The organism is Pseudomonas sp. FSL R10-1350 (assembly GCF_009600525.1).
Lineage (GTDB): Bacteria > Pseudomonadota > Gammaproteobacteria > Pseudomonadales > Pseudomonadaceae > Aquipseudomonas > Aquipseudomonas helleri.
Genome location: NZ_WIVR01000047.1, coordinates 1 through 41,484 on the forward strand (window position 1 = coordinate 1; position 41,484 = coordinate 41,484).

The window sequence follows — 41,484 nt, forward strand, 5'->3', positions numbered from 1 at the left end:
TCGCTGTCGTTGGCTTCTAATAGAATGCCACCGTGGCGCACAGACGCCTCGGCTTGGGCGAGTCCATGTAATTACAGTGCGGTGTTAGAGCGCTTTAGCTTCAGGTTTGTTCGCCACAAAACGCATCATCCACTCGGCAACAGTCTTACCATGGTGGTCATGTTCGAGGCTGGCAATGCCTTTGTTGTAAACCTGTTCGCCCAAATGCTCCTGGCGCAGGTCGAGCAAGGCCCGGGAATAGTCGTGAATGAACTCAGGGTGGCCCTGGAAGCACAGCACTTGGTCATTGATGTGATAAGCCGCAAACGGGCAGAACTCGCTGGAGGCCACCACTGTGGCGTTTTCCGGCAAGGCGGTGACTTGATCCTGATGGCTGATCAACAGTGTCAGGTCTTCAACCACAGGGCTCATCCACGGTGCCTTGGCAGCCAGTGTGTATTGATGGGTGCCCACGCCCCAGCCTTTGGTCGCCCGCTCACTCTTGCCACCCAGCAGTAGCGCCAGCAATTGGTGGCCAAAGCAGACACCCAACAGCTTGTCACCCCGCTCATAGCGCGTCAGCAAGTACTCTTTAAGGGTTTGAATCCAGGGATCAGTGCCAAAGGAATCGGCCTTGCTGCCGGTCACCAGGTAGGCGTCGAACACTTCATCATCCGACGGGTATTCGCCATTCACCACGTTGTAGATGGTGAACTCTGCAGGAATGGGCTGCTGGGAGAACAGGCGCTTGAACATCTGCCCGTAGCCTTGATAGTGATCAATAAATTCAGGACGCAGGATGTCCGTTTCCAAAATGCAGATGCGTAGCGACATAAAAATACCTGGCACGATAAAGGCGAAAATAATGACGACAACTCGCTAGAGCCTGCCCTGAAACAGCAATTGATGGCAAGTACTGCGCGTACTGAAACCTTGGACAATCACCCACCGCTCGTAATGAGCAGGCAAAATAAGCTCCCGGACGAACGGTAGGTGACTAATGATTTTAAACATCAGGGGGTCGATTGCGTCTAGCAACGGCCTCGCAGGGCATACACAAATTGTCTAATAGCGTTTTAAAAACTTATTGCGCTTGAATGATTTGAAAAGGTTCTAAGCCGCGTGTTATGCGGCCTCTAAGGTTAAGCCTGTCAACGGGCAAGACGCTTTCCAAGGATATGAGCCCTTACCGTGGAGCAATGCAATTCAGGAATAACAAAAAAAAGGTAGGTCGCCATGTTCAAACACACGAAAATACGTCAAGCCGGGCTTATCCTCTTCGCTACAACTTTGCTGTTGATTTTGCCGAACCTGACCAAGGTCATCGGCTAAGGTGTCGCTTTTGTGTGCGAGTCCTCGGCACTTAAACGATCTCAATCCACAGAAACCAAAACGGCTAGCCCCAAGGCTAGCCGTTTTTACATCCGCAACTGACGTCAGTTCAGCAGGCCACGCACCTCCTGCTTGACGCCCCAGCCTTCAACAATGCCACCCAGCGGTGCTACAACCGCTTCGAAGTTCTGCTCAAAATCTCCGATACCGCCATAAGTCGCGTGCATCACCTTGCTTAACTCAAGGTGCCAGGCGCCATCCTCACCCACATTGATCTGGGCATTAAAGGACTCACCACAAAATTTGCCTGCTGCTCTGCGCGCCCGCTCCTCATCCGGGAAGATTGCGTAAAACTCAATGGGATGGATACGTGCAAAATCAAAACCGCCTTCTTTCATGCGGCGCAGCACAAAGCTGCTGAGGTCTTCTTGATGGGCTGTGCTCATGAAACGTCCTCCTCGCAATGGATAGACATTCAGCGCTCTCGTCACACCAGCAGATGTGCCGGAGCAGAGAGAATAAGCATGTAGCGAACAAGATCAGAGCCAGTCGAATACTTCGCTGGTCTGGGTGCAGAGTAGACCTGACGGATAATCTCTGCCAAGGGGGAAATTTAAATTTTGTGCATTTAAATGAATGAGCTTCGCACTCAAAAACACAGGGCCCGGCACCTGGACAGATGCGCTGTCCAGGACCAGCCCTATGGCCGCAAGGGCCGCGTGTTACTTCTCAGCGCGCTCTTTGAGCCCCTGAAGGGTTTTGAACGGTGCATCCACCACGAACTTGTTGGCAATGAGGGCCGGGACGCTACCACCTGGCTCGGTGTGCACCTGGTAGGTGACTTCAGTCAGGTTGTCGCCTTTAGGGACCAGCTTCCAGAAACCGTCCACCTGAGCCACCCGCACGAAGCCTTTTTCTTCAGGCTGATAGGCCGGTACGCCTTTGAGGGTACGGGTCAGCGTGCCGTCCGGGGCAACCGATGAGGTGACCTCCAGAATCGAGTCACGCGGGGTTACAGGCCACGGCGTATTGAATTGGGTGTAAGTCCAGCTTTTGTCACCTTCATGCTTGAGCAGCTTCTGGGTTTTGCATTCGTGAATCCAGGCACACGCCCCCGCCACGTCTTCTTGCAGGCCCTGGATTTTGGCCAGCGGCGCTTTGATCAGGGCTACACCCTGGTAGGCCTTGTAAGCGGAGCCCGGCACTTCACTCAATGAGACTTTTATGCCGTCTTCGTTTTTCGCCACTTTCCAGTCTTCTGCCTGGGCCGCGCCCACCAGCAGAACACTCAAACCACACGCCATTGCCACTCGATGTAACGAACCCATTGTCTTATTCCTTATTGTTAAAGGTCTGTTCACTGAACACGAATGCACTAAGCCGCCGTCACCTGTTCCCACCAACCGATCAGGTTAATGGCCTCTTGCTGACTGCTGCCGCATACCTCGATGTCAGCCTTGAACGCGCCGCACACGGCAGGACGCTCTGGTTGGCCGAACAAACCACACAAGTAATCGACAGACAGATGCAGGCAGCGTTCCCCCGCGGGTTTGCCATCAGGCATGCCAGGGATCGGTGTACTGATGGAGGGTGCTATACAACAAGCGCCACAGCCTTCACGGCAATTCATGACGTTAGCTCCTCGTTAGGGGCAAAGTGCATTGATGACAAGGGATAGTACTCGCTGGAACGGGCGTTTGAAATTGACCGTTCAGCAGAATATCAGTGACTGATTAGTCAGTTTAGAAGTCCGTTTTCGACGCTGGGGCACTTATTGCTTGAATTCAAAATCGAGGGCGGCACCATCGATTTCATTCTGCCGCGCCTCGTTACGTAACTGCAGGCCCATTTCATTGCTGAGCAGGCGCCCGTTCAATTGGAAAGGGCTCTCCTCGGCCTGCTTTTCAACAAACATATTGGGCAGCAACGGTTTGTGCGCAGGCATGGGGACGGCGCCTAAAGGGCGCAATTGCCGAACCATCTCGGGCGGCAAGCTCAAATCAACTTTGCTGGTCGGCACGCGCTTTTTGGTGGCCTTCGCAGGGGATTTGGGTTTCGCAGGCGGGGTTTTCTTGGCCGGTGCCTTTTGCGCTTTGGCCGCAGGCTTGGGCGGGGTATGAGCAGCTTTAGGCTGGGCAGTGACTGTTTCGGGTGCCGACGGGGTCGCTGGCGCAGCCATCGCGCCAAACGCAGTCAACACACCTGCCAACACGAGCCCTACACAATATGTCGCTCTCATAACTCCCACGGTTTTCTTCGTTCAGGCACGCATGCTCGCGCTTTAAGCTGGCCGAGACAAGCCGAATGTAACCAAATGGCCATACCGCGCAGCGTTTACCCTCTTAATAGAGGCCTGCGGTCTCCTGGCACAATTGGTTAGCAAGCATGCCCAACGTCATCAGTGCCCGCTCGGCTTCTTTGTTCCAAGGTGTGCCACAGTTGAGTCGAATGCAGTGATTAAACTGCTCGGTGTTACTGAAAATCAGCCCCGGCGCGATACTGATACCCTGCTGCAAGGCACGCACGTGCAGCTCTTGGGTGTTCACCCGGCCCGGCAAACTGACCCACAAAATAAACCCGCCACTGGGGCGCGACATCTGCGTGCCTTCCGGAAAGTACTGCTGAACGGCCAGCTGGAATGCGCTGAGGTTTTTCCGGTATTCCTGCCGGATGTAGCGTAAATGGCGGTCGTAACCGCCGTTTTCAAGGTAAGCCGCCACCCCCATTTGCGTCACGCTGCACGCCGAATGGGTGGTGAACGTTTGCAGACGCTGGATTTCCTGCTGATATTTCCCCGCAATCATCCAGCCGATTCGTACGCCCGGCGACAACGTTTTAGAGAAACTCGAGCAATAGATCACGCGATCGAGGCGATCGTAGGCTTTCAACGCTTTGGTGCGCCCCACCTCAAACATCAGTTCGCCATAGATGTCGTCTTCAACGATCTGGATATCGAAATCTGACGCCAGGCGCAGCAGGTGTTTTTGCCGCTCTTCGGGCATGGTGCCACCCAGCGGGTTGCTCAAGCGCGTGGTGAGTACCAGCGCTTTGATCGACCACTGATTAGCCGCCAATTGCAGGGCTTCAAGGCTCATGCCGGTGGCTGGGTCGCTGGGGATCTCGATGACTTTCAAGCCTAGCAAATCGGCCAGTTGCAACAAGCCGTAATAGGTTGGCGATTCGGCCGCGATCAGGTCACCCGGACGGGTCAGCGCCCGTAATGACATTTGCAGGGCATCCACACAGCCGTGGGTGATGATCACTTCCGAAGGGTCGACCACCACGCCAGCATCCCGCATACGGATCGCCACCTGACGGCGCAACGGCTCAAAGCCGGGGCTGAACATGTAACTGAAGGCACGCGGGCTATGAAAACGGGTGACCTTGGCCAATTGCTGGTGCAGCGCGCGCACGGGCAAGTAATCGACACTCGGCACCGCAGCCCCCAGCGGAAACACGCCTTCGCGCCGCGACTCGACCAATACCTGCTGGATGATGCTGCTGCGCGTCACCAGACCTGGGCGCTCAACACGCGCGATGTCCGGTGTGGGCGCCGTCAGGGCCGGGGTTTGGTGCACGTAATAACCGGATTGCGGACGCGCCCGGATCAAGCCTTGGTCTTCAAGATTGGCATAGGCCTGCAACACCGTCGCATGGCTCACATTCAGCTGTGAACTCATCTTGCGCACCGAGGGCACACGCTCCCCCGGCTGGTAGACGCCACGCCGGATATCCTCAGCCAGCTGCTGAGCAATACGTTGATAAAGCAAAAGGTTGGTCATGGCGCGGCACTCGATGTTCAGGCATTTTTTTTATAGGAAGCATTTTTGTGATGAACAATACCGGAACAGTTTAGAAGTGTACGGGCACAGTTGCCACTATTCTGAGCCGTACAGTGCAGACCGCGGGTTAACTGTATGGGTGAGCGGCAAAGAACCTGTAGGAGCGAGCTTGCCTCGCGATCTTTTGATCGTTAAAAGATCGCGAGGCAAGCTCGCTCCTACCAGACGGTGTTGCGCTTAGCGAGCGGCGCCCAGTTGGCCTTTTTCGTCAGAGAAGACGATTTCAACCCGACGGTTCTGCGCCCGGCCGCGCTCGGTGGCGTTGACGTCCACCGGGTACTGGTCGCCATAACCGGCCACTTGAACGCGCTTTTCGTCGATCCCCAGGTCGACCAGCGTATCGGCTACGATCTGCGCCCGCGCCAGCGACAGGGTGAGGTTGTCTTCTGTACCACCGGTGTTGTCGGTGTAACCCTCAATGCGCACGATCCGCTTGGGGTTCAGTTGCAGAAACTGCACCAGCTTGAGGACTGTGCGGTTAGCCGAGTTTTTCAAATCCGCTTCGCCGGTATCAAACAACACGTCGCCCAAGGTCATGACCAAACCACGGTCAGTCTGCGTGGTCGCCAGGCTGATGATTTGCTCTTCCAGCCATTTGCCCTGCTGCTGAACACTCAGCAGCTTGGCTTCGCGCAGGGCCAGTTGCAGGCGCTGACGCTCCAGCTCGAGCTTGGCCGCACGTTCCTCATTGAGCACTTTTTGCGTGTGCTCACGGGCAATCTCGCTATAACGCTGGCTGAGGTAGGCGTAGTGCACCACATCATCGCCACTGCCCCAATAGCTGGACAAGCGGTCGGCGCGGGCCAGCGATTCACCGGCGCGAATCACGTCTTTAGGCGCGATGCGCAAGACGTTGCTGTCTTCTTTGACCGCCTGGAAATCGCTGTTGGCCTGCTGCAAGGCCTGCTCGCCGCTGTGATGCCCGGCGCAACCGGCCAGGCTGATGCTGCCTAACAACACGGCACAGCTGAACACACTGGATTTGAGGCTCATTGGGCCTCCGCCAGTTGTTTGCGCAAGCGGGTAATACGGGTGTTGAGCACGTTCAATTGTTCCTGGCTTTTTTGCGTCAGAACCCGCGCCTCGGCCAGGCGAGCATCAAGTTCAGCCTGCTCGGCCTGCAGGCGCGCGTCTTTGTAGGACTCTTCAAGCATATCGGCCTGAGCATGGGCCAGCTTGTCTTCAGCCTGTTTGAGTTCAGGCATATCGTCGGCATTCGCGCCGACCGCCCTGGCTTGCTCCAAGGCTTGTTCGCTCAAACGTATTTGTTGATTCGGTGCAGGGTCGTTCGCACACCCCGCCAGAGCCATAACAGCCAGGGCTGCGAAAAGAGGTCGAATCGTCACTAAAAATTCCTACTGTTTTGGGGCGCTGAGCGGTTGCTGCAGTTGCGATTTCCACCGCTCCAGATTGCGTTGCAAAGCGGCCTCGGCCATGCCGGAGGCGGGCAATTCTGTCATCTTTTTGGCGAGCTGTCCGCGCAACCACGGCTCATTGCACGCTGAGTCATGGGAGACCGCCAAAAACAGCCCCGGCTGATCAATCGGTTGCGAATGCGCTTGCAAGTCATCGGCGATGCCGAGGGTTTGCGCAGTCGCCATGCCGGCATAACGCCCGGCCAAAACGTATTCGACCTGGCCCAGCAACAGCTTTTGAAACGCCTGGGTCAGGCCGGGTTGCGGCTTGAGGGTTAGTTGGCGTTGTGCAAAAGCATCAAAAGATTCGGTCAGCCGGGCCTTCTCGGAGAGCGCGCCTGTATGCCCGTGCAAGTCGGCCGGGGTTTCGTAGTGCAAGGCCGAGTCTTTGCGCGTCCACACCAGGTAATCGTTACGCACCAGCGGCGGGTGGATGTAATCCAGGGAGTTCAACCCGGCCAAGGTCAGTGGCGCATCAAGCAGCATGTCCATGCGCCCGGTGCGCACTTCGTCCTGAGCCTGGGAACGCTTGCCCGCATAAAGCACCTCAACCTTGATGCCCAGCTCTTCGGCAGCGTGTTGCAACAGATCGGCACTGGCGCCGATCAAATGGGTGGGATTGGCGGGGTCGCGCCACAGATACGGCGGCGCATCGGGGCTGCCGGTCACGATCAGGCGCTCGCATTTACCCGCAGCCTCGGACAGCAAAGGCATCAATGCCAACCCCAATAACAACCTGCTTACCTTACGCACATCCATATTCCTACGCTCCACGTGGATCATTCAAACGCATAAAAAAACCCGGTCATTCAGGCTGTTAAGAGAAAGCTGAACACTGAGTGCTCTGCCCTTCCTGACAGCCCGGATAACCGGGCTCTTTATAAGTGAAGCGACTGGATTAAACCAGTTTCTCCAGCTCAGGTACTGCTTCGAACAAGTCCGCCACCAGACCGTAATCGGCTACCTGGAAGATCGGCGCTTCTTCGTCCTTGTTGATCGCAACGATCACTTTGGAGTCTTTCATACCGGCCAAGTGCTGGATCGCGCCGGAGATACCAACGGCGATGTACAGCTGAGGTGCAACGATTTTGCCGGTCTGGCCGACCTGCATGTCGTTGGGTACAAAACCTGCGTCAACTGCAGCGCGCGACGCGCCCACAGCAGCGCCCAGCTTGTCGGCCAGAGCGTACAGGTGTTTGAAGTTGTCACCGTTTTGCATGCCGCGACCGCCAGAAACGACGATTTTAGCTGCGGTCAGCTCAGGGCGGTCAGACTTGGCCAGCTCTTCGCCAACGAACGAGGAAGTGCCTGCATCGTGAACCGCTGCCACGGCTTCAACAGCAGCCGAACCACCTTCAGCAGCAACCGGGTCGAAACCGGTCGCACGCACGGTGATCACTTTGACTGGCGCAGTCGACTGCACGGTCGCAATGGCGTTACCGGCGTAGATCGGGCGAGTGAAGGTGTCAGCGCTGACCACCGAAACGATCTCGGAGATCTGGTCAACGTCCAGCTGCGCAGCAACGCGCGGCAGGATGTTTTTGCCGTTGGAGGTCGCGGCAGCCAGGATGTGGCTGTAGCCGTTACCCAGCTCAGCGACCAACGGAGCAACGTTTTCTGGCAGTTGATGCGCGTAAGCGGCGTTGTCTGCCACCAGCACTTTAGCCACGCCAGCAATTTTTGCGGCCGCTTCAGCGACTGCGCCAATGCCTTGGCCTGCCACCAGGACGTTGATATCGCCACCGATTTTAGCAGCGGCGGCTACGGTGTTCAGTGTGGCCGGAGCCAGTACTTTGCCGTCGTGTTCTGCGATTACCAAGATAGTCATTGTTAGATTACCTTCGCTTCGTTTTTCAGTTTCTCGACCAGTTCAGCCACCGACTTGACCTTGATGCCCGCGCTGCGTGCAGCCGGTGCTTCAACTTTTACGGTTTTGTTGGTCGAAGCCGTCGAAACGCCCAACGCGTCTGGCGTCAGCACTTCCAGCGGCTTCTTCTTGGCCTTCATGATGTTTGGCAGAGACGCGTAGCGCGGCTCGTTCAAACGCAGGTCGGTGGTGACGATGGCTGGCAGGCTCAGCGAAACAGTTTGCGCGCCGCCGTCGATTTCACGGGTCACAGCAACCTTGTCGCCCGACACTTCTACTTTAGAAGCGAAGGTACCCTGACCGTAACCGGTCAGCGCAGCCAGCATCTGGCCCGTTTGGTTGTTGTCGCTGTCGATGGCCTGTTTACCCAGGATCACCAACTGAGGCTGCTCCTTGTCGACCACAGCCTTGAGCAGCTTGGCCACGGCCAGCGAGGTCAGGTCTTCGGCGGATTCGACGAGGATGGCGCGATCGGCACCCAGAGCCAGCGCGGTGCGCAGTTGCTCTTGAGCGGTAGTCGGGCCGATGGAGACGACGACGATTTCAGTCGCAACGCCTTTTTCTTTCAGGCGTACGGCTTCTTCCACAGCGATTTCGCAGAAGGGGTTCATCGACATCTTGACGTTGGCGAGGTCAACGCCGGAATTGTCCGCCTTGACGCGTACTTTAACGTTGTAATCGACCACTCGTTTGACAGCTACAAGAACCTTCATGGATTCCTCGTTACTCTCCGGTGAAAAGAAAGTCGCCTAGGCGAACCTGGCGGTTGATGCTCATCAGCACAAGGGCACCTCCAAAGATCGTTGCTATGCCCTTCCCGTGCGACCGTCTGTCAGGTGTGACTACCAAGTCATCCACCAAAAGGACGTGTAAACTCCGCTCAAAAAATGTCAGGCTCCTGCACGTTTATGCCTGTGCCCTGTCTTTAGAGGTGCTCTTGAAACCAACAATCAGCCTACGGCGAGCGCAAAACCGCCCGTATCTTGACCGGAACACCATTTGCGGTCAATACAGCAAATCGGCCACTTTAGAGCCGCGTGTCATTGATTTGTCTGGCTTGCAGCGAATTCAAACAAACGTTTGTATTGGACGCTGCTAGTGGTGTAGATATAATGCGCGCCCATAGAGAGAGCGGCGCCTCATCCATTGCGTCTTCGACTGCAAAGCGAGGGAATAATGGATGAAACGCCAAACCTCCAATTAGAAAACACCGTTGAGCCTTGAGTAGGAGATAGCCTGTGGAACGCGAATACATGGAATTCGACGTGGTCATCGTCGGCGCCGGCCCTGCCGGTTTGTCCGCCGCCTGCCGTCTTAAGCAGAAGGCCGCCGAAGCCGGTAAAGAAATCAGCGTCTGCGTGGTTGAAAAAGGCTCCGAAGTCGGCGCACACATTCTGTCCGGTGCGGTATTTGAACCCCGCGCCCTGAACGAATTGTTCCCGGACTGGAAAGAACTCGGCGCACCGCTGAACACGCCGGTGACCCGTGATGACATTTATGTACTGCGCAGCGACAGCACTGCGACAAAAGTACCTGACTTCTTTGTGCCTAAAACCATGCACAACGAAGGCAACTACATTATTTCCCTGGGCAACCTGTGCCGCTGGCTGGCTCAGCAGGCCGAAAACCTGGGCGTAGAAATCTACCCGGGCTTCGCCGCCCAAGAAGTGCTGTTCGATGAAAACAACGTGGTTCGCGGGATCATCACCGGCGACCTGGGCGTTGACCGCGAAGGCAAGCCGAAAGAAGGCCTGTATACCCCCGGCATGGAACTGCGCGGCAAGTACACCTTGTTCGCAGAAGGCTGCCGCGGCCATTTGGGCAAGCAACTGATCGAACGCTTCAAGCTCGACAGCGACGCAGACAGCCAGCACTACGGCATCGGCCTGAAAGAAATCTGGGAAATCGATCCTGCCAAGCACCAGCCTGGCCTGGTCGTACACACCGCTGGCTGGCCGCTGGACATCACCAGCAACGAAAACACTGGTGGTTCGTTCCTTTATCACCTGGAAAACAACCAGGTCGTGGTCGGTCTGATCGTCGACCTGTCCTACAGCAACACCTTCCTGTCGCCGTTCGATGAGTTCCAGCGCCTCAAGCACCACCCGGTCCTCAAGCAGTACCTGGAAGGCGGCAAACGCATCAGCTACGGCGCACGCGCACTGGCAAAAGGTGGCCTGAACTCGCTGCCAAAAATGGTCTTCAACGGTGGCGCACTGATCGGATGCGATCTGGGCACCATGAACGTGGCCAAGATCAAAGGCAGCCACACCGCCATGAAGTCCGGCATGCTCGCTGCTGAGGCCGTGGCCGACTCGCTGTTTGCAGGCTCCGAAGGCGGTGATGCACTCAACACTTACGTTGAGTCTTTCAAAGCCAGCTGGTTGTACGAAGAACTGTTCGCCAGCCGTAACTTCGGCCCGGCGATGCACAAGTTCGGCCCGCTCATGGGCGCAGGCTTCAACTGGGTCGATCAGAACTTCTTCGGCGGCAAACTGCCGTTCACCCTGCACGACACCAAGCCAGACTATGCCTGCCTGAAGCTGGCCAAAGACTGCAAGAAGATCGACTACCCGAAACCGGACGGCAAACTCAGCTTCGACAAACTCAGCTCGGTCTTCCTCTCCAGCACCAACCACGAAGAAGAACAGCCGTGCCACCTCAAGCTGCGTGACGCGAGCATTCCGATCAACGTTAACCTGCCGCTCTACGACGAACCTGCCCAGCGTTACTGCCCGGCTGGCGTGTATGAAGTGATTACTCAGGAAAGCGGCGAGAAACGTTTCCAGATCAACGCGCAAAACTGCGTGCACTGCAAAACCTGTGACATCAAAGACCCGTCGCAGAACATCACCTGGGTAACCCCGGAAGGTGCTGGCGGCCCGACTTACCCGAACATGTAAGTCCGTAGGAGCGAGCTTGTCTCGCGATCTTTTGATCGTTTAAAAGATCGCGAGGCAAGCTCGCTCCTACAGCCCAAGCTGTCAGCACACCGAGCTTTCACACCCCGGGCTGCGCTCAAAATAGCGTTTGTACTCGCGACTGAATTGCGAAGTACTCTGGTAACCCACACGCTCAGCCACTTGCGCCACACCCAAGCCTTCATTGCTTAACAGCAGCTGCTGCGCCCGCAACAGGCGCAGGCGCTTGAGGTACTGCACCGGCGACAGCAATGTGCTGCGCTTGAAGTGCTCATGAAAGGTCGACGCGCTCATGTTTGCGCAACGGGCCAAGGTCTCAACATTCAACGGCTCAGCAAAATGCTCATGCAAATGGGTCAGCGAGGCCGCTACCCGGGCAAACTGCCCCTGCTGCTCAACCAACGCCCGCAACACGCTGGCTTGCGGACCGCGCAAGGCGGCGAACAAGACTTCGCGCAAGCGTGCCCGGCCCATGATCCGGCACTCCAGCGGGTCATGCAGGCAGCGCAACAAACGCTCAACCGACTGACGCATCTCATCATCCAGCACCGCCGAGGTCATGGACTCCGGGGTCTGGGCGATGCTGCGCTCAGGGTCCAGGCCCATGGCCAGCACCAACTCTCCGAGCACCGCCCGGTCAATGCTGATCGCGACGCCCAGCAGCGGCATCTCTTCAGACGCAAAGGTTTCGCACTCAAACGGCACTGACAAGGCCTGCACCAGGTAATGCCCGGCGCCGTACTCCATGGTCCGGGTGCCCAGATAGGCCACCTTGCTGCCCTGGGCGATGACCATCAGGCTCGGCTCATAGATCTGCGGCATCCGCGCCACGGTGTTGCAGGCCGACACCACGCGTACCTCAGGCATCAGGGTAGGAACAAAGCCCAGGCGGTTGGCCAGCGGTTTGATAAGGGACACCAGCGTGGCGTTCTCATCGCGGTGACGCGTTAAAAACATGGAAATAATTCACAGCAGTAATGGATCGCCGCATCTTCGCAGAATTGATCAATAAAGCGACAGTTGCTCCGCGAGTTCGGACGAATAGGCATGACACGCGGAGGAATCGTCATAGTCCTGCAAGGTCTGCGGGCGCACACTTGCGCCCTGTTCACAGCTATCGCTATTCGAGGTTTCCCATGTCTAACGTCACGTACAACGCCATCGGCTATGCCGCTCAAACCTCTTCAGCGCCACTTGCTCCGATGCAGTTCAACCGCCGCGCACCGCGCCCGGACGACGTATCCATCGAAGTCCTGTACTGCGGCGTCTGCCACTCAGACATCCACCAGGCACGCAATGAGTGGGGCTTTGCGGTGTACCCGGTGATGCCGGGCCACGAGATCGTCGGCAAAGTCACCGCCATCGGCGACAACGTCACCAAGCACAAAGTCGGCGACCTGGTCGGTGTGGGCTGCATGGTTGACTCGTGCCGCGAGTGCTCGGCCTGTAAAGAGGACCTGGAGCAATACTGCCTGGAAGGCGCGACCATGACCTACTGCACGCCAGACCGGGTCGACGGCACCAACACCATGGGCGGCTACTCGGACAGCATCGTGGTGAGCGAGCACTTTGTCGTGCGCATCCCTGAAAACCTCGACCCGGCCAGCGCTGCCCCGCTGCTGTGCGCCGGTATCACCACCTACTCTCCGCTGCAGCACTACGGCGTAGAAGCGGGCGATAAAGTCGGCGTTCTGGGCATGGGCGGCCTGGGCCACATGGGCATCAAGTTTGCCAAGGCCATGGGCGCAGAAGTCACCTTGTTCACCCGCTCGGCGGCCAAGGCAGAAGAAGCCTACAAACAAGGTGCCGATCACGTGATCGTGTCCACCGACCCGGAGCAAATGAAAGCCGCAGCCGACCGCTTCGACTTCCTGCTGGACACCATCCCAGTCCCTCACGACCTCAACCCCTACCTCGAAACCCTGCGTTTTGACGGCGTACACATCCTCGTGGGCCTGATCGAACCGGTTGACCCGGCACTGGATGCGTTCAACCTGGTGTTCAAGCGTCGCGTACTGGCTGGCTCGTTGATTGGCGGCATTGCTGAAACCCAGGAAATGCTCGACTTCAGCGCAGCCAACGGCATCACCTGCGACATCGAAATGCTCGACATCAAAAACATCAACGAGGCGTTCGAGCGCGTGGTGAAAGGCGACGTCAAATATCGCTTTGTGATCGACATGAAAACGCTGAAGGCTTAACCATCTCCACCCTGTAGGAGCGAGCTTGTCTCGCGATCTTTTGATCGTTAAAAGATCGCGAGGCAAGCTCGCTCCTACAGGAGATCGAGTTACCCGCCCAACTCTGCCGATATCTGTTGCGCGGCATGGGTAATGACCGGGATCAGCCCGGTCATTTTCTCCAAGGACATATAAGGCACCGTGCTGGCGATGCTGATAGCCGCGACGATTTTGCGGCTGGCATCACGGATGGGCGCTGCCACACAACGAATCGACGGTTCGTTGTCTTCCAGGTCAAACGCATAACCGCCCGCCACGTAGCTGCGCATCCGTTGCTCGAACTCTTCCCACGTGACTTCTTGATGATCCGGCCATAACGGGTTTTTACCGCCCACCGGATGGCTTTTTTCGTACAAGCGACGCCACTCCCCCAGCGGTGCATCCAGCAACATGGCCTTGCCAATCCCGGTACGCACCAACGGCATACGGTGGCCTACGCGCGAGCGCATTTCCGGCCCATTGCGTCCCGGATTCTTATGCAGGTACAGCACTTCGTCGCCTTCACGCACGGCCAGGTGAATGGTGTCGCCTGTCAAACTCGAGAGTTCGTCGAGGTACGGCCCGGCCAGCGTCACCAGCGGCAGTTCTTCACGCGCCTGAAAACCCAGTTCGATCAGTTTTGGCCCCAGCAAGTAACCCACCTGCGGCAATACCCGCAAATAACGCTCGTCGACCAGGCAACTGGCCAATCGATGCGTGGTGCTGCGCGTGGTGCCTATGGCGCGCGCGATGTCTTTAAGGTCACGCGCACCGTTGGCCACGGCGTGAACCACCGCCAGCCCACGCAACAGGGTTTGGGTGCCGGTGGGGGCGGTTTTCGAAGAGTCGTCCTGCATAGCCAGCCTTTGCATAGAAGAGGGAGAACCGGGCGGCATTATGGTCGCCCGGCTGGCCGACGGCTACAGCTCGATGCGCTCAACCTTGCCCACCAGCAAGATGTAGGACAGCGCCCCGAGCATTGCCAGCACCGAAATGTAGGTGATGGCCGGAGCAAACGAATCGCCACTGGCCAAAAAGCCAATCACGATGGGCGTGGCAATGGCGGACAGGTTGCCGATAAAGTTGAACACCCCGCCCGTCAGGCCCAGCAGCCGCGCCGGGGCAAGGGTAGACACCAGCGACCAGGTGATCGAGGCCAGGCCGTTGCCAAAGAACGCCAAGGCCAGAAACGCAATCACCAGCGGCGTCGACTCGACAAAGTTGGCGCCAATGATCGAGGTCGAAATCAACAACCCGCCAATGATCGGCAGCTTGCGCGCAAAGCCCACCGAGTAACCGCGACGTATCAACCAGTCGGAGAAAAAACCCGAGCACAGCACGCCCACAAAAGCGGCCAAAAAAGGTAGCGAAGCCAAGAGACCCGACTTGATGAAATCCATGCCACGGTATTTGACCAGATAGGTCGGGAACCAGGTCAGAAAGAACCACAGCGTCGAGTTCAGGCAAAACTGCCCCAGGTAGATGCCCCACAACTTGCGTTTGCTGAGCACGATGCCCAGGTCCAGCCAACTGAACGGCGCCTTGCGCTTGGCGGTCTGGCTTTGAATATCCACCAGCCCGCCCCCTGCGGCAATCAGCTCTATTTCTGCCGGGTTGGCGCCTTTGAAGTCACGTGGCTCGCGATACACCGCGTACCAGATCCCGGCCCAGATAATGCCCACCGCACCAGTGCAGATAAACACCATGTGCCAGCCCCAATGATGCTGCAACCACGCCAGCACCGGGGTCAGAAACGCGAGCCCGACAAATTGCCCGGAGGTGTAGAAACCAATGGCGGTGGCGCGCTCGCGCTCAGGGAACCACGTGGTAACCACCCGACTGTTGATCGGATACGCCGGTGCTTCCAGCGCACCGACCGCCATGCGCAGTACAAACAAGGCAATAAAATTGGCGGCAAACCCGAGCATCACCGTGGCCAGCGACCAGAGCAATAACGCCACGCTGTAGAGAATGCGCGGCGGCACGCGGTCCACCAGCCAACCGCCCGGAATTTGCATGGCGGCGTAGGTCCAGCCGAAGGCAGAGAAGATCAGCCCGACGTGGATAGGATCGATGCCCAAGTCGCTGGTCAGCGCGGGGGCGGCAATCGACAGGTTGCTGCGGTCCAGGTAGTTGATCACCACAGTGATAAACAGCAACACCATGATGAAAAAACGCTTGCGACTCGGCGCCACCAGGGACGCTGACGCGACAGTGCTAGTCATGTGACATGCCTCTTTTTTATGGTTATTGAGGTCGAAGCTGAATCCGTCGCCGCGCTAAGCGGTCTCACCATTCAGCGAAGCTGCCGTCGGCGTGGCGCCAGATCGGGTTGCGCCAGCGGTGGCCGACTATCGCGCGCTCACGCACGTACTCTTCGTTGATCTCGATGCCCAAGCCCGGCCCGTTGGGGATTTTCACGTAGCCTTTGTCGTAATCGAATACAGCCGGATCCTTGACGTAATCCAACAGGTCGTTGCTTTCGTTGTAGTGAATGCCCAGGCTTTGCTCCTGGATGAAGGCGTTGTAGCAAACTGCGTCCAGTTGCAGGCACGCAGCCAGTGCTATTGGCCCCAACGGGCAGTGCAAGGCCAGCGCCACGTCGTAGGCTTCGGCCATGTTGGCGATTTTGCGAGTTTCAGTGATGCCGCCTGCATGTGATGCATCCGGCTGGATGATGTCGACATACCCTTCGCTGAGCACGCGCTTGAAGTCCCAACGCGAAAACAACCGCTCACCGAGGGCAATCGGGGTGCTAGTCAAGGGCGCCAGCTCTTTGAGCGCCTCATAGTTTTCGCTGAGCACCGGCTCTTCAATGAACATCAGTTTGTAGGGGTCAAGCTCCTTCATCAACACCTTGGCCATCGGCTTGTGCACCCGGCCATGAAAGTCCACGCCGATACCCACGTTCGGCCCGACTGCATCGCGCACGGCCGCCACGTTGGCCAGCGCCAGGTCGACTTTTTCAAAGCTGTCGACAAACTGCAGCTCTTCGGTGCCATTCATTTTGACCGCAGTAAAACCACGGCTGACGGCCTCTTTGGCAGCTTTGGCGGTGTCGGCCGGGCGATCGCCGCCAATCCAGGAGTACACGCGGATCTTGTCGCGCACCTGACCACCCAGCAAATCACTGACCGAAACGCCCAGCGCCTTGCCTTTGATGTCCCACAATGCCTGATCAATACCTGCCAGCGCGCTCATGTGTACTGCGCCGCCACGGTAAAAGCCGCCACGGTAGAGCACGGTCCAGATGTCTTCGATGTTGCGCGGGTCTTTGCCGATCAAATAATCCGACAATTCATCCACGGCAGCAGCCACGGTGTGGGCTCGGCCTTCAACCACCGGCTCACCCCAACCGGTCACGCCTTGATCGGTTTCAATCTTCAGGAACAACCAGCGCGGCGGGACAAGATAGGTCGTGAGTTTGGTAATTTTCATTGTTTTATCTCTCTTGTTCGATGGAGGCGCGAGCGCCAATCAGTCAGCCTGACGCCACGTGTTCCAGGCGTGCACATAAGCCTTGGCGCGAACTGACACGTCTTGCGGGCTCATGCCGGGCTTGAACAGCCCCGAACCCAACCCAAAACCGGACACTCCGGAATCCAGATATACCTGCATGTTGTCCGGGGTAATCCCACCCACCGGGATTAATAACGTTCCAGCCGGGAGCACGGCCAGCCAGGCCTTGACCACGGCCGGACCCATCTGCTCTGCCGGGAACATTTTCAACACGTGCGCCCCTTCGGCCAGCGCGGCAAACGCTTCGGTAGGTGTGGCGACGCCCGGTGACAGGTACAAACCGGCCGCTTTGGCTGCCCGCAACACATTGGCATCGCTATGGGGCATCACAATCACCTGCCCGCCCGCCGCTTTGACCTGCTGCACTTGCTCAGTGGTTAACACGGTGCCCGCACCGACCAGGCAGTCGGCGGGCAGTGAGTCGCGTAAAATGCGGATGCTGTAGTAAGGCTGTGGGGAATTGAGCGGTACTTCGAGGGTTCGAAAGCCCGCGTCGTACAACACCTTGCCAATGGCCTGCGCCTCTTGCGGGCGCAAACCCCGAAGAATCGCGATCAGTCCGTTCTTTGCCAGTGCTTGCTTGAGCATCTCAGCCCTCCGTTTGCGTGTGGTGGAGTAACCCGGCGGCTTTGGCCAGGTGCCATAAACCCTGTTCGGTAGCTTGCTCTGCCAGGCTCACATCAGCGAAGCCGCACGCGCGCAGTGCTCGCTGGTAGCGCTGACAGAGCTGGGCATTGCCAATCAGAATGATCGCGGGCAGAGGCTTGTCGCCCCGACGTTGGCGCACTACGCGGCTCAAGGCAGACACTTCGTGGCCGATCAGCAGGCCAGAAACGTAATCGGGTTGCTGCGTGGGCGTCAGTTGCCCGGTGAGCCCGAGCGTACGGGCACTGAATAAGGTCGACAGCGGTCCGAGCTGACCGTCTGGCGACAGCGCCACCTGCACACCGCGTTCGAACGCGGCGCCGTCAAATTGCCCGGACTGTTGCTGGGTGCGACCCAGAATGGTGTGTTCACACGCGGCGGCATACAGCTCGCCGGTCATGAAGGTATCGAAATGCACGAGGCAGCCGTCCTGCACCTGCACCCATTTGGAATGGCTGCCGGGCAAGCCGATCAGGCAGTCGTTGAGGTTCGGCTGGCTGTGCATCACGCCCAGCACTTGGGTTTCTTCACCACGCATCACGTTGGGCAAAGTTGAGTGCTGAATGACCCCCGGCACGATATGCACATCCACCCCACGTACGCTGCGCACGGTTTGCAAGGCAGTACTCAGCGCCTTGAGGCTGGCCGGGGTCGTGCGATAAGGCGCTTCGCGCCAGCCTTGGGCGCTGCCGACCATGCCACAGGCAATCACCGGGATACTGGGGTTGGCGTCCAGCCAGTCCCCGCAGGCCGCGTCGAATGCCAGTTCAAAACCGTCAATGCAAGGCTGGCCAGCAATGTGCCGGGCAGTGGTCGGTAATTGCATGATCCCGCACGCCAGCGAGCGCATGTTCTGCACATGCCCTGCGGGGCCGAGTAAATACGCACGAAGGGACGTTGTCCCCCAATCGAGCGCGATCAATTGCGCCTGCATCGCTTCACCTGTTTTGTTTTTGGCAGTGAATGCTGTGAATCAGTGCGAGCGACTATAAACCTGAGCCGACTTAAATCTCAATATATAAATATCACTCCCACATAGTGGGATTTTTTAGCAAGCATAACTTTTTTAGGAGCGAGCTTGTCTCGCGATCTTTTAACGATCAAAAGATCGCGACGCGAGCTCGCTCCTACAGGGGGGGATTGGGGGTTTAGTCCGGCTCCGGGCCGATGACGAAGAATTCGCCGCTGCTCCACACACCCAGCCAGTTCTGGCCGTCGAGCGTGCGTGACACGGCCAACTCGACCAGTTGGTAGAACACGTTGCGATGGATCAACGCTTCCAGGTTACGCCGCACCAGCAGGTAAGGCGCGGGCTCTTGCGTCTCGGGGTCGATCTCGATGCGCAACGGGTGTTCTTTGTCTGCCGTGATCAGTTCATCCACGTTGGTGGTAAAGCGCAGCACTTGCTGCTCGCCCTGCCCTTCCACTTCCAGGGTAACCGCGACAAACGGCGCATCATCGACGGTGATGCCCACTTTTTCCACGGGCGTGATTAAAAAGTAGTCATCGCCATCACGGCGAATAATGGTCGAGAACAGTTTGACCATTGGCTTGCGCCCAATCGGCGTGCCCATGTAGTACCAAGTGCCATCACGGGCGATGCGCATGTCGATATCGCCACAAAAAGCCGTGTCCCACAGATGAACCGGAGGCAGCCCCTTGTCGGCCTTGGGGATTTGCGCCAACAGGTTACTGACGTCTACCGGCTCACTCATGCTGCTCTCCTCGACTTATTGATCGCTCAAGCCTATCAAGCTGCGCGCGTACTTAGCCAGCGGCGGGCCGATCAGGTCTTCGGGCTTGTTGTCGTGGAACGTCAGCAAGCCGCCACGGCTGCGGATGGTCGCAGTGTCGATCAGGTACTGAGTGCTGGTTTCAATCAACATGACCTGGATCACGCCGCTGTCGACGCCCAGGCGGCTGATTTCTTCCTGATCGAGCCATTCGTCGCTGTTGCCAATACGGTCGTCCGCCCGGGCGAAACGGGTGTACAGCAGGTAGTGCGCACCAAAGCCGCGGGCTTCAGCCATGGCGGCGTCCAGCCCTTGCGGTGCCTTGGCCCGGCGCACCATGGGGAAGTATTCAACAAAGCCGTTAAAGGCTTCTTCGGCCACCACGTTGGGCCGCACGTACGGGTCGCCCACAGGCGCGAATGCCCCTTGGGCGATGTAGATAAAGGAGTCTGGCTGAATGCGCAGCGAGTTGCTGCGGCGCGTATTACTGTGATCGAGCAACCCGGCGTCGCTCATCTGATAACGCACGCCCTCGCCCATGTCACTGACCGTCATACAGCCGCTCAGCGCCAAAACAGCCAGCCCTCCAACCAGACTACGCATTCTATTCTCCCGATGGCCGGCGACAGAAAACCGGCGAATAGTCGCGTAATGCAGTTTGCGCGCCAGTTTGAGTGACTTCAGCCGCCGATAATCTTCATTACCGTGGCGCCACCCGAAAACGCAATGTCTTGTTTGTCTCCCAACGCTTTCATCAGCAGCCCTTGCAGCGCTGGCAAGGCTTCGTGACGCGGCTTGTTGAGCAGGTCACCGACATAGTGACGATTGCTCGACGACAAACAGCCATGTAGCCAGCCCGTCGACGACAGGCGTAAACGCGAGCAGGTTCGACAGAACGGCACGCTTTCGTTGGCGATGACGCCAAAATAGCCGTGACTCGGGATGTGATAGCGCACTGCCGTGGCATCCATGGGCGCGTCGGCTTGCAGGTATTCGTAACGTTCGCCGATCAACGTGAGCAATTGTTGCAGGCTGACGAACTGCTGCAAAAACCCGTTGCCGTCACTGGCCAAGTGCCCCATACGCATGAGTTCGATAAAACGCAGCTCGTATCCCTGCTCAAGGCAGTAGTCCAGCAAGGGCATGACTTGATCAAGGTTTTGCCCGCGCAGCGGCACCATATTGACCTTGATGTTCATGCCGGCGGCACGGGCTTGCCGCATCCCGTCGAGCACCGTCGGCAAATCGCCGCCACGGGCAATTCGGCGGAACGCCGCAGGATCGAGGGTATCCAGGGAAACGTTAAGCCGACGAATGCCCGCGTCGAGCAGCAGCGGCAATTTACGCGCAAGCAACTGGCCGTTTGTGGTCAGGCTGATATCACTCAAACCCAACTGGCCGACTTCACGCATAAAGGTTTCAAGCTTGGGACTGACCAACGGCTCGCCGCCGGTGATGCGCAAGCGTTCAATCCCGGCCGCTTCAATCAGGTAAGCGACCCCACGCACCATGGCTTCGGCCGACAGCTCGTCCTGCGCCGCGACCAGCCGCTTGCCGTTCGGCACACAGTAAGTGCAGGCGTAGTTACAGGCAGAGGTCAGACTGATACGCAAATTGCGAAAGCGTCTGCCTTGGCGGTCAACAATCATGGAGGGCTCCGGCGCGGGGAATAAGGGCCGCAGCAGAACAGGACTCACGTGTCATGTTCTGCTACGACCCAAGCCCGAGTATAGACCTCACGGCATTCGGCCACGTCAGGAAATTACTCGACCGCAGGCGTGTCCGTGTCACGCTTGCGCTTGTTGCCCATGCGCACGCCGATGTCCATCAAGAACTGGAAAAAGCCTTCCTGATCTTCCAGCACATTGCTCCAGAACGGCGAGTGATACAGCGCCACAGCGCCGTGCACCAACGCCCAGGCGGCGCAATAGTGGAAGTAAGGCGGGACATCTTCGAGCTTGCCTTCGCTGATCCGGCCTTTGATCAGCAGGGTCAGGTGTTCAAAGTTGGACGCGCGGATTTTGTGCAGTTCTTCAACCAGCTCAGGCACCTGGTTGCCTTTGACGACCTTTTCTTCCAGGCGATCAAACAGCCGATAGCGCTGAGGATCGCGCATGCGGAATTCAAAGTAGGCACGTGACAGCGCCTCTTTGTCTTTATCCACATCTGCGGAGTGCAGCAACGTGTTCAAGTCACGTTCGTAGTCGAGCATCAGCCGCAGATAGATCTCGGCCTTGGACTTGAAGTGCTTGTAGATCGTGCCTTTGCCAATACCCACGGCATCAGCAATCATCTCGACGGTGACGCTGTCTTCACCTTGTTCGAGGAACAGCTTGAGCGCGGTATCGAGAATTTCTTGCTCGCGGCGACGAAACTCACGGACCTTACGGGGTTCTTTGTGCATAAGAAAAGGTCTGTAGGGGTCAAAATAGAAGCGGAGTATTATGCATTAGTCACGCTAAATTGCACGGACCATCCTACCGCTGGATGTTTACAGCTGAACACAGAGCCACAGAAGCGTACTCAAACGAATTGCGAGTATTCCAAATCTGTTTAAAAAACGACCAATGCGTGACTGGACGTTCGACAAAGCTGACCAATACTTACCTTGTCGGCGTTACATCCCCCCAAATGCCACGCCGACATTTGAGGCGGCACTGGATGTGCACCTCTGTTTTACTCCTAATGGTCTTAACCCGGATTCCCCAGAGTCCGGGTTTTTTTTGCATTTATTTGTAGGAGCGAGCTTGCCTCGCGATCTTTTGATTTTCCAAAAGATCGCGAGGCAAGCTCGCTCCTACAGGGGCATCGGCAGGGTTAAGCGTTTACGCGGGCCAGCGGGAACAGGCGCTTGAAGTTTTCGGTGGTCTGCTCAGCGAAGCGCTCGTAGGACTCACCGCGCAACATGGCCAGAAACTCAGCTACTTCACGCACGTATTGCGGCAGATTCGGCTTGCCGCGATGGGGGATCGGCGCCAGGTAAGGCGAATCGGTTTCGACCAGCAAGCGATCCGCTGGCACCTTGCTGGCAACATCGCGTAACGCATCGGCGTTGCGAAAGGTCACAATCCCCGACAACGAGATGTAATAACCCATGTCCAACGCCGCCTTGGCCATGTCCCAGTCTTCAGTGAAGCAGTGCAGCACACCCGCCTGGGGCAATGCCGCCTCGCGCAGCATGGCCAAGGTGTCTGCACGGGCGCCGCGGGTGTGGATCACCACCGGCTTGCCGGTCTGTTGCGCGGCTTCCAGATGAACCCGGAACGACAACTGTTGCAGCTCGGCCGCTTCAGGTTCGTAGTGGTAGTCCAGACCGGTTTCACCAATCGCCACCACCTGCGGGTGGTTCAATTCGCCCAGCAGCCAGTCCAAGGCAGGCGCCGCCCCCGGCTGCACGTCCAGCGGGTGCACGCCCACCGAGCAATCCACATCGGCATAACGCTCGGTCAGGGCTTTGACGTCTGCCGCGTTGTCGGCGCTCACGCCAATGCACAGAAAATGCCCGACGCCCCGCTGACGCGCAGCCTCAAGGGCGGCATCGAGCGAACCGTCGTGAGCGTTCAGGTCAAGACGATCGAGGTGGCAATGGGAGTCAACCAACATACAAAAATTACCTGCTCATCAAATCAATCAAATCAGCGCTGGCCGGGCAGGCTTGCCCATTGCACCAGTAAGGCTTCCAGCAACAACACACGGTTGAGGTTGGCCTTGCCCAATACTTTTTGGCGCTGGGCAAGGATCCAGTCCTGAATAGTCAAGACTTTGTCCTGCGGGGTTTTCTGCGCCAGGTATTGCAGCACTTTGCGCATGTCTTCCAGCCCCAGGCCGGTTTCGTCCTCGGTCAACTGGTAACGCAAGATCAGGCTCGACCAATCGCAAAACCAGTCAAACAACAACAGCAAAGGAATGGCATTCCAGCCTTCAGCCAATTGGGTGGCCGAGGCTTCACGCTTGAGCAGCTTTTTGACCCCGTCCACGACCGCAGCCCGTTGCTCACGCACGCCTTGGGCCTGTAACTTGACTGCCGCCAACGGTGAGCCCGCGGCCAACGTCAACAACTGCGCCCGCTCATCGCTGCTGCATTCAGGCAAGGCGCTGGCCAGCCATTGCTCGCTCATGGCGGCGCTGGGCAATGGGCAGGCTTGCTGCACGCAGCGGCTGCGAATGGTCGGCAACAGACGGCTCGACTGGTGGCTGACCAACAACAAAACCGTATTGCCGGACGGCTCTTCAAGGCTTTTGAGCAACGCGTTGGCCGCATTGATGTTCATGGCCTCGACCGGCTCAACCAGTACCACCTTGCGCCCGCCCAGTTGCGCGGTTTGCACCACAAAGCTGACCAGATCACGCACCTGGTCGACCTTGATTGGCTTGTCGGCTTCTTCTGGTTCAAGGATATAGTTGTCCGGGTGGCTGCCAGCCGCCAGCAACAAGCAGGATTTGCACTGGCCGCACGCATCAAGCCCGGCAGGCGATTGGCACAGCAGGCGCGCCATGAGGCGTTCAGCCAGCGCCCGCTTGCCGATGCCCGCAGGTCCGTGCAGCAAATACGCGTGGGCATGCTGTTCACGCCCCGCCAACTGCTGCCACAGGCTGTCCTGCCATGGATAAGCCTCAGCCACGGCACACATCCAGCAGGTGCGGCAATAAGCGATCTAGTTGCCCCTGCACACTTTCCAGTGATTGTGCGGCATCGATCAGCCGGTAGCGCTCGGGCGCGGCCTGCGCACGGGCAAGGTAGGTGCTGCGCACCGCATCAAAAAAGGTACGGCCTTCCTGTTCGAAGCGATCCAGCCGACCACGGGCGCTGGCGCGGGCCATGCCCACCTCAATCGGCAGGTCAAAGACCAGGGTCAGGTCTGGGCGCAAAGTGCCTTGAACGAAGGCTTCCAGGGTCGCAATGCGCTCCTGTGACAAACCACGGCCGCCGCCCTGATACGCGTAAGTGGCATCGGTAAAGCGATCACACAGCACCACGGCGCCCCGCGCCAGTGCCGGGCGAATCACTTCGGCCAAATGCTGGGCACGGGCGGCAAACACCAGCAGCAGCTCAGTGTCGGCACACATGGCTTCATCGCTGGGCGCCAGCAGCAACTCGCGAATCTTTTCAGCCAGCGGCGTGCCGCCGGGTTCGCGGGTTAAAACCACGTCGATACCCGCTTCGCGCAGGCGCTCCGCCAGGTATTCGCGGTTGGTGCTCTTGCCCGCGCCTTCGGGGCCTTCCAGGGTAATAAACAGGCCAGTCACAGGCAGCTTTCCTTAATCAATGTCATTGCGGGCTTGGCGCTGGTTGCTCAGCGGGGGCCGGTTCGACGGCAGACGCCGGATCAGCGGCCGGTTCCGCCGCAGGCGCCGGCACGGGTGCAGGGCTCGAACGGTAATCAGCACGGCGTTTGATCTGATATTCGCGCACTGCATTGTTGTGCGCATCCAGCGTGTCAGAAAACGTATGGCTGCCATCGCCCTTGGCCACAAAGTACAGGCTGCTGCCCGCCACCGGATGCAAAGCGGCATTAATCGCTTCGCGGCCGACCATGGCAATCGGTGTCGGCGGCATGCCGGGAATCGTGTAGGTGTTATACGGCGTCGGCTCGCGCAAATGGGCGCGGGTCAGTTTGCCGTTGTAACGCTCACCCAGGCCGTAGATCACGGTCGGGTCGGTTTGCAGCGGCATGCCGATTTTCATTCGGCGCACAAAGACCCCGGCAATTTGCCCGCGCTCTTGCGGCACACCGGTTTCTTTTTCAATCAGCGAGGCCATGATCAACGCTTTGTAAGGATCGTCATAGGGCAAGTCGGCGTCGCGTTTTTCCCACTCCTGTGCCAAGACTTTTTCGAGGCGGTCGTAGGCTTTTTCGAGCAACTGAGCGTCCGTCATGCCACGCACAAAGCGATAGGTGTCCGGGAAGAACCGGCCTTCGGGAAATTCTCCCGGATGCCCGAGCTTGGCCATGACCTCGCTGTCGCTCAGGCCGTCGAGGGTCTGCTCAATTTTTTCATGCTTGGCCAGTGCGCTGCGTACTTGGCGGAAGTTCCAGCCTTCGACCAGAGTCAGACTGTATTGCACCACTTCGCCCCGCTGCCACAGACCAATCAGGTCTTGCGCAGTCATGCCCGGCGTCATTCGGTACTCGCCGCTGTGCAAAGGCTGGCCCGCCATATTGAATCGCCAGTACAAACGCAGCCAGAAGGCATCCTGCAGCGTTTTGTCCGCTTCAAGCCGGTTAAAGGTGCCGGTCGGGGTAGCGCCCGCCGGTACGTCAAGCAGTTGCTCTTGCGTCAGGTTCAGTGGCTGTTCCAGCGCCGAGTCGAGCTTCCAGGCGCTTGCGCCCAGCAGCAAGCCCGCCAGCACCAGACCCATCTCCAGCAGCACCAAGAATTTGCGTTTCACGTATCAAACATCCAGTAAGGTGCGAGCAATGCCTTGCAGTTTACGGGTGAGCGGCCCCACCGGCCAGCTCAGGTCTGCAAACGCGCGCACGGGCCAAATGCCATACACGCTGTTGCAGAGGAAGACTTCATCGGCCTGCCGCAACTGGGCCAGGCTGATGTCAGTGATTTGGCACGGGATGCCCAGTTGTCCGGCGTGCGTCAGCAAAGCGGCGCGCATCACCCCGGCCACACCGCAACGCTGCAGGTCGGCGGTGATCAGGCCGCCGTCGCGGACTAAAAACAGGTTGCTGAACACCCCTTCAATCACTCGCCCCGACGTATCGCGCATCAACCCCTCGGCGTAGGCCGGGTCTTGCCATTCGGAGCGCGCAATCACCTGTTCGAGGCGATTGAGGTGTTTGAGCCCCGCCAACAGCGGCTGCTGAGCTAAACGGGTGGCGCAGTCAAACAGCTGAACCCCGTGTGCCCCATAGGCTTCAGGGTAGGCAGCGGCAGGGCTGGCTTGCAGAATTCGTCGAGGTTGAGCCTCGGCAGTGAAGCTGTAACCGCGCAGGCTGTCGCCGCGGGTCAGGATGAGTTTGAGGACGCCCTCGCCCATCGCTTGCGCATAGGCCAGCAATTCGCTGCGGATCAAAGTGTGATCCGCAGCCATCGCCAAACGGGAACAGCCGTGCGCCAGACGCTGCAAGTGCAGGTCCAGCAGCAACGGCTGGCCAGCCTTGACGGCGATGGTCTCAAACAGACCATCGCCGTAGGCCAGCCCACGGTCTTTCAGCGACGCCAGAGCGCTCGCCGGCTGACCGTCGACCCAGCTTTGCATCAGTCGGCGTACCGGCGGAACACCAGCGAGCCGTTGGTGCCACCAAAACCGAAGGAGTTGGACAACACGACGTCGATCGGCATTTCGCGCGCGGTGTGCGCCACAAAGTCCAGGTCGCAGCCTTCATCAGGCTCGTCGAGGTTGATGGTCGGCGGCGCCACCTGGCTGTTGATCGCCAGTACGCTGAAGATCGCCTCAACTGCGCCTGCTGCACCCAGCAAGTGACCGGTCATCGACTTGGTCGAGCTCACCGCCAGCTTGTAGGCGTGGTCGCCAAACACCGACTTGATGGCCGACACTTCTGCCAGGTCGCCAGCAGGCGTCGATGTGCCGTGGGCGTTGATGTACTGCACCTGGTCAACGTTCACATTGGCATCGCGCAAGGCATTGGTGATGCAACGCGCAGCGCCCGCACCGTCAGCCGGTGGCGAGGTCATGTGGAACGCATCGCCGCTCATGCCAAAACCAATCAGTTCGGCATAAATGGTCGCGCCACGCGCCTTGGCGTGCTCCAGCTCTTCAAGGACCAGCGCACCGGCACCGTCAGACAGTACAAAGCCATCACGGCCTTTGTCCCACGGACGGCTCGCCCGCGTCGGGTCGTCGTTACGGGTCGACAGCGCACGGGAAGCACCAAAGCCGCCCATGCCCAGACCGCAGGCGGCCATTTCGGCTCCACCGGCAATCATCACGTCAGCTTCGCCGTAGGCAATGTTGCGCGCAGCCATGCCAATGCAGTGTGTACCTGTGGTACACGCCGTCGACACAGCGTAGTTAGGTCCCTGTGTACCCAAGTGGATAGACAGAAAACCGGAAATCATATTGATGATCGAACCCGGCACAAAAAACGGAGAAATCCGTCGCGGGCCTTGATCATGCAAGGTACGGCTGGTTTCTTCGATATTGGTCAAACCGCCAATACCCGACCCCATCGCCACACCAATACGTTCGCGATTGGCATCGGTGACTTCAAGCCCGGCGTTACGCACCGCCTGAAAGCCAGCTGCCAAACCGTACTGAATAAACAGGTCAAGTTTGCGGGCCTCTTTGACGGAGAGGTAATCCTCAACGTTAAAGCCCTGTACCGAGCCGCCAAAACGGGTGGAATAGGCAGAAAGATCCGTGTGTTCGATCAGACCAATGCCACTTCGGCCTGCCAGAATGCCTTGCCAGGTGCTTGGTACATCTGCACCCAGTGGCGACAACATCCCCATACCGGTGACTACGACGCGTCTACGCGACACAGCACTCTCCTTTATTCTATTGACGACACTTTGCATCACACCTAAAGAAAAAACCGCACGCCAGAGCGGCAGTGCGGTTTTTCCATGACAGCGCGCAGCGATTACAAACTATTACGCCTGGTGGGCAGTAACGTAATCGATAGCGGCTTGTACAGTAGTGATCTTTTCAGCTTCTTCGTCAGGAATCTCAGTCTCGAATTCCTCTTCCAGAGCCATCACAAGCTCAACGGTGTCAAGGGAGTCGGCGCCCAGGTCTTCAACGAAGGAAGCAGTGTTAACCACTTCTTCTTCTTTAACGCCCAGTTGCTCGGCAACGATTTTCTTGACGCGTTCTTCGATGGTGCTCATACCTTGTTTTCACTCCTAATGGACAAATTCAGGCAGCTGGCCAGTGGGCAAGTGTATCGAAAGGCTTTTCAGTTTTTCAACTGAAAGCTTTGTACTTACCCATCATTCACCGGCTACCTATAAATAGATTGCAGCTTTATAACGGATTTTAGACAGCTCGTATGACATTTTTTTGAAGCAATCCGTCACATTTAACTCATGTACATCCCGCCGTTGACCGGAATTGTAGCTCCAGTCACGTAGGCTGCACCGTCAGAAGCTAGGAAAGCGACCACATTTGCGATCTCTTGAGCCTGGCCCAAACGGCCCAGCGGAATCTGCGTCAGCAAGGCTTCGCGCTGTGCTTCTGGCAGTTCACGGGTCATATCGGTGTCGATGAACCCTGGTGCTACCGAGTTGACAGTGATCGAGCGCGAGCCCACTTCACGTGCCAATGCACGGCTAAAACCTTCCAGGCCTGCCTTGGCGGCGGCATAGTTTACTTGGCCTGCGTTGCCCATGGCACCCACAACCGAACCAATACTGATAATTCGTCCCCAACGGGCCTTGGTCATGCCGCGCAAAACGCCCTTGGACAGGCGGAACAGACTGTTCAGGTTGGTATCGACAACATCATGCCACTCGTCATCTTTCATGCGCATCATCAGGTTATCGCGGGTGATGCCGGCATTATTGACCAAAATGGCCGGCGCCCCGAATTGCTCCTGAATGCTCGCCAACACTGCAGCAACGGATTCGTCGCTGGTGACGTTGAGTTCCATGCCAGTGCCTTGAACACCGTTTTCTTTCAGGGTGGCAGCAATACGCTCGGCACCGGAAGCCGAAGTCGCAGTGCCGATGACCACGGCGCCCTGACGACCCAACTCCAACGCGATAGCCTGACCAATGCCACGGCTAGCGCCCGTTACCAGTGCAACTTTACCTTGCAAGCTCATGCAGGCTTCTCCTAATTCAGATTCGGACCAGCGCTGCACGAGCGGCAGCGAAGGCATCCGGGGTGTTCAAATTGTGCGTCGTCACGCCATCAGCGCAACGCTTGCTGATGCCCACCAGGACTTTGCCCGGTCCGCATTCAACCAAATCAACCGGGCCGTTGGCCGCCAGCGTCTGAACCGACTCGACCCAACGTACTGGCTTGTACAGTTGCTCTAGCAAATCGCGTTTAAGGGTGGCCAGATCCGGGGCGATCGCCGCGCTGACATTTTGTACCAGCTTGATTTGCGGCGCTTGCCAGTCGATCGCTTCGATAGACTCGGCAAAACGCTCAGCCGCAGGTCGCATCAGCTCGCAGTGCGAAGGCACGCTCACCGGCAACGGCAAGGCGCGCTTGGCGCCAGCGGCTTTGCACAGTTCCATGGCACGCTCAACAGCCGCTTTGGCACCGGCGATAACCACCTGGCCCGGCGAGTTGAAATTCACCGCGCTGACCACTTCGCCCTGCGCCGCTTCAGCGCACGCATTAATAACCACAGCGTCGTCCAGCCCCAGAATCGCCGCCATGGCGCCCTGACCGGCCGGTACGGCTTCCTGCATCAGGCGACCACGGCGCTCAACCAGCTTCACGGCGTCCGCGAGGCTCAAGCAGCCCGCCGCAACCAGTGCGCTGTACTCGCCCAGGCTATGGCCTGCAACAAAGTCAGGACGCTTGCCACCTTCAGCCAGCCACAGACGCCACAAGGCGATAGAGGCGGTCAGGATTGCTGGCTGAGTAATGTCAGTTTGGTTGAGCTGTTCGGCAGGACCGTTCTGGGTCAACGCCCACAGGTCGTACCCTAGAGCGTCAGACGCTTCTTTAAATGTTTCCAGGACCAGCGGATGTGCCGCGCCCAGCTCGGCCAACATGCCGAGGGACTGCGAACCCTGCCCTGGAAAGACGAATGCGAGGGATGTAGACATGTAACAAGCCCCTAATGATCTTGTCGTCGGTGAATTGACGTCGCGCAGTGGCAGACGCAAGAAACTGACAGTTGGATGGCTGTTTCGACTGAGCGGTCACATTTAAGCACTCGCCCAACAAAACGCCTACGGTAACAACCCTTCAAGACGTCCATGCAAACGCTTTGGCAGGTCTTCATGGATTTCAATCAATGCGCGCTCTATCGCACTTTGAAAGCCCTGAGCACCTGCCGAACCGTGACTCTTGATCACAATGCCCTGCAACCCCAAAAAGCTCGCCCCGTTGTGCCGGGCGGGCGCCAGATCTGCTTGCAGGCGGCGCATTAACGGCAATGCCAACGCCCCCACACAGCGACTGAACAATGTGCGCTTGAACACCGCTTCAAGCCGACTCGAAATCATCGTCGCCAGGCCTTCGCTGGACTTGAGCAATATATTGCCGACAAATCCATCACACACCACCACATCCGCTTCGCCGCGGTACACCCCATCGCCCTCTACATAACCGATGTAGTGCAATCCCGAGGCCGCCTGCAACAAAGCCGCTGCCTCCTTGACCTGCTGATTGCCCTTGACGTCTTCAGTGCCAATATTGAGCAAGGCAACGCGGGGCCGGGCAATGCCCAACGCCTGCGCCGCCACCGAACCCATCAGCGCAAACTGAAACAACTGCTCAGCTGTGCAATCGACATTGGCCCCCAGATCCAGTACCTGGCAATAGCCGGTCTGGGTAGGAACTGCCGCAACCATCGCCGGGCGATCAATGCCAGGCAAGGTCTTGAGCACATGCCGGGACAACGCCATCAGCGCGCCGGTGTTGCCGGAACTCACACACGCCTGGACCTTGCCATCACGCAACAACTCCAGAGCAACCCGCATCGAGGAATCCGGCTTGCTGCGCAACGCGTGCGAAGGCCGCTCACTCATGGAGATCACTTCAGAGGCTGGGGTAATGGTCAGGCGCGAGCGATCCACAGCCGAATGGCTAGTGATCAATTCTTCAAGCAGGGAGGGTTGACCAACGAGGGTCAGATGCAGCGAGGGCGTAGCAGACAGGCAAGCAATGCAAGCCTGAACAATGCTGCGGGGACCGAAGTCCCCGCCCATTGCGTCGATCGCGATGACCTGAACGGACAAGTGATTACTCGTCAGCGCCCTTGTCGATCACTTTACGACCACGGTATACGCCTTCTGGCGATACGTGGTGACGCAGGTGAACTTCACCAGTGGTTTTTTCTACAGACAGAGTGCTAGCCGAAAGAGCATCGTGCGAACGACGCATGTCACGGGCAGAGCGGGATTTTTTGTTCTGCTGAACAGCCATAATTGATTAACTCCTAAACGTTTGGGTCACGCTTTAACTGCGCCAATACACTGAACGGGTTGGACCGCGTTACCTCGTCCTCGGCTGGTTCGGGCTCGTCGAGACCCGCCGGCTGCTGGCATTCTTCCGGATGATGAGCAGGCACGATAGGCAAGGCGAGCAGAAGCTCTTCTTCTATCAATGCATGCAGATCCAAAGGATCTTCGCCCAGTTCCAGCACGTCATAACCTTTCGGTAACGACTGGGTATTCGCACCCTCTTTCACCACGGCATAACTGCATTCGCTGTGGATCGGCAGGGTGACCAGCTCAAGACAACGCTGGCAAACCATTTTGACCTCGACATCGATGGAGCTGTGGATTACCACAGATCTTCGCTCGTCGCGCTCAAAAACAAATTTAGCCTGGACCACACCGACATTATCGGCGAGAGGGTCGCAGAGTCTCTCCAAATCAGCCAGCGCCACTACACCTTCAAGGGTAGTGCCGCGATCAGCTAATTTGCGCGGGTCAACGTGAGATGGAATCGGGTCATTCAACATAGGCGCAGCATTCTAGGGACGAGCCCCTCACGTGTCAAAGGAAATTGTGCCTGTGCGACAACCGATACTCTCGTTAGAATTCCTGGCCGCCTACAGGAGTCGCGCATGTTACCTCTATTACTCGCTTCAAGCTCGGTTTATCGTCGCGATTTACTGTCGCGCCTGCGCCTGCCCTTCACCTGCAGCTCACCCGACATCGACGAGAGCCATCGCCCCGGTGAGTCCGCCCTGCAGCTGGTCCAGCGCCTATCCCTGGAAAAGGTCCAGGCCCTTGCCGCCAGCCACCCGGCACACCTGATTATCGGCTCCGATCAAGTAGCGGTACTCAATGGTCAGATCATCGGCAAACCCCACACCTTCGACAAGGCCCGCCAGCAATTGCTGAATGCCAGCGGCGCCAGCGTGAGCTTTCTGACCGGCCTGACCCTGCTCAACAGCCAGACCGGGCATTACCAGACCGACTGCGTACCGTTTACCGTGCACATGCGCCACCTGAGCACCGAACAGATAGAACGCTACCTGCACGCCGAAGAACCCTACGACTGCGCCGGCAGCTTTAAAGCAGAAGGCCTGGGCGTGAGCCTGTTCCAGCGCACCGAAGGCGATGACGCCACCAGCCTGGTCGGCCTGCCATTGATACGCCTGGTCGACATGCTGCTGGCGCAAGGCGTTGCCATACCTTGATCAACTGAAACTGTAGGAGCGAGCTTGCCTCGCGATCTTTTAAAAGATCAAAAGATCGCGAGACAAGCTCGCTCCTACGGACTGGTTTTCAGCCATAAAAAAACAGGCCATTCAGGCCGGTTTTTTGGTGCTTAACGATCAGCGCAGTGTCGGGCCTTGAAAGCCCATCCACATGGCCAGTTTCTCAGCCACGCCGGCACCCAGCTTTTTCGAGAAGCGATCAAGTGCCGATTCTTGCACAGTGAAGTCGACCAGCTCTTTTTCACCGATCACATCACGCGCCACCGAACTGGCACTGCCCAGGCCGTCGATCAGCCCCAGCGGCAAGGCTTGCTGCCCGGTCCAGACCAGACCAGAGAACAACTCCGGGTGATCCTTGTCTTTCAGGCGATCGCCACGCCCTTGCTTGACGCTGGCAATGAACTGCTCGTGAGTCACGTTCAGCACACCCTGCCAAAACTTGGTTTCATCCGGCTTTTCAGGCTCGAACGGGTCAAGAAAAGCCTTGTGCTCACCCGAGGTGTAGGCACGACGCTGAACCCCCAGCTTTTCCATCGCCCCGACAAAGCCAAAACCTGCCGCCGTCACACCGATCGAACCCACCAGGCTCGCCTTGTCGGCATAGATCTCATCGGCCGCACTGGCAATGTAATACGCACCCGAAGCACCCAGATCAGAGATCACCGCATACACCTTGGTGTCCGGGTGCAGGCCACGCAAACGACGTATCTCGTCGTACACATAACCCGATTGCACCGGGCTGCCGCCAGGGCTGTTAATGCGCAACACCACACCTTTGACCTTGGGATCATCAAATGCAGCGCGCAAGCTGGTGATCAGGTTATCGGCGCTGGCAGCTTCTTTATCTGCAATCACGCCCTGCACATCAATCAGCGCGGTATAACCGGCGCCCTTGGTTGCACTGCGCTCCATGTCCATCAGCGGCGTAAACAAAAACAGCATCGCAATCAGATACAAGAAAGTCAGCGACTTGAAAAAGATGCCCCAGCGGCGCGCGCGACGCTGCTCCTGCACACCCGCCAACAAAGTCTTTTCCAGCAGCTTCCAGCTTTTATCATCACCGACTGTCGGCTCGCCTTCAGCAGGCGCCTTCCATTGATCAACCATGCTCTACCCCTGCAAAGACTTTATTTAACCTGCCGACCCAGCCAGGTACGCAATTCGGGAAACTTATCAATTGCCAGGCGCGGTTCAAACGTCAGCAAACGCTCCACTGGTTGAGCACCATAGCTCACCGCAACCGAGTCGATACCGGCATTGCGCGCCATCAGCAGATCAAAGGACGCATCCCCGACCATCAACGCCTGGCTCGGCGGCACATCGCAATGGGCGAGGATCTGGTTAAGCATCAAAGGGTTCGGCTTGCTGGCGGTTTCGTCTGCCGCCCGGGTGACGTCGAAAAAGCGCTCCCAACCATGCACCTTCAGCACACGATCAAGACCGCGACGGGCCTTGCCCGTCGCAACGGCCAAACGGTAGCCGTCAGCCCGGAACGCCTCAAGGGTGTCAGCCACCCCTGCAAACAACGGTGAAGGCTGCTCATCCATGGCGATATAGACGTCAGCGTAATGCTGACGAAAAACAACCATTTCTGGCTCAGCCATGTCCGGATAAAGCGTCAGGATGGCCTCGGGCAAACCCAAGCCGATAATCCCGCGAATGGACATTTCATCGCGCTCAGGACGACCTGTGCGCTGCGCGGCGACTCGCATCGCCGTGACAATCCGCCCCACGGAATCAGCCAGCGTGCCATCCCAATCGAAGATCAGCAGCTTGTACTCACTCAGCACTCAGACGCTCCACTGTTTTGGCCCACATGTCATCAACCGGAGCCTGTAACTTCAATTCGCCACCGTCCGGTAGCGGCACGGTCAGCATGTAGGCATGCAAGAACAAACGCTTGCCGCCCAGATCACGAATTTCTTTGGAGAAGTCTTCATCGCCGTACTTGGTGTCACCGGCAATGCAATGGCCCGCATGCAGCGTGTGCACGCGAATCTGGTGGGTACGCCCGGTAATCGGCTTGGCCTCGACCATGGTGGCAAAGTCGCCGAAACGGCGCAGCACCTTGAACACGGTCACAGATTCCTTGCCCTCCTCGTTCACCTCGACCATGCGCTCGCCCGAACGCAGATTGCTCTTCATCAGCGGCGCACGCACCTGCTTGATCGAGGTTTCCCAGCGCCCACGCACCAGCGCCATATAGCGCTTGTCGATACCGTCGCCGCGCAAGGCTTCGTGCAAATGGCGCAACATGCTGCGCTTTTTCGCAATCATCAGCAGGCCGGAAGTATCACGGTCCAGGCGATGCACAAGCTCAAGCTCTTTGATTTCCGGACGCAACTGACGAAAGGCTTCAATCACGCCAAAATTCAAGCCGCTGCCGCCGTGCACCGCGATACCGGCGGGTTTATTGAGCACAATCAGCGCCTTGTCTTCGTAGACAATGGCCGCTTCAAGGCGCTGCAACAAACCTTGCGCCACAGGCACTGGCTCATCGCGCTCAGGCACCCGAACGGGTGGCACGCGCACAATATCGCCCGCCTGCAGCTTGTACTCAGGCTTGATCCGGCCCTTGTTCACGCGCACTTCGCCTTTACGCAAAATGCGGTAAATCAAGGTCTTGGGAACACCCTTGAGCCGTGCGAGGAGGAAATTATCGATGCGTTGGCCGGCATATTCCGGCGTGACCTCAAGCAGCTGAACGCTGGGGGTCGGGGGGGTAGTCGTCGTCATGGCGCGGATGATAACAATTTTTTATGGAATTGAAGCACTTAATCATTACTGCTATAGTCGCGAACGCCGCCAAAAGCGGCCTGGACAGCGGTATAACGGTGAATAACCGACCCTGACCAACGCTCTTCACGAGGACGGAAGGCCGTCCTACGGGGCTTTTGCTGCATACGGAACACTTGGAGTTGTAACAAGCGCAGGTGACATGAGGCCTGAAGCGAGCCTGGAAAGCAGAGTGCAAACTCGCCTTTTACGCCGATATTCACGGCCAGTTCACAAAGTGCAGTCAGCTTCGGGTTTTTCGAGCGATTGTTTCGGAAACCATCGCCTTTATTAGCCATGATGCGTGAACTCCCCTTTTGGAGAACACGGTAAATGCCAACCCGCTGCGGATTCTGCGCGCGGCAGCACCCGAATTATCAAGGATACGTGTAGGGTGGAGATGCACAACCGCCGGACTGTGTAGCAATAGGCTTTATCAAGACGCTTCATCTCGTCCACAGCCGCTGGTTGATTCCTCCTCCTGACTGAGTGCTTATTAAGTCACCACAGCAAGCAGGAAGCGTAAGTCGCGACTTCGCCCCCATTGGTCGAACCTCGCTGGACACTGGAGTGGCCAACTACTCCTGACGCACCTGACACCGACCATGAGAAGTCGTGTGTGCCGAACGCCGTTTCCGGTAGCCCGGAAACCGACGGTACAACATGAAAAGAATGCTGATTAACGCAACTCAACCCGAAGAGTTGCGCGTTGCACTGGTAGATGGCCAACGCCTCTACGACCTGGACATTGAGTCCGGTGCCCGCGAGCAAAAGAAAGCCAACATTTATAAAGGCCGTATTACTCGCATCGAACCCAGCCTTGAGGCTGCCTTTGTCGATTTCGGCTCTGAGCGCCACGGCTTCCTGCCCCTTAAAGAAATCTCCCGCGAGTACTTCAAGAAAGCCCCTGAAGGCCGCGTAAACATCAAGGACGTCCTGAGCGAAGGCCAGGAAGTTATCGTGCAAGTCGAAAAAGAAGAACGTGGCAACAAGGGCGCAGCCCTGACCACGTTCATCAGCCTCGCTGGCCGTTACCTGGTCCTGATGCCGAACAACCCGCGTGCTGGCGGTATTTCCCGTCGCATCGAAGGCGAAGAGCGCAACGAACTGCGCGAGGCCCTGAACGGCCTGATCGCCCCTGCTGACATGGGCTTGATCGTGCGCACTGCAGGCCTGGGCCGCAGCAGTGAAGAAATGCAGTGGGACCTCGATTACCTGCTGCAACTGTGGACCGCCATCAAAGAAGCTTCGCTGGATCGCTCCGCGCCGTTCCTGATCTACCAGGAAAGCAACGTCATCATCCGCGCCATCCGCGACTACCTGCGCCAGGACATCGGCGAAGTGCTGATCGACAGCGTTGAAGCCCAGGACGAAGCCCTGACCTTCATTCGCCAGGTGATGCCGCAGTACGCCAGCAAAATCAAACTCTACGAAGACAGCGTTCCGCTGTTCAATCGTTTCCAGATCGAAAGCCAGATCGAGACCGCTTTCCAGCGCGTCGTCGAACTGCCTTCCGGCGGCTCCATCGTTATCGACCCGACCGAAGCCCTGGTGTCCATCGACATCAACTCGGCGCGCGCCACCAAAGGCAGCGATATCGAAGAAACCGCCCTGCAAACCAACCTTGAAGCGGCTGAAGAAATCGCCCGTCAGTTGCGCCTGCGCGACATCGGCGGTCTGATCGTCATCGACTTCATCGACATGACCCCAGCCAAAAACCAGCGCGCCGTGGAAGAAAAAGTCCGCGAGTGCCTGGAAGCCGACCGCGCCCGCGTACAAGTAGGCCGCATCTCGCGCTTTGGCTTGCTGGAAATGTCCCGTCAGCGCCTGCGTCCATCCCTGGGCGAAAGCAGCGGCATCGTCTGCCCGCGTTGCAACGGCACCGGCATCATCCGTGATGTTGAGTCGCTGTCGCTGGCGATCCTGCGCCTGATCGAAGAAGAAGCCCTGAAAGACCGCACTGCCGAAGTTCGCGCCCAGGTGCCGATCCCGGTTGCAGCGTTCCTGCTCAACGAAAAACGCAACTCGATCACCAAGATCGAACTGCGCACCCGCGCACGCATCATCATCCTGCCGAACGATCACCTCGAAACGCCGCACTTCGAAGTTCAGCGCCTGCGTGATGACAGCCCGGAAGCCAACAACAACCAGTCCAGCTACGAAATTGCTGCCGCTGCTGCCGAAGTGGAAGAAGTCCAGCCAGCCGCTGCGACCCGCACCCTGGTTCGTCAGGAAGCTGCCGTTAAAACTGCACCGGCCCGCGCCTCGGCTCCAGTACCGACCGAAGCAGCCGCACCGGTTGCCGCACCGGCAGCAAAAGCCGCCGAGCCAAGCCTGTTCAAAGGCCTGGTGAAGTCGCTGGTTAACCTGTTCGCTGCCAAGGAAGAGCCTGCTGCGCCTGCCGTGGTAGAAAAACCGGCGGCTACCGAGCGCCCTGCGCGCAACGAAGAGCGTCGCAATGGCCGCCAGCAAAACCGTAACCGCAACGGTCGCCGTGACGAAGAGCGCAAGCCACGTGAAGAGCGTGCTCCGCGCGAAGAACGCGCACCTCGTGAAGAACGCGCCCCGCGCGAACTGCGTGAGCCGCGTGAAGAAGCCCCAACCGTAACCACCGCTCGCGAAGAACGTGCACCGCGTCCGCCACGTGAAGAGCGCGCACCTCGCCCACCACGTGAAGAACGCAAGCCACGCGGCGAGCGTGAAGAGCGTGTTCGCGAACTGCGCGAGCCTCTGGACGCTGCCCCGGCAGTGGCTGCAGCTGCTGCCGTTGTCGCGACCGAAGAAGAACGTCCGGCCCGTGCGCCGCGCGAAGAGCGTCAGCCTCGCGCACCACGTGAAGAACGTGCACCACGCGAAACCCAGGCTCCAGCACCGGCTGCTGAAGACGAAGAAGTCGCGACCAACGAAGAGCAGGCGCAGGACGACAACCAGGACAACAACGAGGGTGATCGCCCACGTCGTCGCTCCCGTGGTCAGCGTCGTCGCAGCAACCGCCGTGAACGTCAACGCGATGCCAACGGCAACGTGATTGAAGGCTCGGAAGAAAACAGCGAAGAAGCCACCGCCGAAAACGCTGCTGCCGCACCTCAAGTCGCTGCCGAGCAAGTCGCAGAACAACAAGCCGCTCACACCCAGGCCATCAGCGCTCCTGCTGAAGCCCAGGCCAACGAGCAAGCTGAACGTGCCACCCAAGCCGTTCAGGAATCGGCACCCGCCGAAACCGTGGCAGCGGTAGAAGCGCAAACCACTGAAGTGGCCATCGTGCCAACCCCAGCGGTTGAAGCGCCGGTTGTTGAAACGCCTGTTGTTGAAGCAACTGCACCGGTTGAAGCGATCAAGGCACCAGAAGTTGAAGTGCCAGCAGTGCAGGCTGAACCTGAAGTCAAGGCAGCTGCCGAGCCTGCTCCGGTTGTCGAAACACCGGTCATTGCCGCGCCAGAGCCTGTGGTTGAAGCCGTTGTCGAAGCCCCGGCAGTAGAAGCGCCACGCGAAGAAGCGCCGGTAATCGAGACACCAGTTGTCGAGAAAGCGCCTGAGCACGTCAAGGAAGCCCGTGTTGTCCGCGAGCCAGTTGCCGAGCCTGCCATTGTCGAGGCCGCTCCAGCGCCAGTCGCTGAGCCAGTGGCTGAAGTGGTTGTGGCTGAAGCAGCTGTCGTCGAGACAGCCGTTGTGGCACAACCGGCTCCGGTTGAAGTGGTCGAAACCACTGAAGTGGTTGAAGTGGTGGTAGCAGCGCCGGTTGTCAGCGCACCGAGCAACGGTCGTGCACCTAACGACCCGCGTGAAGTACGCCGCCGCAAGCGCGAAGCTGAAGCAGCCGCCGCGAAAGCAGCAGCCACGGAACAGGAACACGAGTCTAAACCCCTCGCCTAATTCCGTCGGCCACTAAAAAGCCCCGCCAGTTCTGAACTGGCGGGGCTTTTTTTATTCTGTTGTGCAATCAGAAAAACCAGAACGAGCGACGCTCTTTCTCCAACTCATCACGACACTGGGCAAGTTGCGCGCCATAGGTTTGCGATTGCTGCTGAACCTTGCGCGCCACCTGCATCAACCAGGGTTTGCCACGGTAGGTGTTACGGGTAAAACCGCCACGCCCCTCGTGATACGCCAAGTACTGGTTATAGGCATCCCACTTGGAAATCCCCAACTGACGCTGGGTGCCTGCGGTATACCAGCCGATAAACATGATGGCGTCGGCATAGTTGTCCCTCGAACCAGAGCGCCCCATCGCCCGCTCAAAGTCTTTCCAGGCGGGCGGCTGGGCCTGTGCATAACCATAGGACGGGCTGACCCTACCCCACGGGATTACCCACAGCAGGTAGGCGCGCGGCGGAAGTGCGTCGGCCACAAAGCTGCTTTCCTGCTTCATGATCGCCATGGCCACGTTGGGCGGCGTGCCCCATTGTGTCTGCATCGCCACCGAATCCTTGTACCAGGCCGGGTATTGGCGATAGATGTTGCACAGATTGTTTTGGTCCCTTGGCGGGGCCGTCATGCAGCCGGTCAACGTCACCAGGGTTATCGCTAACGCACACGCAAGTAGTTGCTTCATGAATCGTCCAGACCTGAAAAACAGTGGGATACACACCAAGCCTGCGTGGGCGTGAAATCAGCCAGCGAGACTGCCGCCCTTAATACACGTTGGGTTCCATCTCAAGTTGCACCGCAAAACGCTCCTGGATATCGGCCTGAATCCGTTGCGCCAGGGCCAGCAGTTGCAACCCGGTGGCCGCGCCATAGTTCACCAGCACCAGGGACTGCAAGCGATGCACACCGGCATCCGCCTCGCGAAAGCCTTTCCAGCCTGCGGCCTCAATCAACCAGCCTGCCGCCAGTTTGACCTGGCCATCGGCCTGTGGATAACCGATCAGCCCCGGATGGGCGAGTTTCAACTCGTCCGCCTGCTGCGCCGACACCAGCGGGTTTTTAAAGAAGCTGCCAGCATTGCCCAACACCGCAGGGTCGGGCAGTTTTTCGCTGCGGATGCTGCTGATGGCCCGGCTTACATCTCTGGCCGTGGGCTGCTCAACGCCCTGCTCGCTTAAACGCTGGCGCACCGGGCCGTATTCCAGATGCAGACGCTCAGCGCGGTTAAGGGCAAAACGCACGCGTAAAATCAACCAGCGGCCCGGCTGCTGCTTGAAGATGCTGTCGCGGTAGCCAAACTCGCACTCGGCCAGGCTGAACTCACGCAATTGGCCGGTGTGGCGGTCCAGGGCTGTCAGGCCCTCGAACACGTCCTTGATCTCGACGCCATACGCGCCAATGTTCTGCATCGGTGCGGCGCCCACGGTGCCGGGGATCAAACTGAGGTTTTCCAGGCCGGATAACCCTTGCTCCAATGTCCACAGCACAAAAGCGTGCCAGACCTCCCCCGCCTCGGCCTCGACGACGGTGCGCTGGCCATCGTCGGCAAGCACCCGAATACCGCGACTGGCCATGCGCAGCACCAGGGCGTGAACATCGCCGGTGAGCAACAGATTGCTGCCGCCGCCAATCACCAGCAACGGCAGTTGTTGCTCGGCCGAATAGTGCAGGGCTTCACGCACATCACTGTCGGTATGCGCTTCGGCCAGCAGGCTGGCACGCGCCTCCACGCCGAAACTGTTGAATGACTTCAGTGACGCATCAACCTGCAACTGCAAACTCATAAACGGCCCTTCAATTCAATCACCAGCAAATCGCACGCGCGCTCAACCAGGTCGAGCACTTCTTCAAAGCCCTGTTCGCCATCGTAGTAAGGGTCCGGGACTTCATCCTTGACCGCCGCATAACGACGCAAGAACAAATCCAGTTCAGCCTTGGCGCCTGCGGGCTGCAAGGCCTTGAGGTCGCGCAGATTGCTCTTGTCCATCGCCAGAATCAGGTCATAGCGATTGAAGTCGGCAGCACTGACTTGCTGCGCACGTTGCGCCGACAAGTCATAGCCGCGGCGCTTGGCCGCCCGCTGGCTGCGCACGTCCGGC

The 41,484-nt window shown here is 58.2% G+C and carries 44 protein-coding genes; 4 read left to right on the top strand and 40 right to left on the bottom strand.

The window, feature by feature from the left end; translation table 11 throughout:
* Positions 1-84: 84 nt before the first annotated feature.
* The 11 genes from GHO25_RS18440 to GHO25_RS18490 all read right to left on the bottom strand — a co-directional run bounded on the left by GHO25_RS18440 (position 85) and on the right by GHO25_RS18490 (position 9,148).
* Positions 85-813, bottom strand: a complete 729-nt coding sequence (locus GHO25_RS18440) for an amidotransferase (protein ID WP_048368772.1) — start codon at positions 811-813, stop codon at positions 85-87.
* A 602-nt stretch (positions 814-1,415) separates the two neighbouring features.
* A complete protein-coding gene (locus tag GHO25_RS18445) occupies positions 1,416-1,757 on the bottom strand; it encodes a ribonuclease E inhibitor RraB (RefSeq protein WP_048368773.1) in 342 nt (113 codons plus the stop codon).
* 276 nt (positions 1,758-2,033) lie between these two features.
* Complete coding sequence (locus GHO25_RS18450; RefSeq protein WP_153391668.1) at positions 2,034-2,639, bottom strand: START domain-containing protein; 606 nt, start codon at positions 2,637-2,639, stop codon at positions 2,034-2,036.
* 47 nt (positions 2,640-2,686) lie between these two features.
* Complete coding sequence (locus tag GHO25_RS18455) at positions 2,687-2,941, bottom strand: YkgJ family cysteine cluster protein (protein WP_048368775.1); 255 nt, start codon at positions 2,939-2,941, stop codon at positions 2,687-2,689.
* Between the two features lie 141 nt (positions 2,942-3,082).
* On the bottom strand, positions 3,083-3,550 hold the full coding sequence (locus tag GHO25_RS18460; RefSeq protein ID WP_153391670.1) for a translation initiation factor 2: 468 nt from the start codon (positions 3,548-3,550) through the stop codon (positions 3,083-3,085).
* Between the two features lie 103 nt (positions 3,551-3,653).
* On the bottom strand, positions 3,654-5,093 hold the full coding sequence (locus GHO25_RS18465) for a PLP-dependent aminotransferase family protein (RefSeq protein WP_048368777.1): 1,440 nt from the start codon (positions 5,091-5,093) through the stop codon (positions 3,654-3,656).
* Between the two features lie 237 nt (positions 5,094-5,330).
* Entirely contained in the window at positions 5,331-6,146 is an 816-nt protein-coding gene (locus GHO25_RS18470; RefSeq protein ID WP_153391672.1) for an OmpA family protein, read from the bottom strand.
* The gene (locus GHO25_RS18475) at positions 6,143-6,499 is read right to left on the bottom strand and encodes a DUF4398 domain-containing protein (protein ID WP_048368779.1); all 357 of its coding nucleotides are present in this window, start codon (positions 6,497-6,499) and stop codon (positions 6,143-6,145) included. Before GHO25_RS18475 ends, GHO25_RS18470 begins: the two co-directional genes overlap by 4 nt.
* 9 nt (positions 6,500-6,508) lie before the next feature.
* Positions 6,509-7,327 (bottom strand): ABC transporter substrate-binding protein, encoded by an 819-nt coding sequence (locus GHO25_RS18480; RefSeq protein WP_153391674.1) that lies wholly within the window; start codon positions 7,325-7,327, stop codon positions 6,509-6,511.
* Between the two features lie 139 nt (positions 7,328-7,466).
* On the bottom strand, positions 7,467-8,396 hold the full coding sequence (locus GHO25_RS18485) for an electron transfer flavoprotein subunit alpha/FixB family protein (RefSeq protein WP_153391676.1): 930 nt from the start codon (positions 8,394-8,396) through the stop codon (positions 7,467-7,469).
* Positions 8,397-8,398: 2 nt separating this feature from the next.
* Positions 8,399-9,148, bottom strand: a complete 750-nt coding sequence (locus tag GHO25_RS18490; protein WP_048368782.1) for an electron transfer flavoprotein subunit beta/FixA family protein — start codon at positions 9,146-9,148, stop codon at positions 8,399-8,401.
* A gap of 525 nt (positions 9,149-9,673) precedes the next feature.
* Here GHO25_RS18490 and GHO25_RS18495 point away from each other — a divergent pair.
* Positions 9,674-11,338 (top strand): electron transfer flavoprotein-ubiquinone oxidoreductase, encoded by a 1,665-nt coding sequence (locus tag GHO25_RS18495; protein WP_178110138.1) that lies wholly within the window; start codon positions 9,674-9,676, stop codon positions 11,336-11,338.
* Positions 11,339-11,419: 81 nt separating this feature from the next.
* Here GHO25_RS18495 and GHO25_RS18500 read toward each other — a convergent pair whose 3' ends face one another.
* On the bottom strand, positions 11,420-12,313 hold the full coding sequence (locus GHO25_RS18500; RefSeq protein ID WP_048368784.1) for an AraC family transcriptional regulator: 894 nt from the start codon (positions 12,311-12,313) through the stop codon (positions 11,420-11,422).
* Positions 12,314-12,492: 179 nt separating this feature from the next.
* Here GHO25_RS18500 and GHO25_RS18505 point away from each other — a divergent pair, with 179 nt between their 5' ends.
* A complete protein-coding gene (locus GHO25_RS18505) occupies positions 12,493-13,557 on the top strand; it encodes an NAD(P)-dependent alcohol dehydrogenase (protein WP_153391678.1) in 1,065 nt (354 codons plus the stop codon).
* Positions 13,558-13,646: 89 nt separating this feature from the next.
* Here the strand turns inward: GHO25_RS18505 and GHO25_RS18510 are convergent, their stop codons facing one another.
* The 21 genes from GHO25_RS18510 to GHO25_RS18610 all read right to left on the bottom strand — a co-directional run bounded on the left by GHO25_RS18510 (position 13,647) and on the right by GHO25_RS18610 (position 32,038).
* Positions 13,647-14,432, bottom strand: a complete 786-nt coding sequence (locus GHO25_RS18510) for an IclR family transcriptional regulator (RefSeq protein ID WP_123750200.1) — start codon at positions 14,430-14,432, stop codon at positions 13,647-13,649.
* A gap of 63 nt (positions 14,433-14,495) precedes the next feature.
* Positions 14,496-15,800 (bottom strand): MFS transporter, encoded by a 1,305-nt coding sequence (locus GHO25_RS18515; protein WP_153391681.1) that lies wholly within the window; start codon positions 15,798-15,800, stop codon positions 14,496-14,498.
* Between the two features lie 64 nt (positions 15,801-15,864).
* The gene (gene dgoD / locus GHO25_RS18520; protein WP_153391683.1) at positions 15,865-17,013 is read right to left on the bottom strand and encodes a galactonate dehydratase; all 1,149 of its coding nucleotides are present in this window, start codon (positions 17,011-17,013) and stop codon (positions 15,865-15,867) included.
* 39 nt (positions 17,014-17,052) lie between these two features.
* Positions 17,053-17,682: a 2-dehydro-3-deoxy-6-phosphogalactonate aldolase gene (locus GHO25_RS18525; RefSeq protein WP_153391685.1), complete on the bottom strand. Its 630-nt coding sequence runs from the start codon at positions 17,680-17,682 to the stop codon at positions 17,053-17,055.
* Between the two features lies 1 nt (position 17,683).
* On the bottom strand, positions 17,684-18,673 hold the full coding sequence (locus tag GHO25_RS18530) for a 2-dehydro-3-deoxygalactonokinase (protein ID WP_153391688.1): 990 nt from the start codon (positions 18,671-18,673) through the stop codon (positions 17,684-17,686).
* Between the two features lie 214 nt (positions 18,674-18,887).
* Positions 18,888-19,454: a DUF1285 domain-containing protein gene (locus GHO25_RS18535; RefSeq protein ID WP_153326983.1), complete on the bottom strand. Its 567-nt coding sequence runs from the start codon at positions 19,452-19,454 to the stop codon at positions 18,888-18,890.
* 15 nt (positions 19,455-19,469) lie between these two features.
* Complete coding sequence (locus GHO25_RS18540; RefSeq protein ID WP_153372210.1) at positions 19,470-20,075, bottom strand: DUF4823 domain-containing protein; 606 nt, start codon at positions 20,073-20,075, stop codon at positions 19,470-19,472.
* A gap of 77 nt (positions 20,076-20,152) precedes the next feature.
* On the bottom strand, positions 20,153-21,121 hold the full coding sequence (locus tag GHO25_RS18545; protein WP_153391690.1) for a GTP 3',8-cyclase MoaA: 969 nt from the start codon (positions 21,119-21,121) through the stop codon (positions 20,153-20,155).
* A 113-nt stretch (positions 21,122-21,234) separates the two neighbouring features.
* Positions 21,235-21,876 (bottom strand): TetR/AcrR family transcriptional regulator, encoded by a 642-nt coding sequence (locus tag GHO25_RS18550; protein ID WP_048368789.1) that lies wholly within the window; start codon positions 21,874-21,876, stop codon positions 21,235-21,237.
* Between the two features lie 413 nt (positions 21,877-22,289).
* A complete protein-coding gene (locus GHO25_RS18555) occupies positions 22,290-23,075 on the bottom strand; it encodes a TatD family hydrolase (RefSeq protein ID WP_153391692.1) in 786 nt (261 codons plus the stop codon).
* Between the two features lie 32 nt (positions 23,076-23,107).
* Entirely contained in the window at positions 23,108-24,094 is a 987-nt protein-coding gene (locus GHO25_RS18560) for a DNA polymerase III subunit delta' (RefSeq protein WP_178110139.1), read from the bottom strand.
* Positions 24,087-24,719 (bottom strand): dTMP kinase, encoded by a 633-nt coding sequence (gene tmk / locus GHO25_RS18565; protein ID WP_178110140.1) that lies wholly within the window; start codon positions 24,717-24,719, stop codon positions 24,087-24,089. Before tmk ends, GHO25_RS18560 begins: the two co-directional genes overlap by 8 nt.
* Before the next feature lie 22 nt (positions 24,720-24,741).
* Complete coding sequence (gene mltG / locus GHO25_RS18570; RefSeq protein WP_178110141.1) at positions 24,742-25,863, bottom strand: endolytic transglycosylase MltG; 1,122 nt, start codon at positions 25,861-25,863, stop codon at positions 24,742-24,744.
* 3 nt (positions 25,864-25,866) lie between these two features.
* Positions 25,867-26,685, bottom strand: coding sequence for an aminodeoxychorismate lyase (gene pabC / locus GHO25_RS18575; protein ID WP_153391696.1), 819 nt, complete (start codon positions 26,683-26,685; stop codon positions 25,867-25,869).
* Positions 26,685-27,929, bottom strand: coding sequence for a beta-ketoacyl-ACP synthase II (gene fabF / locus GHO25_RS18580; RefSeq protein ID WP_048373983.1), 1,245 nt, complete (start codon positions 27,927-27,929; stop codon positions 26,685-26,687). The genes pabC and fabF overlap by 1 nt, the downstream gene beginning before the upstream one ends.
* A gap of 111 nt (positions 27,930-28,040) precedes the next feature.
* Complete coding sequence (acpP, locus tag GHO25_RS18585; RefSeq protein WP_007987170.1) at positions 28,041-28,277, bottom strand: acyl carrier protein; 237 nt, start codon at positions 28,275-28,277, stop codon at positions 28,041-28,043.
* Positions 28,278-28,468: 191 nt separating this feature from the next.
* Entirely contained in the window at positions 28,469-29,212 is a 744-nt protein-coding gene (gene fabG, locus GHO25_RS18590) for a 3-oxoacyl-ACP reductase FabG (protein WP_048373985.1), read from the bottom strand.
* A gap of 16 nt (positions 29,213-29,228) precedes the next feature.
* On the bottom strand, positions 29,229-30,173 hold the full coding sequence (fabD, locus tag GHO25_RS18595; RefSeq protein ID WP_082158103.1) for an ACP S-malonyltransferase: 945 nt from the start codon (positions 30,171-30,173) through the stop codon (positions 29,229-29,231).
* A gap of 126 nt (positions 30,174-30,299) precedes the next feature.
* On the bottom strand, positions 30,300-31,310 hold the full coding sequence (gene plsX / locus GHO25_RS18600) for a phosphate acyltransferase PlsX (protein ID WP_153331156.1): 1,011 nt from the start codon (positions 31,308-31,310) through the stop codon (positions 30,300-30,302).
* A gap of 4 nt (positions 31,311-31,314) precedes the next feature.
* Complete coding sequence (gene rpmF / locus GHO25_RS18605) at positions 31,315-31,497, bottom strand: 50S ribosomal protein L32 (protein WP_008375086.1); 183 nt, start codon at positions 31,495-31,497, stop codon at positions 31,315-31,317.
* Positions 31,498-31,510: 13 nt separating this feature from the next.
* Positions 31,511-32,038, bottom strand: a complete 528-nt coding sequence (locus GHO25_RS18610; RefSeq protein WP_153391698.1) for a YceD family protein — start codon at positions 32,036-32,038, stop codon at positions 31,511-31,513.
* A 105-nt stretch (positions 32,039-32,143) separates the two neighbouring features.
* Between GHO25_RS18610 and GHO25_RS18615 the strand changes: the two genes are divergently transcribed.
* Positions 32,144-32,722, top strand: coding sequence for a nucleoside triphosphate pyrophosphatase (locus GHO25_RS18615; protein ID WP_153391700.1), 579 nt, complete (start codon positions 32,144-32,146; stop codon positions 32,720-32,722).
* Between the two features lie 138 nt (positions 32,723-32,860).
* Here GHO25_RS18615 and sppA read toward each other — a convergent pair whose 3' ends face one another.
* From sppA to GHO25_RS18635, 4 genes are read right to left on the bottom strand one after another with little or no spacing between them, the layout of a single operon-like run.
* A complete protein-coding gene (gene sppA, locus GHO25_RS18620; protein ID WP_048373614.1) occupies positions 32,861-33,850 on the bottom strand; it encodes a signal peptide peptidase SppA in 990 nt (329 codons plus the stop codon).
* Between the two features lie 20 nt (positions 33,851-33,870).
* The gene (locus GHO25_RS18625; RefSeq protein ID WP_178110142.1) at positions 33,871-34,533 is read right to left on the bottom strand and encodes an HAD-IA family hydrolase; all 663 of its coding nucleotides are present in this window, start codon (positions 34,531-34,533) and stop codon (positions 33,871-33,873) included.
* A complete protein-coding gene (gene rluC, locus GHO25_RS18630) occupies positions 34,523-35,479 on the bottom strand; it encodes a 23S rRNA pseudouridine(955/2504/2580) synthase RluC (protein ID WP_048389055.1) in 957 nt (318 codons plus the stop codon). Before rluC ends, GHO25_RS18625 begins: the two co-directional genes overlap by 11 nt.
* 38 nt (positions 35,480-35,517) lie before the next feature.
* Entirely contained in the window at positions 35,518-35,817 is a 300-nt protein-coding gene (locus tag GHO25_RS18635) for a hypothetical protein (RefSeq protein WP_148070699.1), read from the bottom strand.
* Positions 35,818-36,190: 373 nt separating this feature from the next.
* On the opposite strand from GHO25_RS18635, the gene rne reads away from it, so the two are divergent.
* Positions 36,191-39,391: a ribonuclease E gene (gene rne, locus GHO25_RS18640; protein WP_153391702.1), complete on the top strand. Its 3,201-nt coding sequence runs from the start codon at positions 36,191-36,193 to the stop codon at positions 39,389-39,391.
* A 67-nt stretch (positions 39,392-39,458) separates the two neighbouring features.
* Here the strand turns inward: rne and GHO25_RS18645 are convergent, their stop codons facing one another.
* From GHO25_RS18645 to GHO25_RS18655, 3 genes are all read right to left on the bottom strand, one after another.
* Positions 39,459-40,070, bottom strand: a complete 612-nt coding sequence (locus GHO25_RS18645; RefSeq protein ID WP_256677250.1) for a hypothetical protein — start codon at positions 40,068-40,070, stop codon at positions 39,459-39,461.
* A gap of 79 nt (positions 40,071-40,149) precedes the next feature.
* Complete coding sequence (gene murB, locus GHO25_RS18650) at positions 40,150-41,169, bottom strand: UDP-N-acetylmuramate dehydrogenase (RefSeq protein ID WP_153391704.1); 1,020 nt, start codon at positions 41,167-41,169, stop codon at positions 40,150-40,152.
* The coding region (locus GHO25_RS18655) for a low molecular weight protein-tyrosine-phosphatase (protein ID WP_153391706.1) at positions 41,166-41,484 on the bottom strand (319 nt) is incomplete at its 5' end. The genes GHO25_RS18655 and murB, both read right to left, overlap by 4 nt.

Bases quoted from the DNA above. Each gene is read 5' to 3' on its own strand.
- murB (WP_153391704.1), bottom strand. From the start codon at position 41,169: ATGAGTTTGCAGTTGCAGGTTGATGCGTCACTGAAGTCATTCAACAGT.
- GHO25_RS18440 (WP_048368772.1), bottom strand. From the start codon at position 813: ATGTCGCTACGCATCTGCATTTTGGAAACGGACATCCTGCGTCCTGAA.
- GHO25_RS18470 (WP_153391672.1), bottom strand. From the start codon at position 6,146: ATGAGCCTCAAATCCAGTGTGTTCAGCTGTGCCGTGTTGTTAGGCAGC.
- fabD (WP_082158103.1), bottom strand. From the start codon at position 30,173: ATGTCTACATCCCTCGCATTCGTCTTTCCAGGGCAGGGTTCGCAGTCC.
- GHO25_RS18610 (WP_153391698.1), bottom strand. From the start codon at position 32,038: ATGTTGAATGACCCGATTCCATCTCACGTTGACCCGCGCAAATTAGCT.
- GHO25_RS18550 (WP_048368789.1), bottom strand. From the start codon at position 21,876: ATGCACAAAGAACCCCGTAAGGTCCGTGAGTTTCGTCGCCGCGAGCAA.
- GHO25_RS18500 (WP_048368784.1), bottom strand. From the start codon at position 12,313: ATGTTTTTAACGCGTCACCGCGATGAGAACGCCACGCTGGTGTCCCTT.
- GHO25_RS18525 (WP_153391685.1), bottom strand. From the start codon at position 17,682: ATGCTCAAGCAAGCACTGGCAAAGAACGGACTGATCGCGATTCTTCGG.
- GHO25_RS18635 (WP_148070699.1), bottom strand. From the start codon at position 35,817: ATGGCTAATAAAGGCGATGGTTTCCGAAACAATCGCTCGAAAAACCCG.
- GHO25_RS18545 (WP_153391690.1), bottom strand. From the start codon at position 21,121: ATGATTGTTGACCGCCAAGGCAGACGCTTTCGCAATTTGCGTATCAGT.
- acpP (WP_007987170.1), bottom strand. From the start codon at position 28,277: ATGAGCACCATCGAAGAACGCGTCAAGAAAATCGTTGCCGAGCAACTG.
- GHO25_RS18615 (WP_153391700.1), top strand. From the start codon at position 32,144: ATGTTACCTCTATTACTCGCTTCAAGCTCGGTTTATCGTCGCGATTTA.
- GHO25_RS18455 (WP_048368775.1), bottom strand. From the start codon at position 2,941: ATGAATTGCCGTGAAGGCTGTGGCGCTTGTTGTATAGCACCCTCCATC.
- GHO25_RS18445 (WP_048368773.1), bottom strand. From the start codon at position 1,757: ATGAGCACAGCCCATCAAGAAGACCTCAGCAGCTTTGTGCTGCGCCGC.
- GHO25_RS18645 (WP_256677250.1), bottom strand. From the start codon at position 40,070: ATGAAGCAACTACTTGCGTGTGCGTTAGCGATAACCCTGGTGACGTTG.
- rpmF (WP_008375086.1), bottom strand. From the start codon at position 31,497: ATGGCTGTTCAGCAGAACAAAAAATCCCGCTCTGCCCGTGACATGCGT.
- sppA (WP_048373614.1), bottom strand. From the start codon at position 33,850: ATGGTTGATCAATGGAAGGCGCCTGCTGAAGGCGAGCCGACAGTCGGT.
- GHO25_RS18515 (WP_153391681.1), bottom strand. From the start codon at position 15,800: ATGACTAGCACTGTCGCGTCAGCGTCCCTGGTGGCGCCGAGTCGCAAG.
- GHO25_RS18485 (WP_153391676.1), bottom strand. From the start codon at position 8,396: ATGACTATCTTGGTAATCGCAGAACACGACGGCAAAGTACTGGCTCCG.
- GHO25_RS18490 (WP_048368782.1), bottom strand. From the start codon at position 9,148: ATGAAGGTTCTTGTAGCTGTCAAACGAGTGGTCGATTACAACGTTAAA.
- dgoD (WP_153391683.1), bottom strand. From the start codon at position 17,013: ATGAAAATTACCAAACTCACGACCTATCTTGTCCCGCCGCGCTGGTTG.
- rluC (WP_048389055.1), bottom strand. From the start codon at position 35,479: ATGACGACGACTACCCCCCCGACCCCCAGCGTTCAGCTGCTTGAGGTC.
- GHO25_RS18510 (WP_123750200.1), bottom strand. From the start codon at position 14,432: ATGCAGGACGACTCTTCGAAAACCGCCCCCACCGGCACCCAAACCCTG.
- GHO25_RS18460 (WP_153391670.1), bottom strand. From the start codon at position 3,550: ATGAGAGCGACATATTGTGTAGGGCTCGTGTTGGCAGGTGTGTTGACT.
- pabC (WP_153391696.1), bottom strand. From the start codon at position 26,685: ATGCAAAGCTGGGTCGACGGTCAGCCGGCGAGCGCTCTGGCGTCGCTG.
- GHO25_RS18465 (WP_048368777.1), bottom strand. From the start codon at position 5,093: ATGACCAACCTTTTGCTTTATCAACGTATTGCTCAGCAGCTGGCTGAG.
- GHO25_RS18540 (WP_153372210.1), bottom strand. From the start codon at position 20,075: ATGCGTAGTCTGGTTGGAGGGCTGGCTGTTTTGGCGCTGAGCGGCTGT.
- GHO25_RS18480 (WP_153391674.1), bottom strand. From the start codon at position 7,327: ATGGATGTGCGTAAGGTAAGCAGGTTGTTATTGGGGTTGGCATTGATG.
- rne (WP_153391702.1), top strand. From the start codon at position 36,191: ATGCTGATTAACGCAACTCAACCCGAAGAGTTGCGCGTTGCACTGGTA.
- GHO25_RS18535 (WP_153326983.1), bottom strand. From the start codon at position 19,454: ATGAGTGAGCCGGTAGACGTCAGTAACCTGTTGGCGCAAATCCCCAAG.
- GHO25_RS18530 (WP_153391688.1), bottom strand. From the start codon at position 18,673: ATGCAGGCGCAATTGATCGCGCTCGATTGGGGGACAACGTCCCTTCGT.
- GHO25_RS18505 (WP_153391678.1), top strand. From the start codon at position 12,493: ATGTCTAACGTCACGTACAACGCCATCGGCTATGCCGCTCAAACCTCT.
- fabG (WP_048373985.1), bottom strand. From the start codon at position 29,212: ATGAGCTTGCAAGGTAAAGTTGCACTGGTAACGGGCGCTAGCCGTGGC.
- GHO25_RS18555 (WP_153391692.1), bottom strand. From the start codon at position 23,075: ATGTTGGTTGACTCCCATTGCCACCTCGATCGTCTTGACCTGAACGCT.
- GHO25_RS18450 (WP_153391668.1), bottom strand. From the start codon at position 2,639: ATGGGTTCGTTACATCGAGTGGCAATGGCGTGTGGTTTGAGTGTTCTG.